We start from the raw sequence: 57,671 nt of genomic DNA, 5'->3' as shown, positions 1-57,671 counted from the left end.
ACATCGACGTGGACGAGTTCAACCAGAACCAGGAGCTGCGCCGACTCGCCCGCGCATTCGGCCTGCACCCGGAAGAACTCGTCGACAAGTATGACGACACCCGCCGCGAAGTGCGCCACTTGCACCTCGACATCTACTATCGCCCGATGCTGCCGGTCAACGCCCAGATGGAGAACGACCAAATCGTCCTGAGCGTCGAGGCAGCACAGGAGCGATTCGAATCCATCGGCTTCGGCGACCCGGACGCCGCCATCCGCCACGTGCAGGCGCTCACCGCCGGCGTGGGGCGCGCGGCCAAAATCAACCGCATCATCCTGCCCGCCGTCTTGCAGTGGTTGGGCGAGGGCCAGAACCCGGACATGGGCCTGCTCAACTGGCGCAAACTGGAGGAGAACTTCGGCACCGAATCCGGCTATCTCGGCTTCCTGCGCGACTCCACCTCCGCCGCCCAGCGCCTGTGCCACATCCTGTCCAACTCGCGATTCCTGGGCGACGCACTCAACAAGTCGGTCGAATCGATCAGTTGGCTTGGCGACAACGACAATCTGCAGGCCCGCACGCGCGAGGCCTTGGACGTGCAGACCGGTTCGGCGCTGGAACGCTTCGGCTCGAACATCAACGAGTTCGCCACCTCCATGCGCGCCATGCGCCGCCACGAAATCGAACGCATCGGCCTGTCCTGGATGAGCGGCGTAATCAGCGATTCCGACAGCCTCAAAGCCATGACCGACGTGTACGACGCGATCATCGACGCCTCCCTGACCTGGGCCGTGCGCCACCAGATCGCCGCGTTCGGCGTCGAAACCGCGCCGGCCGGCATCACCGTCATCGCCATGGGCCGTTACGGCGGGCGCGAAGTGAACTTCAGCTCCGATGCGGATGCCATCCTCATCTACCGTCCGGCAGACGACGCCGACGACGGCCAAGCCAACGCTTTCGCCAAAAAGGTCGTGGAAGACCTGCGCAACATTCTGCAAGGCCCGACGACGCTGGAGCCCAAGATCGAACTCGACCTGGACCTGCGCCCGGAAGGCAAGAACGGTCCGCTCGTGCGCTCCTACGCCTCCTGCGAGGAATACTACGAATCCTGGGCCTCGACCTGGGAGCGCCAGGCACTGCTGCGCGCCCGGTACGCGGCCGGCGACGCCGAACTGGCGCGAGACTTCCTGATCAACATCGCCGACCCGCTGCGCTACCCGACCACGGAGCTGACCGAGGCCGAATTGCAGAACATCCGCAAGCTCAAGGCCCGTATGGAGGCCGAGCGTCTGCCGCGCGGCGTGCGTCGAGAACGTCATCTGAAGCTCGGCAAGGGCGGCTTGTCTGACGTGGAATGGACCGTGCAGCTCATGCAGCTCCAGCACGCCAGCGATATCAAAGATCTGCGCGTCAACGGCACGTTGGAGGCATTGGACGTGCTGGAAGCCAAGAAGCTCATCAGCGCTATCGACGCGATTCAGCTGCGCAAGGCATGGACGTTGTGCACCGCGGCCCGCAACGGCAACTATCTGTGGAGCGGGCGCGCCAACCAGGCCGATATTCTGCCTGATGACATCTATTCGCTGGGCGGCATCGCCGTCTACCTCGGCTACGGCGCCCACCGCGGCCAGCATTTCGAGAACGACCTTTTGGCCGTGATGCGCAAGTGCCGTGACGTCTGCCAGAGGCTGTTCTACGGTCAGGTTGACGAAGATTCCCAGAGCGGCGGTACGCGTATGCATGTGCTGGCACCGCGATTGGAGCATAATCGACGCCTTGCACAGCGGTGAACGCCACAAGCTTCACATTCATTAGGTCGATTTGCCGTTCATTAGGTCGGTTACTTCTGTAGAGCGGTGTTGGAATGGCGCCATTCCAACACCGTATGAAGTGAAACACTGACCTAATGAACGGCAAATCGACCTAATGAATAGTTTTTTCTGCATGCTTCACCACGCAAATTCAGTAATTCATTGTTCCCAAGGGTGAACACTCCGTGAACGCGGCTGTCCGAAAAATGGCGTAAGTTAAATTAGGTCACACAAGAGTGGCCACCTGAAACCACGAGCGAAAAGGTGAGCCTTGTCTGAAGAAACACCCATGGTCGGCAAAAGCGTTGTGACGCTGGACGGCCTGTCAACAAACCAGATCCTCGATATTTTGCATAAGGCCGCATATATTGACGGCCATCGTAAGGAAGTGGCTCACACTTGTGACGGACGCGTGCTCGCCACATTGTTCTATGAGCCCTCCACCCGCACCCGTTTGAGCTTCGAGACCGCAATGCTGCGTCTCGGCGGCAAGGTCATCGGCTTCGCCGGCGCGCAGCTGGCCTCTGTGACCAAGGGTGAGTCCATTGCCGACACCTTGAAGACCGTGTCCAACTATGTGGACGTGGTGGCCATCCGCCATCCGAAGGAAGGCGCCGCTTTGGTGGCCTCCCGCGCCGCCTCCGTGCCGGTGATCAACGCCGGCGACGGCGGTCATATGCACCCCACCCAGACGCTGGCCGACCTGGCCACGCTACAGTCGCGCTTTGGCCGCATCACCGACCTGACCGTGGGTCTGTGCGGCGACCTGACCTTCGGCCGTACCGTGCACTCCCTGATTGAGACCCTGTGCCGCTTCGGTAACGTGCGCTTCGTGCTCATCAGCCCGGACGAGCTCAAGACTCCGCAGTATGTGATCGACCGCATCAACGCTACGCCAAGCTGTTCCTATGTGGAAGTGCGTGACCTGGCCTCCGTGATGGGCGACCTCGACGTGCTGTACATGACCCGCGTGCAAAAGGAACGCTTCTTCAACGAAGACGACTACCTGCGTCTGCGCGATACCTACATTCTCGACGAAGAGAAGCTGCAGCTCGCCAAGCCGTCCATGGCTGTGCTTCACCCGTTGCCGCGCGTCAACGAAATCGCCGTGGACGTGGACGATGATCCGCGTGCCGCCTACTTCGAGCAGGTCAAGAACGGCATGCTCGTGCGCATGGCCCTCGAAAGCACCGTGGTGGGCGACGAACTGCCCGGATACGAACCGCTCAACCCCAAGGAGGTTCAGGCCTGATGGAAGTCACCAGCATCCAGAACGGTATCATCATCGATCACGTGCCGGCTGGCACCTCGCTCAAGGTTCTCGACTATCTGAAGATCGACCCATCCAAAACCAAGCTGGCACTCATCATGAACGCCGACTCCAAGCGCTACGGTTCCAAGGACATCATCAAAATCGAAGATGACAAAGACATCGACCTCGACGTGCTCGGCTTCGTGGCCCGTCAGGCCACCGTGGATGTGGTGCGCGGTGGCAAGATCGTCGAAAAGAAACAGCCGAACCTGCCCGAACATATCGTGGGAGTAATCTCCTGTGTGAACCCGCGCTGCGTGACCACCACCGAGCCTGGCATCAAGCAGATGTTCCACCTCGTGCACTCCGAACGACTCGAATACCGCTGCGACTACTGCGACGAGGAAGCCAAACTGTGAGCATAACCCTACGCAACATCAAGGTCTGGAACACCGGCGAGATCATTGACCTCGTGGTGCCCGGGACCGCTGCTGCCTACTTCGCCGACACTTCCTCCGTGGTTGATGGCGCCGACATCGATGCCACCGGTCTGACCTTGGCTCCCGGATTCGAGGATCCACACGTCCACTTCCGCGACCCCGGCCAGACATACAAGGAATCGATGGTCTCCGGTTGCCGTGCTTCGGCGTCCGGCGGATACACGAACGTACTCATCATGCCGAACACGTTGCCGGCATTGGACGGCCAGACCGTTACTGATGCTTCCGCTCCCGGCGCGAAGGAAGTTCTGGACGCCGGCTTCGACAACGTCATCGACTTCCTGCAGCAGTACGATGCCGCGCATAATGTGAAGTTGCCGGTCCGTTACGACCTGTGCGTGTGCGCGTCCAAGGATCGTGCCGGTCACGAGGCAAGCGATGTTGCCGATTGGCTGAAGTATGTGCCCGGCTTTGAGGACGACGCCAAGACACCCGCCATGCTGGCCCACCCTGTCACCGCAGTAAGCGATGACGGTTCTGCCGTGACCCCGAAGATTCTGGATCAGGTGCTGGAGAACGTCAAGACTTCCGATCTGTATCTGATTGAACATTGCGAGCATCACGATACGGGTGCCGTCAACGAGGGACCGGTTTCCCGCGAACTTGGCGTACCCGGCATTCCGGAAGACACCGAACTCAAGATCGTGGCTCGCGACATCGAAGCGGCCCGCCGCACCGGTGTCCACGTGCACTTCCAGCATGTGAGCACCGCGATTTCGTTTGAAGCTATTCGTAAGGCCAAGGCTGAAGGACTGCCGATCACTTGCGAAACCGCGCCGCATTATCTGGCATTGAGCGATGAGGCGTTGCTCAAGTACGGCACGTTGGCCAAGATGAACCCGCCGCTGCGCTCTGAAGCGGATCGCAAGGCCACCATCGCGGCCATCGCGGACGGCACGGTTGACCTGCTGGCCACCGATCATGCGCCGCATACATTGGAAGAGAAGGAACTCGGATTCCTTGAAGCGCCCAATGGCATCATCGGCCTTGAATGCGCGTACGGCGTGTGCCACAAGGTGTTGGTGGACGGCGGCTTCATCTCTGATGAGCGTTTGATTGAGCTCATGTCCGTGGGGCCGGCCGAACTCATGGGCCATGCACCGACCGATGTGGCTGCGCTGGTCGAAGACTATGCGGAACCCGCGCCTACCGGTGAAGACCCGGATGGTGTGATTGCGGGGGAGCAGGTGGCCGACGCCGCCGAATCCGGGGCTTCGCAGCGTGAAGGCGTCAACCGGCTGCTTGATTTCAGTCATGTGGACGATGCCGATGCGGTCGACCTCGTGGTTCTTGACACCGCCGAGGAATGGACCGTGGATCCCGAGCAGTTCCACTCCAAGGCTCGTAACACCCCCTTCGGCGGCTGGCAGGTCACTGGACGTCCCCTCGCCACGATCATCGGCTCCAAGCTGATGTTCAGCCGTTTGTAGACAACACAAGGAGCAGCATGGATCGCCTAATCGAAGCTATCGACAACACCCAGAACCCCAGCGTCGTGGGCCTTGATCCCACCGAGGCGTTGGTGCCGCCGCAGGTCGTGGCGAGCTTTGCCGACGAGGTACGCGATTCCGTGGAATCTCCGGAAGAGCTCGAATCCGCTCAGCTGGCCGTCGCCTACTTCGAATACAACCGCACGATTATCGACGCCATCGCCGATATCGTGCCCGCCGTCAAACCACAGATCGCCATGTATGAGGCGCTTGGCCCGGCCGGTGTGGATATCTACACAATGACCTGCGAATATGCGACCCAGCAAGGCCTCTACGTACTCGGCGACATCAAGCGTGGCGACATCGGCTCCACCGCGGCCGCCTACGCCCATCACCTGAACGGCGTGGGCGATTTCGACCCGTGGCATGAGGACGCGGTGACCGTCAACCCGTATCTCGGCACCGACGGCATCACCCCGTTCGTCGAGGCCGCCACCGAAGCGGACAAGGACATCTTCGTGCTCGTGCGCACCTCCAACCCGTCCTCCAGCGAACTGCAGATGCTTGATCTGGCCGACGGCACGAAAGTCTACGAACATGTGGCCGATCTGGTGGAAGGCTGGGGTGCCGAGACCATTGGCGACCACGGCTACTCCCGTGTGGGCGCGGTGGTCGGCGCCACACATCCGGAAGAAGGCAAGGCACTGCGCGCGCGCATGCCGCACACGTTCTTCCTCGTGCCGGGCTACGGCGCTCAAGGCGGTACTGCCGCGGATGTGGCCGGCATGTTCGATGAGCAGGGCAGCGGCGCCATCGTCAACTCGTCGCGCGGCATCATCGGCGCGTGGAAGAAGAGCGGCAAATACTCCGAATCCATGACCGCCGACGAGGCGCTTGGCTTGGTGGCGGACAGCGCACGCCAAGCGGCACTCGACATGCGCGATAATCTGCGGGTTGCCGTATACCGGTAAGTAGACGAGTGTACTCCCGCCCCCGCTGGCGGGGGGCTGTCGGCAAAGCCGACTGGGGGTGGCCAGTCGTGGTCATAGAGAACCACCCTCAGTCTCGCTTCTCGAGCCAGCTCCCGCCAGCGGGAGCAATGCAGATGCTGAATAGGAACAACATGACAACTTTCACCCCCACTCATGATGTGGTTGCGGAGGCGACTGCGGCCGGATTCTTTCCGCCGCGTCACAACGTTGAAATCACACAGGTTGCGGAACTGACCGACCGCGTGATGCGATTGACGTTCCGCGACCCGTTCATCGTCTCCCACGCCAAGCCCGCCCAGTTCGTCAATCTGTTCACGCACGACGACTTCATGCTCATGCCGCGTCCGTTCGGTGTCAGCGAGGTCAACGGTGATGAGGTTAGCGTGATCTTCGCCGTAGTGGGTCACGGCACCGAACAGCTGGCACAGCTGCAGGCCGGCGACACCGTGGACGTGCTCGGCCCGCTCGGCCGCGGCTTCAACCTCAAGGAAGACGCCAACTACATCCTCGTCGGCGGCGGTCTTGGCGTACCACCACTGATCTACGCCGCGCAGAGGCTCGCCGAGCACGACGCCTCCTTCGCCACCGCCGTCTTCGGCTATCGCAACGACCACTTCGCCGAGGAATACGTTTCCCGGTACGCGGACTGGTCGTGGAGCATCGATGACGCCGAAGGCAACGTAGTCGACCTGCTCAACAAGCTCGAACAGGACGACGATTTGAAAGCCTACGATCGCAAACCGATCATCCTGTCCTGTGGACCGCTGCCGATGATGAAAGCCGTGGCCGCATGGGCCGCCGAACGCGACATCCCCGCGCAGCTGAGCATGGAACAGCGCATGGGCTGCGGCTACGGCACCTGCGTGCTGTGCACCATCGACACCGTGGACGGCCGACTCAAAGTCTGCTCCGACGGCCCGGTATTCACCCGCGAACAGCTCGGATGGGGGGAGTGACGATGAGCGCAAACAACCAGTCCGTGCAGGGCAACGACAACCACATCAACCTGTACGAACCCCACGTGTGGAAGCACCACACTAAGGTGGCCGGTCTGGAATGGAAGAACCCGGTCGGCACCGCCTCCGGCACATTCCAGTACGCCGCCGTCCGCTGGTTCTACGATGTCAGCCAGCTCGGCGCCGTATGCACCAAGGGTGCATCGCCCGTGCCGTGGGAAGGCAACCCCTCGCCGCGCACCGCTGAATCGCCGGCCGCGAACATCAACGCCGTGGGCCTGCAGAATCCCGGCGTCGACCACTATTTGGCCGAAGACCTGCCCAAGCTCAAGGCCGCGGGCGCATTCGTCATCTCCAACGTCGCCGGACATTGTGACGACGACTATGCCGAAGTGGTGGAAAAGCTCGCCGACTCCGACGTGGACATGCTGGAAATCAACGTCAGCTGCCCGAACGTCTCCGCCGGCGGCATGAGCGTAGGCGCCGACCCGGTGGCCCTCGCCAATCTGATGGACCGTCTGCGCCCATTGACCGACAAGCCGATGATCGTCAAACTTACGCCGAACGTCACCGACATCACCGTGCCGGCCCGTGCGGCCGTGGAACATGGCGCCGACGCCCTGAGCATGATCAACACGCTCAAAGGCATGCGCATCAACATCCGTAACGGCGAGCCGATAATCGCCAACGTCACCGGCGGCGTATCCGGTCCGGCCGTATTGCCGATCGGCCTGGCCGCCGTATACCACACACGCACTGTGCTGCCGGACATTCCGATCATCGGACTCGGCGGCATCGACAGCGGCGAAAAGGCGCTCGAATACCTGTACGCCGGCGCGAACGCCGTCGAAGTGGGCGCGGCCGCGCTCTTCGACCCGGTAGCCCCGCTGCGCGTCGCCCGCGAACTGGACGACCTGCTGGACAGCCGTCCCGAACTCGCTGCTAAACTGGCCGCAGGACAGACCTGGAGGTAAATCATGGCAGAAACACTCGCACATCGTTTCACGGAATTCCTGCTGGAATCCAATGCGTTGAAGTTCGGCGACTTCACACTGAAGTCCGGCCGTAAGAGCCCGTACTTCATCAACGCCGGCGCGTTCGACGACGGCAAGAAGATCGCCACGCTCGGCGCGTTCTACGCCGAGAAGATCAGCCAGGCCATCGTGCACAACACGATTCCCCGCAACATCGACACCGTGTTCGGCCCCGCCTACAAGGGCATTCCGCTGGCTGTATCCACTGCGATCGCACTGACCGCCGGCCACAACATGACCGTCGGCTACACGTTCGACCGCAAGGAGAAGAAGGACCACGGCGACGGCGGCTGGATGGTCGGCACCCCGCTGACCGACGGCATGAAGGTACTGCTCGTGGACGACGTGATGACCGCCGGCACCGCCGTGCGCGAAGTCATCCCCAAGCTCAAGGCCGAGGCGAACGTGGAAGTCGTGGGTCTGGTACTTTCCGTGGATCGCATGGAGAAGACCAAGGACTCCGACTTGTCCGCCGTCAAGGCCGTGGAAGCCGAGTTCGGTTTCCCGGTGCTTGCCATCGCCAACGTACGTGAGATCTTCGACGCCGCCGCCAAGATGAAGAACGCCGACAGCACCCCGCTGCTCAGCCACGATATCCAGCAGCGCGCCGCCGCCTACCTCGAAGAATACGGCGCCTGATCGTCTTCAATCTAAAACCAAAAGCGGGCTTGCGATCCCGCTTTTTTATTACGATTCATGAACAGCAGCACCATATTAAGGCAAAAGCTTTGGCAAGGAGCGTGCTATGAACTGGTTAGTTGGTATAGGGCTGTTTGCGCTCGTGGGGATATGCAGTTACTTCGGTATCGAGCATCATCTGGACAGCAAAGCAAACAAGTTGTCGCAAGGTAATGAAGAAGACCGCCGAGATGCTGCCGAATTACGTGATATCGCCGCCAAAATCGATCACGGCAAGTATTACCCGATGCTGTAACGGGCAATCTGGGCCTAACTTGATGCTATCTCCGTTTCGAGGGGCTGATGTCGTGGTTTCCAGAGGTCTACTTTCGTTTCGAGGGGCTGATGCCCAAGTAGAAGTAGCATGAAAATGGCGGAATGACGTTGGTATGATGCCGCTCATACTCGGGATATGACGGATGAACAGCCCCTTGAAACGGAGATAGATGTCTCCAGAAGGCCAAATCAGCCCCTTGAAAGCGAGATAGGGTTCTAAACTCCGGAACCGGGTCGCCTGTGATGAAAACCCGCGCGGCGTAGAATTACCGTAGGTTCGTTGCATTCGAACAAGGAAGGCCGCTATGGGGAACATCACCGACGATATTCGGCAACATTTCGACACTTTCGCCGAACTGCCGTTCACCGAGGCGGATAGCCTCGCTTTGTCCCAGTTGGCCTATGCGCGCATGCCGGATAACGTGCCGCGCTATCACGAGAATGCAGAGACCGCTGACGGCATGATCGTCATGGTTCCGATTCACGATTTGCTGCGTGCCGAATGCTATGACGACATGTTCGGCAAGGTGTGGTCGCCTTCGATGAACGTCGATCTGTTACGTGCGATGAGCGAGAGCCCACGTTGGAGGAACCTACGCGTAGGCGCATACGTGGACGAATTCGATGCCGAAACCACCAAGCAGTTCTCGGCCTGCGTGTTCGAACTGGGTAACGGCACGCTCTATGTGGCTTTTCGCGGTACCGACAGCTCGATCGTCGGGTGGAAAGAGGACTTCATGATGGCGTTCCGCCGCCCGGTCGCCTCGCAGGAGGCCGCCGCGTGTTATCTGACCGAGCTGGCTGACCATTGGGCCGGGCCGATTATGGTCGGCGGCCATTCCAAAGGCGGCAATCTGGCGGTGTATGCGGCGGCCAATGTGCCTAGCGAGATTCAGGAACGTATCGCGGTCGTATATTCGCACGATGGACCTGGATTCGATGAGGCGTTCTTCGATGAAGACGGGTACGTGCGCATTGCGTCGAAGATCCATAAATCGGTACCGGGCTCGTCGATTATCGGCATGCTGTTTGAGACTCGTGAGCATGTGGAAGACGGCTATACGGTGGTCAGCAGCGATGGAGCCAGCATCATGCAGCATTTCGCATTGCACTGGCAAGTCGATCATGGCCAATTCGTACAGGCTGATGGACTGACAAGTAGCGCGCAATACCTGGCACGCACGATCAACGGATGGATGGCAAAATACGACGACGAGCATCGCCGCAAGTTCATCGAAAACCTGTTCGCGATCTTCGAGGCCGGCGGATACGCCACATTCGGCGACCTCACTTCGCATTTGGCACAGTCACTGCCGATTATGCTCGCCGCGGCCCGCAACATTGATGTCGAAGATCGCGACGTGATGATCGAAGTGCTCAAAGGCTTCGCCGCGACAGCCGCCACGTCGGTAATCTCGGCCAAGTAGTCGGAGGCCATCAAACTGGTTTTGCCAGTCAGTCTCAATAGCGCAAGAGCCGGCCCCTGAGATACTCAGGGCGTCCGGCTCTTACTTCCATTTCCCCAGCGGGGTTGGCTTAATCGCAGTATATCTCACTGCTGACCATACCTGTTTTACTTACTCCTAATCAATGAGTTTGTAGCCGTGATCGGCGACTACGGACTTGAGCTTGGTGAGGTAGGTTTCGGCGGCCTTGGAGAGCTTGGAGCGCTCGTTGGTGATCCAGCCGACCAGCATCGTCTCATCGGTGTCGAGCGGCACGGTGACGATCTTCTCGTTGTTGAGGTCGCCGTTGTCGATGCCGGGGCACACTGTGTAGCCGTTGAGGCCGATGATGAAGTTCAGGATTGTGGCGCGGTCGGTCACGTTGATTTGCTTGGGGGAGTACTCCGGCCAGACCGCTTCCTCATAGAAGTAGAACGAGCCTTCCTCGCCCTGCTCGTACTGGATGAACGGGTATGGCTTGAGGTCCTCCATGGTGATGACCTTCTTGGAGGCCAGTGGGTTGTTGCGCGAAATGAACACGTGCAACGGCGCGCGGAAGAGCGGATGGAATTCGAGGTGCTTCTCGCGCAGGAGCTTGCCGATCACATCCTTGTTGAAATCGGACAGGTAGATGATGCCGATTTCGGACTGCATGTTGGCGACCTGGTTGATGATGTCGCGCGTACGGGTCTCGCGGATGGTGAACTCGTATTCGTCGGACTTGATGGAGTTGATCATCTCCACGAACGCTTCGACGGCGAACATGTAGTGCTGGGTGGAGACCTGGCACAGCTGCTTGCGCGGCTTGGCGTGCTTGTAACGCTCTTCGAGCAGATCGGCCTGATCAAGCACCTGACGGGCGTAGGTCAGGAATTCCGCGCCGTCCACGGTCAGGGCGATGCCCTGCGAGGAGCGGGTGAAAATCTCGATGCCCAGCTCGTTCTCCAGTTCCTTGACCGACGAGCTCAGGGCCGGCTGGGAGACGTACAGAGCGTGGGATGCCTCGTTCATCGAGCCGCACTCGACGATTTTGACGATGTATTTCAGCTGCAGCAGTGTCATAAGGTCTATTTATAGCCTGAGGGATAGTCGGGAGAAGGGTTTATAGCCGTACTCCGAGCTGGGCGAGGGATTCGCGTGCCTGCAGCGCGTTTTCGAAGAGAAGTCCGTGGATGCCGACTTCGTTGGCTCCGACGATGTTCTTGGCGGTGTCATCGAAGAACACGCAGTTGCCTGCGGTCAAGCCAAAGTGGTTCAAAGCCAGCTCGTAGATGTCGGCGTTGGGCTTGTGCATTTTCTCCACGCCGGAGACCACCGTGCCCTGCAGCAGTTCCTCGAGACGCGGGAATTTTTCGAATGCCAGATGGAACGTCTCGTGAGACCAGTTGGTCAGCCCCCACACGCCGTAGCCATGGGCCTTGAGATCTTCGAGCAACTCGACCATGCCCGGCAGCGTGCGGGGTAGCGCGTCATCATAGTGCGCGATGTAATATTCAAAGATCGCGGCAAGCTCATCGCCTTGTTCACGACGGACGTCGGGCAGGATATCGGCCAGATCCTCGCCGGCATCCATGCGATCCTCGTAATGGAAAAAGCCACATGGATCATCGTTGGCACAAATACGGTTCACCACGTCGTCGGGAAACTTACCTTCGAGGCATGCGCGGGTATTCCAGTCCAGCAGCACGCCGCAGAAGTCGAAAATCACATCGGTGATGGGGGAGTTGGCCATGATGCTCCTTGGTTTGTGGGCTATCTTCAGTGGTTCCTGTAATTAGTGTACGGGTTGATTGCCCAAATTGGGGTACATGGAGTTTAATTCTTGGCTCAACCTTTGCCAGGCTTTTCTCTCCCTCCGTCTCGGCTTCGCCGATCCACCTCCCTCATCAGAGGGAGGTCATATTATTCGGCGAGGCCAAGAACTACGCAATTACGTCGGCGATGGCTTCGGGAATCGCGCGAATCACGTCACCGGCTACAATCGGGTGTCCGAGCGTCATGAAGCGCTGATGATGTTCCTGGCCCACCAGTTCCGGTTCCTGCCAGCCCTGCTGCTCGGATTCCGAAGCGATTGCGGCGGCCATGCCATGCAGATAGGCCGCGGAGGCGACGGTCTCCGCTGTGGTAATCAACGCATCCTGCTGGGCGAGCAAGGCACCGGTAAGACCTGCCAGCACATCACCGGCACCAGCGGCGGCCAGCCATGCCGGCGCGCTGCCAGAAACATAGACATGATCCTCGTCCACCACAATGGTCACCGCGCCCTTCAGCAGCACGGTCGCACCGGTCAGCTCATGCGCACGCAGAGCACAAGCCAACAGATGAATCTGCACATCGTCAACGGTGTAAGGTTCACGCGGCTCAGCATGTTCGGCCGCATCCTGCCGCGCTTCCAGCCGATTCAGCAACTTGGCCATCTCGCCGGCGTGAGGCGTAATCACTACCTGCCCTGGCACACGTTCGGGCAACAAGTCAAGTGCGCCGGCATCCACCACGATTGGTGGCATGTCATAAGCATTGCCGGTATCGTCTTCAGCAGACGCATCATAATGCTTGAGCAAGGCCGCTATGGTTTCGCGTTGCATATCCGTGCCGGCACTATCGGCATCGGCATCCGGTACACCGGAGCCGACGACCCAGGACTGTACATGTCCCTTGCCGATCACGGCTTCCGGCAGCGCGGCAAGCACCATATTCTGGGCACGTTCCGGTCCGAGATAGCGGACCATGCCGGTATTCGCGCGTGCGGCCGCACGGGATGTCAGCACCGCGGCACCCGGATAGGACTGCGAACCAGTGACCAATCCGACCACGCCGCGTGAATACTTGCCATCCTCAAAACGAGGAAGACGAATCGAGTCGGCGGCAAAGGTGTTGTTCACGACTTCGACCGCAGGTTCACGCTCGTCAATATCGAATCCAAAATCGACCAACTCGATTCGACCACACGAGAACGTTGCGGGAGGCAGCACGGCGCACGGTTTCATCGCACCAAACGTCGCCGTGACCGTAGCAGGAATGTACGGGCCGGGCAATGAACCGTCGTTGACCCCGATGCCGGACGGCGTATCCACCGCGAGCACCAGCGGAAAGTCACCGGACGATTCGCGGTTGGGAAGAGCCGGCTCATCAGGGACCTCACCGTCAAGACCCAAGGCGGAAGCCAACGCTGCGGGGATTCCACGCAATGCGCCTTCGATGCCGATGCCGGTCATCGCATCGATAATGAGATGCGACTGCTGAGCCACAGACACCGCGGTTTGCAGGCGTTCGCCCGCCTCGCCAGCGGAGAAGCCGGACGAACAGCCGGAAATTTCGGCGGCCGGGTCAAGTACCAAGACTTTGCCGCCAGCGCGAACGAATGCGGCGAATCCGGCCTCATGCAACGACTTGCCCACGGCTATTGCAGTAACCTTGGCACCCTCCTGCGCCAGAGCGGCGGCGGCGAACAGCCCATCGCCGCCATTGTCGCCGGCCCCGGCAAGCAGCACGATGGAAGTATCCTCGAGCGCCAGATCCTCGTCATCCAGCATGCCGGCAGCAATATGGGCTGTGGCCTGTGCGGCCATGCGCATCAGCGGCACGCCCTTATCCAGCAGCGGACGTTCCATATCCCGCACCGTGCCGGAGTCATAGGCACTATGCAATAACAGTTCACGGCGATCGACGTCATCGGCGTATTCCATGGCAGACCCCTTTGCGGTGCTTACGAACGAACACCATTGATTTTAGCCCGTTTGCCGAGTCACGCCGATAGCAAACATGAACATTCATGCTGTCGTCCACCTTCTTCATGGCTTCCGTTACTATGGTCTGTTGGTTTAACAGGACTCTATACGGAAAGCAGCAGGTGAAGCATGGCGATCGAGGCACAGGGTCTGGAGATTCAGATCGGCGCGCGCACCCTGCTCCATCCCACCAATTTCCATGTGGCCAAGGGAGACAAGATTGGTCTGGTGGGCCGCAACGGTGCCGGCAAGACCACGCTGACCCGTGTGATCACCGGCGACATGCTGCCGACCGCCGGCAAAGTACGTGTTTCCGGCAAGCTTGGCTACCTGCCTCAGGACACGCACGCTTCCGATCCCACGCAGACTGCGCTCGACCGCATGATGAGCGCGCGTGACATCGCCACCATCATCAACCGTATCCGCAAGGCCGAGAAGGAAATGACCGACCCGGATCCGGACGTGATGACCAAGGCCATGAACCGTTACGACAAGGCCATGCAGGACTTCGACAAGGCCGGTGGCTATGCGGCACAGTCCGAGGCGATTTCCATGGCGACTTCGCTTGGCTTACCGCAGGAGGTCATGGAACAGCAACTTGGCACCCTGTCCGGCGGTCAGCGCCGTCGTATCGAACTGGCGCGAATCCTGTTCTCCGACGCTGATACGTTGATTCTCGACGAGCCCACCAACCATTTGGACGCGGACTCCATCGAATGGCTGCGCGGCTACCTGAAGAAGTACGAGGGCGGCTTCCTGGTCATCTCCCACTCCACGGAATTGCTGGATGAAGTGGTGAACAAGGTGTGGCATCTGGACGCGCAACTCGGCCAGATCGACATGTATTCACTGAGCTGGAAGGCCTATCTGCACCAGCGCGTGGTTGATGAGGAGCGTCGCCGCCGTGAGCGTGAAGTGGCGGAGAAGAAGGCCGAACGCTTGATGAAGCAAGGCATTCGGCTGCATGCCAAGGCCACCAAGGCGGTGGCCGCGCAGAACATGATGCGCCGCGCCGAGAAACTGCTGGAGAACACCTCGGAGGCGCAGAAGGCCGAGAAGGTGGCGGATATTCGCTTCCCCGAGCCAGCACCGTGCGGTCGTACGCCGATTATGGCCAAGGATATTTCCAAGGCGTATGGTTCCAATATCGTGTTCGCCGGCGTGAATCTGGCTATCGACAAGGGCTCACGTGTGGTGATTCTCGGCTACAATGGCGCCGGTAAGACCACTACGCTGCGTCTACTGGCCCACATCGAGGAACCGGACACCGGTTCTGTGGAATACGGTCACGGCTGCAAAATCGGCTACTTTGCGCAGGAGCACGATACGTTGGATCTGAACGCCACTGTATTAGAGAACCTGCAACACGTGGCTCCCGAGCTCGACAACACACAGGCCCGTTCTATTCTCGGCTCGTTCCTGTTCTCCGGCGATGACGCGATGAAGCCGGCTCATGTGCTATCCGGCGGTGAGAAGACCCGTCTGGCCTTGGCCACGCTGGTCACCTCGCGCGCCAATGTGCTGCTACTCGACGAGCCCACCAACAACCTTGATCCGGCCTCCCGCGAGGAGATCTTGAAGGCCATCGCCAAGTACGAGGGAGCAATCGTGCTCGTCACCCACGATGAGGGTGCCGTCGAGGCTTTGAACCCCGAGCGCGTGCTGCTCATGCCTGACGGCGACGAAGACCTCTGGAATGATAGTTATTTGGATCTGGTTGCCGAAGAATAGTCCCATCTTGGCTCCCTCGCTGAGTGGAGTGACCTAACGAGAAGCAAAGGAGTCACCTGCCATGGCCACCACAACAGGCAAGAGCATCGCCATCGTCACCGGTAGTGCCTTGGGCCTCGGATACGAACTAGCCAGCCAGCTCATCGACAAAGGCTGGCTCGTAGCCGGCATCGATTTCAACGCCGAACGCCAGGCCGAGCTCACCGCACAATGGCCCGCTGATTCCTACCGTGCCTACATCGGCGACATCACAGATGAAGCGTTCGTCAAGGAATCCGTGGCGGATATCGCCTCACTTGGCCACATCGACCTGCTTATCAACAACGCCGGTCAGCCCTCGTTCAAAGTACCCGCCGCTTACGAAGCCGCCGACGTTGACAAATGCCTCAAGGGTCTTAAAGGCATGATCCTGTGGACCGTGGAAACCCTCAAGGTCTGCGGCGAACGCGACGTGAAAATCGCCCAGATCATGAGTACCGCCGCCACGCGTGGCAATGCGAACGAGAGCGTGTATTGCGCCACCAAGTGGGGTGAGAAGGGCTACACCAAGAGTCTGCAGGCCGCATACAAGGGCACCAGCGTCAAAGTGGTCGCCATCTATCCAGGTGGCATCGACACCGCCTTCTACCGCGACAGCCACGATTACGTTTCCGAAGACAAGCAGCACACCTTCATGCAGCCCGGTCCACTGGCTGAAGTCATCCTCTTCAACCTGATCAACGAGGCCAACCTCACCGTCACCGACATCGAAATCAATCGCAACAGCTGACTGTCAAAATAATCAGCCAAGAGCCACCGGAACCTCGTATAGGCGCCCGGTGGCTCTTCTGCTATTTACTGCAAGTGATGCAGGGCTCGGATGATGGCGCAGCGGTCCTCGGCGGTTCCCTCATTAGCGCACATGGTGGCGTACCAGCGTGGGTTGCGCAGGGTTTCGGTGCCGGTGGCCTCGTCCGTGGAGACGAGCGTGTGCAAGTCATTGGCGTACTGGAAGTGCAGGTGGCTGAGCAGACCGCCGCACATCAAAGCCGAACCAATGATGACCCGCTGCTTCTGTCCGCCGGACAGGTGAAAAATGCTGCGATTCAGCAAGTGCTTGATACCGAAGCGCTCGGTCACAGCCGTGATACGGCGATTAATCTCTTCAGCTGGAAGTCCCATGTTTTCGACAGGGAAGCAAGTTCATCGGTGACGTTCGCGTTGAAGTACCGGGTTTTCGGGTTTTGGAATACGCTGCCGAACAGCGGGGTGGGCCGGTCGATTGGCACGGTCTCCACGTCCATTCCACACGTGGTCTGGCGGCCGGCAAACACGCCATGGGAAAACGAGGGGATAAGTCCGTTGACCACGCGCGTGTAGCTGGTCTTGCCGCAACCGCTCGCCCCGCACAGCACAATGCACTCGCCTTCAGGAATGGTCAACGTGACGTCGCGCAATGCCGGTTCCGTGGCATGGTCGTAGGTAAAGGAGATATCGCGAGAAGCGATGGTTTCCGCGAAAGCCGTTGCATTCGACTGAGGCTGCTTATCTTCCATCACATCACCCCCGTAATATCCAGAGCGAGCGGCACGGTGACCACAATCATGACCAGCCAATCAATCACGGTCATGCGAATTTTCGTGTGCGGAGTGTGCTCGCCCTCACGTCCGAGCCCCTTGGTCAGCGCCGCCACCGACAAATCCTGCGCCACATTGGTGGCATTCATCAGCAGTGGAATCAGAATGTATTCCAATGACTGTGTTGGGTGGCGCACAATACCCCAGCCACCGGAGGAGATGCCTCGCAAGGCCATCGCATTGCGGATCTGCCGGTAATCCTCAGCGATGGTAGGGAAGAAGCGAATGACCACCACGCAGGGAATCACCACAGCTTCAGGCACGTGCATGCGCCGCATCGCGCCTGGCGGACGTGGTGGTGAACGCATACGCGCCGGTAATGAAGCAAGGTAGCATCATCGTGACACCCACGGCCAGAGCGGAGACCACATGCAGCCACGGCAGGCCCAAAGTATCGGGGTCAAGCAATCCCAGAGTGGTAAGCACAGCGTAGGTCACGCCGAAATTCAGCGCAGTACGCCAGCGGGCGGCCGCCAGCAACGGCAATAGAAACAGCACGACCATGACGATTTGCGTGGTAAGCCTCACATGAAAGAACAACATGAGGTTCGCCACCAGCAACATATACAGCTTTGCGCGCGGATCGAGCGTTTGGCGGGCGTGTTCGGTGCGGTCACGATGTTTTCCGTTTTATATGATTGACAGATTTTCCTCTCGCCAATCTAACGATGATTCCACGCAAAGGCAATACCTTTTCACGAAGTTATTAGTGACTTCAATCATTCGTGTCCATAATGCACGCGGAATAACAAAATCGTCCGGCATCTTCAAGACACCGGACGATTCAAGAAACTAACGGTCTGAGCCCTCAGAGCCCATACACCTCGTGGGCGAACTTCTCGAACACGGGGATCGAACGCTTGACCTTCTCGGTGTCGATGCAGTAGGCCATGCGGAAGTAGCCGGGCACGCCGAAGCTGTCGGACGGCACGAGGATCAAGTCGTATCCTTTGGCTTTCATGCAGAACGCCACGGCGTCGTCCTCGAGCGCCTTGGGGAAGATGTAGAACGTACCGCTGGGGCGCACCACGTCGAAGCCGATGCCGGTCAGCGCATCGTAGAGCAGGTTCATGTTCGTCTCGTAGACGTTGAGGTCGGCGGTCTGGTCGATGACCTTGGCCACGCCCAGCTGAATCGAGCTCGGCGGGCAGTTGTGGCCGGTGCCGCGCGAGATCTGGCCCATCATCGGCACCAGTAGATCGGCGTCGGTCGCGTCCGGGTTAACGGCCACGTAGCCGATGCGCTCGCCCGGCAGGCTCAGTGACTTCGACCAGGAGTAGCAGGTTAGCGTGTTCGCGTAGAAGCTGGCCGGATAGGGCTGGGTACCGCCGTCGAACAGAATCTCACGGTACGGTTCGTCGCTGATCAGGAAGATGTCGTGGCCGTATTCGGTCTGCTTGGCGGTCAGGATCGCGGCCAGGCGCTTGAGCGTGTCCGCCGAATACACCGCGCCGGACGGGTTGTTCGGGGTGTTGATGAGCACGGCCTGCACGTTCGGGTTGAGCGCGGCCTCGAACGCCTCGAAGTTGATCTGGAAGTTCTCGGTGTCGGCCGGCACGATGGTCAGCTTGGCGCCGGTGCCCTTGACATACGGCTGGTATTCGGGGAAGTAGGGGGCGAAGGTGATGATCTCGTCGCCTGGCTTGGTCACCGCGCGCATCGCGTGGGACAGCGCGCCCGCCGCGCCCGTGGTCGGGAAGATGTGGTTGCCGGTGTATGCCATGCCGAAACGTTCGTTGAGGTTCTCAGCGACCGTCTCTTTGAAGGACGGGATGCCGAGCGAGGGGGAGTAGCCGTGGATGGCCACCGGGTCGCCGTTCTCATAGAGGTCAATCATGGCGTCGGCGAAGGATTTCGGGGCCGGCACGGAGGGATTGCCAAGGCTGTAATCGAACACATTCTGGTAGCCGATTTCGGCACCGCGGCTCGTGGCATACTCGCTCAGCTCGCGAATCACGGACTTGCCGCCAAGCATGGCCTTGTATCCCTCATTGATCATGGCATTCTCCTCGTATATACGTACCGATGCTTATCCCACTACTACCACCATGTTCCGTTTTGTGCCATCTGCCGCGCCGGACACACCCATCGAACATGTGTTCGAATTTGGTCGTGTGTTCGGGTATTCTTGGGGCAGGCTTTGATACGTGCGGTGTGATGCACGTGGAAAACAGCGAGACGGAAGGCGGGGATTGTGGCGGCAGCGCAGACTGGCACAAAGCGCGCAACTGGCGGAGCGGGCGCGAAAACCGGCAAGGGCAAGAACGGCGAAGTCATCGTGGAAAAGGTGATGACCAGCGACTCATTCCTGAGCCGCGAAATCAAAAAAGCGCCGCTCGTCGAGCATGACGGTTCGCTGGTAGCGGACATCTCGCACATCCCAAACGACCTCAAGATCACCATTCAGGGCGCACGAGAGCACAACCTGAAGAACGTGGATCTTGCGATTCCGCGCAACCGCATGGTCGTGTTCACCGGCCTGTCCGGTTCCGGCAAATCATCGCTCGCGTTCGACACCTTGTTCGCCGAAGGCCAGCGCCGGTACGTCGAATCCCTGTCCGCCTACGCCCGCCAGTTCCTAGGCCAGATGGACAAGCCCGACGTCGACTTCATCGAAGGCCTGAGCCCAGCCGTCTCCATCGATCAGAAGACCACCAACCGCAACCCGCGTTCGACCGTCGGCACCATCACCGAAATCTATGATTACCTACGACTGCTATTCGCCCGCACCGGCATCCCGCACTGCCCCGAATGCGGCGAGCCAGTCGCCTCCCAGACCCCACAGCAAATCGTCGACACCCTGCTTGATTACCCGGAACGCACGCGATTCCAGATTCTCGCGCCCGTGGTCAAGGGCCGTAAAGGCGAGTTCGTGGATATGCTTGAACTGCTGCGCTCCGACGGTTATGCCCGCGCGCTCATCGACGGCGAAATGAAGCAGCTGTCCGACGACATCAAACTCACCAAGCAGAAGAAGCACACCATCGAAGTGGTGGTCGACCGACTTGTGGTCAAGGACGGCATCCGACAGCGCCTGACCGACTCGGTGGAAACCGCGCTGAAGCTCGCCAATGGCAGCATCGTCATCGACTTCGTGGACGAGGAGGAAGGCAGCCCCGCGCGCCGCCGCCCGTTCTCCGAACACCGCAGCTGTCCGAATGGTCATGTGCTCGAACTCGATGAGGTCGAACCGCGCACGTTCTCCTTCAACGCCCCCTACGGCGCCTGCCCGGCCTGCACCGGTCTCGGCTTCAAACTCGAAATCGACCCGGAGCTCGTGATCTCCGACCCGGATAAATCCCTGGCCGACGGTGTCATTGAGCCGTGGAGCGGCACCAAGATGACCTCCCAGTACTACGGCCACATCCTTGAAGGTCTGGCCAAGGAAATGGGCTTCTCTATGAAGACCCCGTGGAAGGATCTGCCGGCCGACGTCAAGCACGACATCCTCTACGGCCATGACTTCAAAGTCAACGTCTCCTACCGCAACCGTTGGGGTCGCCTGCGCGAATACTCCACCGGCTTTGAGGGCGTGGTGCGCACGCTGATGCGCCGCCACGACGAAACCGACTCGCAGTCCATGCGCGAATACTACGAGTCCTACATGCGCGAGGTACCTTGCCAGGTCTGCCAAGGCCGCCGCCTGAAGCCCGAAGTGCTCGCGGTCACCGTGGATGGCAAATCCATCTTCGACGTGTGCGATATGCCCGTCGTGCGCGAGCTCGCCTGGGTCAACGGGCTCAAGCTCGAAGGCTCGGCACAGATGATTGCTGGCGAAGTCCTGAAAGAGATCAAGGCGCGCCTCGGCTTCCTCAATGACGTCGGACTCGACTATCTGACCCTTTCACGCGCGGCAGCCACCCTGTCCGGCGGTGAAGCGCAGCGCATCCGACTCGCCACGCAGATTGGCTCCGGTCTGGTCGGCGTCATGTACGTGCTCGATGAGCCTTCCATCGGCCTGCACCAGCGCGACAACGAACGACTCATCGAAACCCTGCATCATCTGCGAGACCTTGGCAATACGCTGATCGTGGTCGAGCACGATGAAGACACCATCCGTCAGGCCGACTGGCTGGTCGACATCGGCCCCGGAGCCGGCGAGCATGGCGGCGAAGTCATCTACTCCGGCCCAGCCAAGCACCTCATCGAGGCGAAGCGTTCCATCACCGGCGACTACATCGCCCACCGTCGCGAAATCGCCGTGCCCGCCAAGCGCCGCAAGGTGCGCAAGACCCAGATGCTCAAGGTCGTAGGCGCACGTGAGAACAACCTCAAGAACATCGACGTGAGTTTCCCGCTCGGCGTGCTCACCGTGGTCACCGGTGTCTCCGGCTCCGGCAAATCCTCGCTTGTCAACTCGATCCTCTACCCGGTGCTCGCCGACAAGCTCAACGGCGCACGCATCGTGCCCGGCAAGCATACGCGCGTCGAAGGCGTCGACCAGGTGCGCAAAGTGATCCACGTCGATCAGAACCCGATCGGCCGCACTCCACGCTCCAACCCAGCCACCTATACCGGCGTGTGGGACAAGATTCGTGCACTCTTCGCCAAAACCCCCGAAGCACAGGTGCGCGGCTACGGCCCCGGCCGATTCAGCTTCAACGTCAAGGGAGGCCGCTGTGAAGCCTGCCACGGCGACGGCACGCTGAAGATCGAAATGAACTTCCTGCCGGACGTCTACGTGGAATGCGAGACCTGCCACGGCAAACGATACAACCGTGAAACCCTCGAAGTCACGTACAACGGCAAAACCGTTTCCGATATCCTCGATATGCCCATCGAAGAGGCAGCCAACTTCTTCAAGGCCTACACCGGCATTTCCCGATATCTGAAGACCTTGGTGGACGTGGGCCTCGGATACATCCGGCTCGGCCAGCCCGCGCCCACCCTGTCCGGCGGTGAATCGCAGCGCGTCAAACTCGCCACCGAACTGCAACGCCGTTCCGACGGCAAGACCGTGTACATCCTCGACGAGCCGACCACCGGTCTGCACTTCGAAGATGTAAACAAGCTGCTCAAAGTGCTGCAATCCCTGGTGGACAAGGGCAATACGGTTATTGTCATCGAACATAATCTGGACGTGATCAAGGAGGCCGATTGGTTGATTGATCTTGGTCCGGAAGGCGGTGACGGCGGCGGCACCATCGTTACGCAGGGCACTCCTGAGCAGGTTGCCGAATGCGACGAATCCTGGACCGGCAAGTTCCTGAAACCGATGCTATAGCCTTTCAATTGCGGCTGACCTTGGGTGGGCTGGGGTGTGCGTCGCTGGACACGCTCCGGGCTGCTCAGGCCAAGTCTTTACGGTCCAGCAACGCACACCCCAGCCCACCCAATCCTGAATCAATTATCTGCTGCTACTTGCGAGAGGAGGATTATGACGAACGATATCGAGCGGCATAGTCCGGACGAGTGGCGCAAGACTGCGGCGGCGTTGATGCCGGAAAGCTCTAGTGCAGGAGCCGAAGAAAGCGCAGCTGCGGCGAAGGTGAATGCGAATGGGGCGCCTTTGCTGGGGGATTCTCGTGATCTGTTTCGACCTAAGACTTCGGACATTCCGGCCAAGCCTGGTGTGTATAAGTGGCGCGATGGGGAAGGGCGCGTCATTTATGTAGGCAAGGCCAAGAACCTGCGCAATAGGCTTACCAATTATTTCCAGCCACTGTATCTGCTGCATCCGCGCACACAGACCATGGTGCTTACGGCACGCAGTCTGGAGTGGACGGTTGTTGCCACTGAGTTGGAATCGTTGACGCTTGAGTACACGTGGATCAAGGAGTTCGATCCGCGGTTCAACGTGCAGTTCCGCGACGACAAGACCTATCCGTATCTGGCGGTCAGCACGGGGGAGCGGGTTCCCCGCGTGTGGGTCACGCGGTCGCGCAAACGCCGCGATACTCGTTACTTCGGCCCATACGCCAAGGTGTGGGAGCTGAGGCACAGCCTCGATCGGCTGCTGCGCACCTTTCCGGTACGTACCTGCACCACGAATGTATTTCATAAAGCTCAGCTGACCGGACGGCCCTGCCTGCTGGCCTCTATCGGCAAATGCTCGGCTCCCTGCGTGAATCAGATTGAAGCGGACGAACATCGACGGCTGTGCGAACAACTTGTTGGCGTCATGACCGGACGCCTTGGACGGCCGTATATCGCGCAGTTGACCCGCGACATGAAAGAGGCCAGCGCCGAGCTTGAATTCGAGAAGGCGGCCCGTCTGCGCGATCAGATTCAGATGCTGGAGACCGTGGTGCAGCAGAACGCCGTCGTCTTCGATCAGGACGTGGACGCCGACGTGTTTGGCTTTGCCAGCGACGAATTGGAAGCCTCCGTGCACGCCTTCTATGTGCGTGCCGGCTCGATTCGCGGCGAACGCAACTGGAGCGTCGAACGGGTCGAAGACATCGCCGACGCCGACCTTATGGCTGACCTCATCGTGCAGGTCTATTCGGACGCGGCTGGCGACAACCACCCCCAGTCGACTTCGTCGTCAGCCCCCGTCAGCGGGGGCGAAAACGAAGCCGTGCCCTCACTGGCGTGGGCTAGCACGCGAAGCGCGACTGGTGGCGCTGCGACCATCTCCACCAGTCGCGAGGCCATCGGCTCTACGCAGACCGTCACCGCCACGAACGCAATCGCCCGAGCCCAAGCCACTCGCGAGCGCAATACCCGTCAGGAAACCACTGGGCGTGCTGATCTGCTGGCACCCATTGCGCCGGTGCCGCGCGAAATCATCGTGCCGATCGAACCGTCCCGTCGTGCGGAACTCGAAAGCTGGCTGACCGACCAGCGCGGGGGAGCGGTGACCATTCGTGTGGCCTCCCGAGGCGACAAGAAGCAGCTCATGGATCGCGCCAACGAGAACGCCAACCAGGCGTTGCAGCGCAGCAAGATGAGCCGTATTTCGGATATGGGCGCACGCACCCAAGCCATGAACGATGTGGCTAAGGCACTGGGCCTGAGCCAGGCGCCGTTGCGCATCGAATGCTACGACATTTCGAACACCGTGGGTGGCGCCTTCCAGGTGGCTTCCATGGTGGTGTTCGAGGACGCCATCGCCAAGAAATCCGAATACCGTCGTTTTTCCATTCGCGGCAAGGACGGGCAAGGAGCAGTGGACGATCTCTCCGCGCTCTACGAGACGCTGACGCGACGTTTCAAGCATGGCAATATCGCCGGGGATTCCGGCGAGAGCATCGACGCGGAGCAGCGCGCGGCCAAGGCTGAGCAACAGCAGGAACAATCCGTATCCGATGCAAATGGCGCCAGCAGTACGACGCCGGCAGCAATTACCGATGCCTCATCATTTGCCGATTCGTCTATGGTCCAGCAGAACACGAATCGTCATCACTTTGCATACAAGCCGAATCTCGTGGTGGTCGATGGCGGCAAACCACAGGTCATGGCCGCGGCCAAGGCTCTCGAGGATTGCGGCGTGGATGATGTGGCCGTCTGTGGCTTGGCCAAACGCCTCGAAGAGGTATGGGTGCCGGATGATGACTATCCGATCATCCTCAAACGCCAGTCCGAAGGCATGTACCTGCTGCAGCGCGTACGTGACGAATCGCATCGATTCGCGATCACCTACCATCGCCAGCAGCGCCGCAAAGGCGCGCTGCGCAGTGCGCTCGATGAGATTCCGGGTATTGGAGAGAGCTATCAGAAACGGCTGCTCAATCATTTCGGTTCGGTCAAAGCCATGCGTGTGGCCAGCGTCGAGGACTTCGAGCAGGTCAAAGGTGTTGGCCACGCCAAGGCCGAGGCGTTGTATGCCGCGTTGCATGACGAGTAGGCAGACTCAACTGATTCTCTTCGGGACCTCCCCTCAGTCACTTCGCGACAGCTCCCCTTCTGCGGGGAGCCAGTGCGGCAACAGCCCATGACAGTTTCCCATACACAGTCGCGATAATCTCCTTCCCGGAGCCGGTGCCGCCACTCGGCATGAATTTTCGATTACGGATTGCGTAGCGTGACAACACCACGACAAGATGTCGGCTAGCATGGGAGAAGATATTCAAGGAGGGGATATGGCCAACCATCGCTGCGCAGTACTTGGCAAACCGATTGCGCATTCTCTGTCTCCGGTACTGCATAACGCGGCCTACCGGTCGCTGAATCTCAATGATTGGCTGTATGACAAGCACGAGGTGGGGGAGGATGACCTCGACGCTTTCCTCAAAGGCCTCGACTCCACTTGGGCCGGCCTGAGCCTGACCATGCCACTGAAACGCACCATCCAGCCGTACGGCACCCCGGAGAACCTGTGGGCCAAGGAACTCAGGGTGGCCAACACCGCGGTGTTCGACTGGAATGACATCACCGATGATCCGGCCTGGCCTCACGGAAAGCCGGCCATCAAACTGTACAACACCGATGTCATCGGCATCCAACTCGCCTTCGACCATATCAACCGGGAACTCGGCAACCATCATGCGGGCGATCGCGCCGGCACCGCCCTCATCATCGGCAACGGCAACACCGCCACCTCGGCATTGGCTGCGTGCTGCATGATGCCGGAGATCGGCCATATCACCGTCGCCGCACGACATCCCGGTAAGAACGCCGGATTGAAGCCCGTGGCCGAAAAATTCATCAACACGCATAACCCGTACGACGAAATCGAACTGAGCGACACGTCGGCCCTGCTCAACGCCGCACGCACCGCCACCTATGTCATCAATACCATTCCCGGTTTGGCGGCAAACGGCATCGCGAATATCATCAACACAGACAGCGAATCGCACGCGGAACCGTATTCTGGCCTGTTGCTGGACGTGGTATACAATCCACGTCCCACCAAACTCATGCAAGCATGGCGGGCCCACGGTGGCCGCGCCATTGGCGGCGAGGAAATGCTGCTGTATCAGGCACTTATCCAAGTGCTGCTGATGACCGGCATATGGGACGACGATCCGCCCAGCGACGCCGACAAGCGGTTGCAAAGCACCACCACCGAGGACGATCATCTGGAAATCGCGATGCGCAACGCGCTCGAGGAGGCATTGTGATGAGTCAGCCATCTTCCATCCACGATTCGGAAAATCAGGTCGACACCCATTCCGATTCCGCCGCTGCGGATAATCAGCCCAATCCGGCCGACGCATTCGAGGTATTGCTCATCACCGGCATGTCCGGCGCAGGCCGTTCCCGTGCCGCCGATTCGGTGGAGGATATGGGCTGGTACGTAGTCGACAACCTGCCGCCTAAATTGCTGGTTCCTCTTGTCGATATGATGACGACCTCCGGGTCAGACAGCGGCATTCACAAGCTCGCCGCAGTCATTGACGTACGTTCCCGCAGCTACTTTGACGATCTGGCAGCCGTGCTCGGCCACTTGGATGATCTCGGTGTCAAAACCCGCATCCTTTTCCTTGATGCCAGCAACGACATACTTATCAAACGATACGAATCCGTCCGCCGCCCGCACCCATTGCAGCACGGCAACCGTCTTATCGATGGCATTCTCGAGGAACGCCATCTACTGGATAATCTCAAAGAGCGGGCCGATTGGGTCATCGACACCAGTTCCTTGAGCATCCATCAGCTATCCACCAAGCTCTACGAGACAATGTTGGGATCCGGGCCCACCACCGTGGCCGTGCACATCTTCAGCTTCGGATTCAAATACGGCATGCCTATAGATGCCGATTTCGTGGCCGATGTCCGGTTCCTGCCCAATCCATTCTGGGTGCCCAGCCTGCGCGAGCTTACCGGAGCCGACAAACCCGTCGCCGACTATGTGCTGTCCAGCAAAGGTGCCAAGGAATTCCTTGATTCCTATGAACGCGCCATTGAAACGGCCATCGAAGGATATGCCCAGGAAGACAAGCACTTTGTGACCATTGCCATAGGTTGCACCGGAGGCCAGCATCGATCGGTCGCGATGAGCGAAGAACTGGCTCGCCGACTACGCGCACACGGCCTGAACGTCACCGTTTCGGCACGGGAACAACACCATCGACGCTCATCCTGAGTGACCACACTGCGAGAAAACAAAGCCCAAAATATATATCAAACGGGTTCGGTTGTCCACCAGATTAGGTATCACAGAAAGCCGATGGCTTCCGACTGCTTGATGGCCGAGGCGCCTAAGGCATTGAGAAGAACGGGACTGTAGGAGGTTGGATCTTTGGCTCTTCTGGACGATGTTAAAAGCGAGTTGGCTGCCTTTGAAGGTGACTCACCTGCCGCGATCAAGGCCCAAGCAGCGGCCATGATTCGTTTTGGCGGTGGTTTGCGTCCTGTGCAAAACGCGTATGTGATTCAAGCCGTATTTACCTCATTGGATGCAGCCGAGTGGCTTCAAAACACCCTGAAGAACGTATTCGGTCATGAGGCAGAGGTCAATCACCTGACCCGCCAGACTCCGAATGGTCCGGTGGAAACCTATGTGGTGCTTGTCACCCGCAACGTGGTGGCCCTTGCGCTGCAGACCGGTCTGGTCGACCGCCGCAAGCAGCAGGTGCGCGGACTTCCCGCCGAAGTGGTCAACGGCTCCATCGCCCAGATCAAGGCCGCATGGCGTGGCGCTTTCATGGCCCGTGGCTTCCTGTCCGACCCCGGTAAAGCAAGCTTCTTGGAAATCGCCTGCCCCACCGAAGAGGCCGCCATGGCCCTGTGCGGCGTGGCCCGTCGTCTCGGCATTCAGGCCAAGCATCGCACCCTGCGCAGTTCCGAACGCGTGACGCTCAAAGATCCCGACGCCATCGAGCGCATGCTCAAGCTCATGGGTGCCACCCGTTCCGCCCGCGAATGGACCGGCAAGCGTTCCGACGGCGAAGCCCGCGGCAAGGCCAATCGTCTGGCCAACTTCGATGATGCCAATATGCGCAGGTCCGCCAAAGCCGCCGCCGAGGCCAGCGAGAAGGTGCAGCATGCCTTCGAGGTGCTGGGCGACAACATTCCGGACAATCTTCGTCAGGCCGGCCAGCTGCGCATCGACCACGTGGACAAGAGCCTCGAGGAGCTCGGCAAGATTGCCGAACCGCAGATCACCAAGGATGCAATCGCAGGCCGTATCCGTCGACTGCTTCAGCTCGCCGAGAAAACCAAAAAGGCCCGGGCTGCCGAAGGACGGTAAGAGGCAAACCGTCAAGATCGTCCAGCATATGCAACGACTTACGAAACACCGCATTCAGTCATCAGACGAATGCGGTGTTTTGTTCTGGAATGCCTGTAATATGCAAAGTGGCAAAATTGGCCACTTTGACGTGAAATTCGTCAAGGAAAGGATATTCATGAAGACACTCAAGGACCTTGGAGATCTCAAGGGCAAGCGCGTTCTGGTTCGCGCTGATTTCAATGTTCCTCTGGACGGCACCACCATCACCGATGACGGTCGAATCAAGGCCGCTCTGCCGACCATCAAGACCCTGCGCGAAGAAGGCGCCAAGGTCATCCTCATGGCCCACCTCGGCCGCCCGAAGGGCAAGGTCGTCCCTGAGCTGAGCCTGGCCCCGGTTGCCGCCCGCCTCGGCGAGCTGCTGGGCACCAACGTGCCGCTGGCCAAGGACACCTACGGTGAGGACGCCCAGGCCAAGGTCGCCGCCATGAACGATGGCGACGTCGTGCTGCTCGAGAACGTTCGCTTCAACCCGGAGGAAACCTCCAAGGACGCCGCCGAGCGCGCCGCCTACGCCAAGAAGATCGCCGCCCTCGGCGAGGCCTTCGTCTCCGACGGCTTCGGTGTGGTCCACCGTGCTCAGGGCTCCAACTACGACGTTGCCGCTGATCTGCCGGCCGCCGCAGGCCTGCTGGTCGAGAAGGAGGTCAAGGCCCTGTCCAAGGCCACCGAGAACCCGGAGCGTCCGTTCACCGTGGTGCTCGGCGGTTCCAAGGTCTCCGACAAGCTCGGCGTCATCGAGAACCTGCTCGACAAGGCTGACCGTCTGGTCATTGGCGGCGGCATGGTGTTCACCTTCCTCAAGGCCAAGGGCTACGAGGTCGGCACCTCCCTGCTCGAAGAGGACCAGCTCGACAAGGTCAAGGGCTACATCGCCACTGCCGAGAAGAACGGCGTCGAGCTCGTGCTGCCGACCGATGTCGTCGTGAACGCGGGCTTCCCGGCCGGTGACACCCCGGTTGCCCCGGAGGTCGTTGCCGCCGACGCCATTCCGTCCGACAAGATGGGTCTGGACATCGGCCCGGATTCCCAGAAGCTCTTCCACGACAAGATCGTCGACTCCAAGACCGTCGTGTGGAACGGCCCGATGGGCGTGTTCGAGGTTCCTGAGTTCGCTGCCGGCACCAAGGCCGTGGCCCAGGGTCTGGTCGACGCCACCGCAGCCGGTGCGTTCACCATCGTCGGTGGCGGTGACTCCGCTTCCGCCGTGCGCAACCTCGGCTTCCCGGAGGACGGCTTCTCCCACATCTCCACCGGTGGTGGCGCTTCCCTCGAGTTCCTCGAGGGCAAGGAGCTCCCGGGCCTGAAGGTGCTCGAGTAAGTTTTATTCTGGCTCCCCTCCTCGAGGGGAGCTGGCTCGCGTAGCGAGACTGAGGGGAGTTACGGCGATGTCGGGCTCCCCTCAGTCAGCTTTGCTGACGGCTCCCCTCACTGAGGGGAGCCAAGGAACGATAATGAGAGGGGAAATCATGGCATCCAAGCGCATTCCTTTGGTAGCCGGCAACTGGAAGATGAACTTCGATCATCTGGAAGCCACGTACTTTGTACAGAAGCTGGTATGGCTACTGCGCGACGCTCATTTCGACTTCAAGCGTTGCGAGGTCGCCCTTTTCCCGTCCTTCACCTCGCTGCGCAGCGTGCAGGTGCTTGTCGAAGCCGACAAGCTCCGCCTCACCTATGGTGCCCAGTCGGTATCCGTGACCACGCAAGGCGCCTTTACCGGTGACGTATCCGCCGATATGCTGGCCCACCTTGGCTGCTCGTACGTCATTGTCGGACATTCCGAGCGCCGTAAATACCATCCCGAAGACGATGCCAATATCGTCGATCAGGTGCGTGCCGTACTTGCCGCCGGCATGCAGCCAATACTGTGCGTAGGCGAAAGCTACGAGGAACGCCGTAAGGGCATTGAGCTCGACTTCGCAGTCGGCCAGGTGCGTGATGTCACCCGCGATCTTTCCGATGAGGAAGCTGCCAAACTCATCGTGGCCTACGAACCGGTCTGGGCCATCGGCACCGGCATGGTCGCCACCCCGCAATCCGCTCAGGACGCAGCCAACGCGATTCGCGATGATTTGAAGACCACGTTCGGTCAAAAGGTGTCGGACAGCGTACGCATTCTGTACGGCGGCTCCGTCACCTCAAAGAACGCGGCAGAACTCATCTCCCAGCCCGATGTGGACGGATTCCTCATCGGCGGCGCTGCCCTGGACGTCGATGAACTGTCCAAAATCGCCCGTCTTGCGCTGAAAACAACATCTTCACGGTCGTAATACACTGGTTTTCCGATATGTGCGCTATGCTTATCAACAGTAAATTCAACTCGGAGGTACCCTGTGACCGCTCTTAAGATCACGCTAGAAGTCATCGTCGTGCTGCTCAGCTTCGTGCTGACCCTGCTCATCCTTATGCACAAGGGCAAGGGCGGCGGTCTGTCCGACATGTTCGGTGGCGGTCTGACCCAGAATGCCGGCACCTCTGGCGTCGCCGAAAAGAACCTGAACCGCTGGACCGTTATCATCGCCCTCGTATGGGTGGCTCTGATTATCGGCCTCGACATGATGACCAAGTTCAACCTCGGCTGATTGATTTTGTAGACTTTTTCACGACCCATGACCAACATACCGGTCATGGGTCGTAGTTTTTCCATCGTTCATGGCTTGCAAAGGAGTGCACTATGGTCACTATGAACCGTAACAAAGTCGTCATTGTGGGCACCGGACAGGTCGGTGCGACCGCGGCGTTCAGCATCGTTACACATGGTCTGTGCAATGAGCTCGTGCTCATCGATCATTTTGCCGCCAAAGCTTTGGGGGAGGCCCGCGATCTCGATGACGGCAGCGAGTTCCAGGATCGTCACGTCAAAGTGCGTGCCGGCGACTATGCCGATTGCAAGGACGCGGATATCGTCGTCATCACCGTGGGCCGTAAGCCGCCGGCCAATTCCAACCGTATGGCCGAGCTCGGCTTCACCGTCGGACTCGTGGGCGAAGTGGTCGACAATGTCATGGCCTCGGGCTTTGACGGCGTAATCGTCATGGTTTCCAACCCGGTCGACGTAATGGCCTGGTACGCATGGAAACGTTCCGGCCTGCCGCGCACCCAGGTGCTTGGCACCGGTACCGCGCTCGATACCTCACGCCTCAAGACCATCATCGGCGAGGAAACCGGCCTTGATCCGCGCAATGTGGGCGGCTTCGTGATGGGCGAGCATGGCGACTCCCAATTCACCGCATGGTCCACCGTCTCGCTCGGCGGCAAGCCGTTCGCTCGCTTCCTGGCTGACAACCAAGACCGCTTCGCCTCCGTATCCACCGCCGAAATCGAGGAAAAGACCCGTACCCGCGGCGACGAAATCGTGGCGGCCAAGGGCGGCACCAACTTCGGCATTGCTTCCACCGTGGCCGGCATAGTGCAGACCATTCTGTGGGATGAGCGTCGCATCGTCCCCGTCTCTACGCTGCTGGACGGCGAATACGGCGAACATAACGTGTTCCTCGGCGTGCCCACCGAACTGCGTGCCAATGGCGCCAATGAAATCGTGGAACTGGAACTAAGCAACGAGGAAATGGCCAAAATGCATCACTCCGCCGAACTCGTCCGAGACCATTGCAAGGGACTGCTGTGACCACAACCATCAAGACGACAACTCGCCCCGAACTGTTGGTCGCCGACCTCGACGGCACTCTATTGCATGACGCCGAGGTCTTTGAGGATCGTTTCATCACCCAGCGCAGCATCGACACCATCGCTCGGGCTCACGACGCCGGCATGAAATTCGCCATCGCCACCGCGCGACCGGTGAGTACCGGACTGCAGTTTGCCGAGAAACTGCCCGTTGATGCTGTGATCTATCTCAACGGTGCCCTCATCGATTTCGACCCGGCCAATTCCGATTTCGATATGCTGACATCCGACTCATCACAGCAGAGCGAGAATCATCTCATTAAAATCGGTTTCTCCTCACAGCGCGCCTGCGAAGTCTGCCTGTTTCTGCTCGACCGTATGCCAAACCTCAAAATCGGCATCGTGATGAACGACGTGCGCTACACCAACTTCGATGTGCGCGTGTATTGGAAGACTCAGGCTTTCCAATACACGAACTTCCATGACGTTCCTGATGGAATCGCAGACAAAATCACCATCTTCCCTGAACCGGCACAATGGAATGAACTGCGTGCGCTGATTCCGCCGGACTTCGACATCTCCATCAGCGAAGGCGTGATGTGGATGCTCATGAATCCTCAGGCCAACAAGGAGCATGCGCTGCGCTTGCTGTGCAATCGTCTCGATGTCCCACTTGAGCAGACTGCGGCCTTCGGCGACGATCTCATCGACATCAATATGATGAGCGAATCTGGCAGAGGAGTGGCCGTGGCCAACGCGAATCCAAAAGTGCTGTCCATCGCCGACGAGATTTGCCCTCCTAACAACGAGGATGGCGTCGCTCAGTGGATCGAGTCACAGCTTCGATAATTGCTGTGCCGTTCGAACACTGTAAACACGCCAAAAATTGAACACATATTGAACTAGGCGTATGCTTTGAACCGTTGTTCAACAAGACAATTGAACTTCCGGTTGGAGGCATAGGACTATGAGCGTATCGGTGTTTGCGGAACGACTGCGCAATGCGATGAACAGTAGGGAATTGAAGCAGGTAGATCTGGTGCACGCCGCCGAACGCCGCGGTGTCAAGATGGGCAAAAGCCACATCAGCCAATATGTTGCGGGCAAGACCATGCCGCGAGAGGATGTGCTGCTGTTTCTGGCTGACGAACTTGATGTCGATGCGAACTGGCTTCGTGGCCAATCCTCGGAAACAAAATTGAACTCCGACGCACAACCCGCTTCCCATATTGACACACCGAGCGGAGCCCCCACGTCGGCGGAAATGGAAATTCCTGCTGCTCGCCGCCGTACCTTTGGCAAATCACACAAGCTTGATGACGTGCTCTACGATGTTCGCGGCCCAGTGGTTGATGAGGCGGCCCGCATGGAACAGGCCGGCACCCACGTACTGAAGCTCAACATCGGCAACCCTGCACCGTTCGGCTTCCGTACGCCGGACGAGGTCGTCTACGACATGGCGCAACAATTGCCTGAAACCGAAGGCTATTCGGCTTCCAAGGGCCTGTTCTCCGCGCGTAAGGCCATCATGCAGTATGCACAGCTCAAGAACATTCCGAACGTCACCATCGAAGACATCTACACCGGCAATGGTGTCAGCGAGCTCATCAACCTGTCTATGTCCGCGCTGCTCGACAGTGGCGATGAGGTGCTTGTGCCATCTCCGGATTACCCGCTGTGGACCGCCTGTGTGAATCTCGCCGGCGGCACCGCCGTGCATTACCTGTGCGACGAGAAGTCCGACTGGTACCCGGATATCGACGATATGCGTAAGAAGATCACCGATCGTACCGTGGCCATCGTGCTCATCAATCCGAACAATCCGACCGGTGCGCTGTATCCAAAGGAAGTGCTGCAGCAGATTGTCGACTTGGCGCGTGAGCACCAGCTCATGATTTTCTCCGACGAAATCTACGATCGTCTGGTTATGGACGGGCTCGAGCATATTTCCATCGCTTCCATGGCTCCGGATCTGTTCTGCGTGACCTTCTCCGGCCTGTCCAAGTCGCATATGATCGCCGGCTACCGCGTGGGCTGGATGATTTTGTCGGGCAACAAGGCCATCGCCAAGGATTACATCGAGGGCATCAATATGCTCACCAACATGCGCATCTGTTCGAACGTGCCCGCGCAGTCCATTGTGCAGACCGCGCTGGGCGGCCATCAGAGCGTGCACGACTATATCGTGCCCGGTGGCCGTATCCATGATCAACGTGATTACATCTATGACGCGTTGAACTCCATTCCGGGCATCACCGCGGTCAAGCCGAAGGCCGCGTTCTATATCTTCCCGAAGATCGATATCAAGAAGTTCAACGTACATGACGACGAGCAGTTCGCCCTCGATCTGCTGCATGACAAGCGCATTCTCATCACGCGCGGCGGCGGCTTCAACTGGCATGAGCCGGATCACTTCCGTATCGTCTACCTGCCACGCATCGAAGTGCTCAAGGATGCCACCAACAAGCTCTCCGACTTCCTCAGCTACTACTGGCAGAGCTGATTTTCTCAATGCCGGCGAGTCCACTAATGCGCACTCGCCGGCATATCTTTATATGAATATCGATGTCGACGAACTGTACGGCACCGTAACCATCGACGCACTCCGTCTTTCTGCAAATCTACATCCCATTGTCGATGCCATCGACTGAGCGTGGGGGCGTAACGCCGAAACTAATAAAAATATGAGCCCGAGTGGGACCGTCTCCACATGAGGTCTTTATCGCACCAAAATACCTGCAATGACAATGAGGCCGGCCTTGATTCGTATGGTTTGCAGGTATAAAGGGTCGATTTGGAGTATCTGAACAGCGCTATTCGGGCTCAACTCCATAGATTGCAGGTATAAAGGGCCGTTTTGCGAGTGGAAATTGCAGGTAATAAGGGGCAATTTATGCGATTGCAGGTATAAAGGTGCAAGTTAGAGCCGATTGTGCGCCGTAACTTGCACCTTTATACCTGCAACGCCGCTAACAAGTACCGAAATACCTGCAACTGAATCGGGTTATGCCAAGGTGAAGGCGATGATGAACGCAGTGGCGGACAGTACAGCTGTTAACAGCAGGTAGAATATCGCGGCCTTATCCTGAAAACCAGCTGAATTAGCCGAATTATGACTGTTGCTCATGCTGCCTGTGGTAGCCATAACGGTTGCGATGGCCGAGACGAGGGAAAATATTGGCAGCACATACAGCAAAACGGCTAGTACGATGAGAGGTCCTGAACCGGTGCAAACAGCAATAAGTCCTGCATTGTTCGTTGCTGCCAGCGCGGGGCAAAAATCGGTATGGCCGCCAGTGCCGTAACTGTAGGTCAGAAAAGTGATTACTGCCCAAAACAGGCCAAGAGGAACCGATACATGACTTACGGCAGACGCATTGATACTGATAACCCGAAACAGCTTATGCACAGATACAGGTCGTATATCGCGAATCGTCGGCAGTGCTGAACCAACGTTATCTCGTGGAATATCGATAGAGATGAGATGCACCAGCGCATATGCCGCAAGTCCAAGTCCACAAGCGATGGTCACACCGCCGGTGGAATTGACCTCATCGGACACCGAGTATTCGGTGACGAGCACCGGCATCATGCCAATTTGCCACACGAGCAGCAGCCGCGTCACCAGAGACCAACCACCGCGCTCGGAGGCAGACTTATCCGAACCCGTCAGATTAGTCAGATCGGCTATATGCTGCTGCTGGATACTAGTGCTGTTGCGCGAATAGGCGGCAAGTATGGCGTAAACCAACCACGTTGCCGCATGTATCGCCCACAACATTACAATTTTGGTATTCGCGCTCAGCACCAATATGAACGCAACGGCCACTGCCGCAAGAAAAACACAGATGACCGTGCGAAGACGATGACGAGCAAAGCCCTGTACTCCTGCAACAGTCAGACAAATGATTGCAACGACGCTCAGCGCAGTCACCGCCAGAAACCACAGTGGCGAGGTGACGCAGGCTCCGTAATCACCAGTTGCCTGGCCAGACAGATAATAAGTCATTCTGCCAATCGTCGGACAGTTCGGATGCAGCATCATGCCGCCCCAGATTCGCTCATATAGTGGCGCGAACGATACGCCAGCACCGCTGAGCGCCGCAATGATCGCCATCACCATGGCCGGAATCAATCCAAGCTCGCGATTCCGGCCGGTTTCCGTTATCTGTCTATCACTGGTGTTCATGATGTACCCCGCCTTATGCCGTTATCGATGATGCCAGTATGACTATAATAGATGAGTGAAGGCCAGCAGTATACAGGAATTCTGTATGCCGCTTTATAGGCGTGATGCTGTGACAGCTAACATGACAACCGCTATCACTGGCCGACCGTCAAACTCCGTACAAACCGGGCAACTACCGCCGGGGAGCATCGGCGATGCCGATGGCGAAACCAATGATGGCCGGCATAACCCAGCCGAGTTGGTATTGCTGCAAGGGGAGCATGGCCAGTGCCGCGTCCAGCCAACCGATGGAACCGCCGAAGACGGCGGCCAGGCTGGAGATGCAAGTGGCGAAGGAGACGATGCCCACCAGCAGTACAGTCCAGAAGTAGACACGCGGGAATCGCGCGCCAAGCTTCTTATGGGTAAGCGCCAGCAACACCAGCACAATGGCAATCGGATACAACGCGGACAACACCGGCACGGAGACTTTGATGATCGCGCTCAGCCCGGCGTTGGACACGATGAAGCTGAACACGGTGAAGATGATCTGCCAAGTGCGGTAGCTCAGCGTTCGTCCGGCGACGGTCTGGAATCGAGTATGGAAGTAGGTGGCGCAGGTGCAGATCAGCCCGGTGCATACGTTGAGGCATGCGATGACGAACACGATACCGAGGAACGCGGTACCGAACGTGCCGAACAGGGATGAGGTGAGGTTGGTGAGCACGGTAGCGCCCGTGTCTTTGGCGGGATTGATGGTGGCGATGGCGCCGGACACCACGCCCACGTAGCTCAGCGCGCCGTAGATCACGATCAGCAGTACACCGGTGCCGAGCCCGGCGTAGGCGGTCTCCTTCTGCACTTGCGATTCGTCATCGACTTGCTGGGCGCGGATATTCGCGGAAATCACGATGCCGAAGTAGAGCGCGGCAAGCAGATCCATGGTCTGGTAGCCGTCGAGGAAGCCGCGTGCGATTTGGTTTGTGGAGTAGTCGCCCATCGGTTTGGCCGGGGTGCCGATGCCGTGGATCAGGCAGGCGATGAACAGGACGGCGATCAGCACCAGCAGCAACGGTCCCATGAACCGGCCGAGCACTTTGGAGAGTTTCTCAGGATGCTGGGCGAACAGGAATGCCAGCGCGAAGAACACAAGTGAGTAGACGAGTTGGGCCAGCCAGCTGTAGGAGGATGACACGAAAGGAGCTACCATCATTTCGAATGAAGTGGTCGCCGTACGCGGGATCGCAAAGCAGGGGCCGATGGTGAGCATGATGGCCACGCCGAGGAACAGGGCGAATTTGGGGGAGACGCGGCCGGCGAGCTTGTCGAAGCCGCCGGCGAAGGTGACCGCCAGCACGCCGAGAATCGGCAGACCGACTGCGGAGACGATGAAGCCGATGGCTGCCGGTATGGTCGCGGAGCCGGCCTGCGCGCCGACGAATGGTGGGAAGATTAGGTTGCCCGCGCCGAAGAACATCGAAAAGAACGTGAAGGTCATGACCAACCGCTGGCGTGCGACAAGTTTGTTCATTAGGGTTCGGCCTTTCTCTCATGTGCTCGTACCACTGTAGCAACAAACGCAAGAAGCCCCGACCGGTTGGGGTCGGGGCTTCTGTGAGCTAACCAGTTAATGCGCTAGGCGCATCGACTAATAATCTCAGGCGTTCACGCGGTCGATGCCGGACTGGACGTCAGCCAGCACGGAATCCCAGGACTTGATGAAGGCGGCGACACCGTCGGCCTCCAGCTTGTCGGTGACGTCCTTGAGGTTGATGCCCAGCTCAGCCAGCTTGTTGATGACGGCGTGGGACTCCTCGTAGGTGCCCTCGATGGACGGAGCGCCGTTGCCGTGGTCGGCCAGAGCGTTCAGGGTCTTCTCCGGCATGGTGTTGACGATGTGCTTAGCAACGAGCTCGTCAACGTACTTGCAGTCGGAGTAGGCAGCGTTCTTGGTGCCGGTGGAAGCCCACAGCGGGCGCTGAACCTTGGCACCCTTGGCAGCCAGGTCGGCCCAACGCGGATCCTCAGCGAACTTCTTCTCGAAGAGCTCGTAAGCCAGGCGAGCGTTGGCCACAGCAGCCTTGCCTTCCAGAGCCTTGGCTTCGTCGGAGCCGTTGGCTTCCAGCAGCTTGTCGACAGCGGTGTCCACGCGGGACACGAAGAAGGAAGCGACGGAGCCGATGTGCTTCAGGTCGTGGCCGTTGGCGTCAGCCTGGGCGATGCCCTCGATGAAGGCGTCGATGACCTGCTCGTAACGCTCGAGCGAGAAGATCAGGGTGACGTTGACGGAGATGCCCTTGGCCAGGGTGGCGGTGATGGCCGGCAGACCTTCGAGGGTTGCCGGAATCTTGATCATGGCGTTCGGGCGGTTGACCTTCTCCCAGAGTTCCACAGCCTGCTTGGCGGTGTTCTCGGTGTCATGGGCCAGACGCGGGTCGACCTCAATGGAGACACGGCCGTCGACGAAGTCGGTAGCCTCAGCGATCTCGCGGAAGATGTCGGTGGCGTTGCGCACGTCGGTGGTGGTGAGCTCGCGGACAGCGGTCTCAACGTCAACCTTGCCGAGCTCCTTGAGCTGAGCGTCGTACGGGCCGACCTGGCTCAGGGCCTTCTGGAAGATGGACGGGTTGGTGGTAACGCCGACCACGTTCTTGTTGGCGATGAGGTCCTGCAGGGAGCCGGACTCGATGCGGGAGCGGGACAGGTCGTCCAGCCAGATGGAAACGCCGTTGTCGGACGTACGCTGAGTTGCTTCAGTCATTTATTTTTCTCCTTATATTCCGTTATGGAACAAATCTTGTTAAGCCCTCCCTCTAGTGAGGGAGGGCAGTGAAATCACTTGGCGGCTTCGACTTCGGCGATGGAGGCCTTGGCGGCTTCCACCACGTGCTCGGCGGTGATGCCGAGGTCGATGAGGTTCTGAGCACCGTCGCCCTGCAGACCGAACTGCTCGATGGAGACAGGCTTGCCGTAGGAACCGAGGTACTTGTACCACGGCATGGCAACGCCGGCCTCGACGGAGACGCGAGCCTTGACACCGGCAGGAAGCACGGCCTCCTTGTACTCGGCATCCTGCTCCTCGAACCATTCGAGGGACGGCACGGAGACCACGCGGGCCTTGACGCCTTCCTCAGCGAGGGTCTTGGCGGCCTTGACGGCCAGCTGGACTTCAGAACCGGTGGCCATCAGGATGACATCCGGAGTGCCTTCGGTGTCGACCAGGACGTAAGCGCCCTTGCGGACACCGTCCTTGGCCTTGGCAGCGGTCTCGGCGAGCACCGGAACACCCTGGCGGGACAGCACCATGGCAGCCGGCAGGGTGTTCTTCTTCTCGAAGAAGTAGCGGTAGGCTTCGGCGGTCTCGAAAGCATCGGCCGGGCGAACGACCTCAAGCTGCGGGATGGCACGGAAGGAAGCAAGGTGCTCGACCGGCTGGTGGGTCGGGCCATCCTCGCCGACGGCGACGGAGTCGTGCGTCCACACGTACAGGTTCGGGATCTCCATGAGGGCGGCCAGACGAACGGCGGAACGCTCGTAGTCGGAGAACATGAAGAAGGTGCCGCCGAACGGACGGGTGTGGGAGCCCAGCAGGATGCCGTTGGTGATGCAACCCATGGTGAACTCGCGCACGCCGAAGTGCAGCTGACGACCGAACTCGTTGCAGACCGGCCACTGCTTGGTGGCGCACTCAGCCGGAGCGAAGGTGGCAGCGCCCTTGAGGTCGGTCTTGTTGGAGCCACCGAGGTCGGCGGAGCCACCCCAAAGTTCCGGCATGACAGCGGCGATGGCATTGAGCACGGAGCCGGAGGCGCCACGGGTGGCGACACCCTTTCCGACCTCGAAGGTGGCCTCAAGGTCATCGATGGCCTTGTCGAAGCCTTCCGGCAGCTCGCCGGCCTTGATGCGGTCGTACAGGGCAGCCTTGTCCGGGTTGGCCTTGCGCCATGCGTCGAACTTCTCGTCCCATTCCTTGTGGGCCTCGAGACCGCGCTCAGCAACCTTGCGGGCGTGAGCCAGAGCCTCTTCGTCAACGTGGAAGTTCTCTGCCGGATCGTAGCCGAGGACTTCCTTGAGGCCGGCAACGGCCTCGGCGCCCAGCTTGGAGCCGTGAGAGGACGGATCGTTGGTCTTGCCCGGGGTCGGCCAAGCAATCAGGGTGTCGACCTTGATGAGCTTCGGCTGATCCGGAGCAGCGGCCTCGGCCTTGGCGATAACGTCGGCCAGGCCCTCGACGTCCTCCTTGTAGGAGCCGTCGGGCTGGATGAAGCTGAACTCGTCGGTGTACCAGCCGTAGGCCTGGAAACGCTTGAGCACATCCTCGGCCAGCACCAGGTTGGTGTCGCCTTCGATCTGGATGCGGTTGGCGTCGAAGATCACGGTGACGTTGCCGAGCTTCTGGTTGGCGGCAAGGGCAGCGGCTTCGCCGGAGATGCCCTCTTCGATATCGCCTTCACCGCAGATAGCCCAGATCTTGTGGTAAAACGGGGAGTCTTCCTTCGGGGTTTCCGGATCGAGCAGACCACGCTGGAAACGCTCGCCGTAGGCAAAGCCGATGGCGGAGGCGAAGCCCTGGCCCAGCGGGCCGGTGGTCATTTCGATACCGGGGGTCAGGCCGTACTCGGGGTGACCCGGGGTACGGGTGTCAGCGCCACCACGGAAGTGCTTGAGGTCGTCCAGAGTCAGGCCATAACCGGAGAAGTACAGCTGGACGTACTGGGTGAGGGAGGCGTGGCCACCGGAAAGGATGAAGCGATCACGGCCCTCCCAGTTGGGATCGTTCGGATCGTGCTTGATGAAATGCTGGTACAGCGTGTAGGCGATGGGCGCCAGGGAAACGGGGGAACCGGGGTGGCCGGAACCGGCGTTCTCCACCGCGTCAGCCGAAAGGGCCTTCGCCATCTTGATGGCGCGCTCGTCGAGCTCGGTCTCCTTGAATTCGGTCATGGATTACTTTCCTTCCAATTGGTCGGGCCGCGTATCCGGCTTGTGCCGGGCGCTTGACGCCCTCACATTGCGCTTACCATGCTAGCGATGGTTTGCGACGTTATGGTGCAATTTTGGCGTGTTTTGGTAGTTTGTGTTCTGTTAGCGTTCACAATTCACATCACTTCGCCGCAAACGAACGCATTAGCACTCGAAACCAATGAGTGCTAATACAATGAGAGCAGATTGCATACTGCAGATGTACATATAAGGAGGCGCGCATGACGCAATCACGTCGCATGCTGGTACTGCGCGCTGTGGTGGAAGATTACATTCGTTCGCAAGAGCCCGTAGGCTCCGCGGCATTGTCCAAGGAACGCGATTTAGGCGTCAGCTCTGCCACCATTCGCAATGATATGGCCGCATTGGAAGATGAAGGCTACCTGATTCAGCCACATACGTCCGCCGGTCGCGTACCCACTGAAAAGGGATACCGTTATTTTGTAGATCGACTGGCTACGGTTGTGCCGCTCAGCGAAGCTCAACGCCGCGGTATCAATAGTTTCCTATCCGGCTCGGTCAGCCTCAAGGACGCACTGCAACGTTCCGCACGACTGCTCTCGGAAATCACCGGTCAAGTTGCCATAGTCGCATCGCCTTCATTATCCAAGGCGACGTTACGCCACGTGGAGCTGGTACCAGTGGCCATGAGCACGCTACTTGCCGTGGTAATCACCGATACCGGTCGCGTGGCGCAGCACGGACTGACCGTCTCGGCCATGCCCACGGCCGACGACATCAACCGCCTGTCCGGTGCAGTCAATGAACAATGCAACGGTCAGTCCTTATCATCCGCATCCGAAACCGTGCGCGCCCTTGGCGGCACCGGATTCGAGACAGTGCGGGAGGCGTCCGACGCCCTGGCCGACGCCTTCGCATCGATGGCATTGGACGATCGCGCCAACGAATTGTATATGTCCGGCACATCGCATCTGGCGCATTCTCGTTCTCTGACCGATCTGGCACCGCTCTTCGACGCGCTGGAAGAGCAAGTGGTGCTCATGAAACTGATGAGCAACCTCAGCGAAGAGCCAAGCGCCACTGGCGTAGGCGTGTCCATTGGCTCCGAAAGCCACACACCTGAGCTCTTGCATGCCTCGGTGGTCAGTAGCGGTTACGGACGCAGTACTTCGCCCGTAGCGAACGATTCGGAACGCAACGAGACATCGCCCGATCAGGACAGCACCAACGAACCCATTGCTTTTGTGGGATCCATCGGCCCAACCCATATGGATTATGCGGCTACCATGGCCGCGGTCAGGGCAGTGGCAAGGTATCTCACTTTTTTTGTCTCGGAAAGCGGCTCCGGCGACTGACCGCAGGCTATGGCACAATAACCCGCAGACCAACGAATACAAAGGAACAAACAAGTGGCAGATTATTACGAGACGCTGGGCATCGACCGCAACGCGAGCGACGACGAGATCAAGAAGGCGTACCGCAAGCTCAGCCGTAAGTATCACCCTGATATCGCGGGACCGGAGTTCGAGGACAAGTTCAAGGAAGTGAACAACGCCTACGATGTGCTGTCCAATCCGGATAAGCGCCGTATGTATGATTCCGGCGTTGACCCCAACGATCCGAACGCCGGTGCTGGCGGCTTCTCCGGCGCGGGATTCGGCGATATGGGAGACGTATTCTCCACGTTCTTTGGTTCCGCATTCGGTGGCGGCTCACAGGGCCCGGTGCCGCGCACACAGCCTGGACGCGATGCGCTGGCTTCCGCTTCCATCGACTTGAAAACCGCCGTATTCGGCGGCACGGCGCACGTCAAGATCAATACGTTCTCCCTGTGTCAGGAGTGCGGCGGCTCCGGCGCACAAGGCGGCGCCCAGCCGGTCACTTGCCCGGACTGCCATGGACAGGGCTTCATGCAAAAGGTCGTGCGCACTATGCTCGGCCAGATGATGACCTCCGCTCCCTGCGAGCGCTGCGAGGGTCACGGCACCATCATCCAGAATCCATGCCCGAGCTGCATGGGTCACGGCCGCGTTCGCACCACGCGTAATGTGGGTGTCACTGTGCCGGCCGGTATCAACGACAATGCTCGACTGCGCTTGGCCAACCAGGGCGAAGTCGGTGAGGGCGGCGGCGCTGCCGGCGATTTGTACATTGATATTCGCATCAAGGCAGATAAGCAGTTCACCCGCGACGGCGATGACCTGCATTGCTGGATTCAGGTTCCGATGAGCTGGGCCGTGCTCGGACACGATCTGTCCATTGATACGTTTGACGGCGAGCAGACCGTATCCATTCCGGCGGGCTGCCAGCCTGAGGATACGGTGACGTTGAAGGGTCTGGGCGTTACCAATATTCGCAATAAGGATGAGCGCGGCAATCTGGTTGCCCATGTGAACGTACTGATTCCCACCAAGCTCAGCGAGTCCGAGCGGGGACTGATTGAACAGTTCGCCGCCTCGCATGATTCCGATGCCACGCACGTCTCCCAGGCTTCCCGTCCGCAAACCGGTCAGAAGAAGGGATTCTTTAGCAAGTTAAAGGATGCCTTGAGCTGATTCGTTCTTGGCGCCCCTCTCCGAGGTGGGGGGACTGGCAGTGAAGCTGACTGAGGGGGAGCTCGGGTACATCCGCAAGCTCCCCCTCAGTTGTCTAGCGACGACAGCTTCCTTCAGAGAGGGATGCCATGTGCCGCTAACTATTTCAGCAGTGAGCGGCACATGGAGCGATATTCGCTAACGTAGCCGCCGCCGAAGAACACACAATGGCCGGCAATGGGGTAGAGCTGCCAGAGCGTGATGCGATCCTGCCATCCAGCCTTCAGCGGATGCACCGACTGATAGCCCTCGGTAATCTGCGTCAAATAGCTCATACCGAACAGGTGCAGCATGGCCAGATCCTCTTCACGGTGACCACCATGTGCCGCCGGGTCGATGAGCACGGCCTCGGTCTGTCCGGAATCAGCAGTCCACATCACATTGCCACTCCACAAATCACCGTGGATGCGGGCTGGCTTGTCTTCGGCGGCACGGCCCATGATGTCAGGCAATGCCTCGATTACCTTTTCCGTCAGATCGACATCACGCTGGTCAAGTTCACCGCGCTTGACGCCAAGCTCGACCATCGGGCGCAGACGGCCATCAGCAAAGTAGCTGATGGGATCGGTCCATTCGCCGGTATCCATCTTTACCGGATCCTGCAACGGCCCGAAGTAGCATGTGCCGTCATATCCTTCCGGCGCAGAACCGAAATATTCGGCACCGGCATCATGCATGCGTGCGAGCGCCGCGCCGAATTCCAATGCGGCCTTGGCCGTGGGGGAGGAGCTGTTCACTCGCTCGATGTCGAGATAGTCTTTGCCCCAGTCATAGACCTGCACCACACGCGGGCCACCCTGCGCATGCGCGGCACCCAACCATTGCAGTCCGCGTCCTTCGCATTCGAAGAATCCCTGAGGAGCAAAAGCCCTGCTTTTACGATATGTACTCATAGCCGTTCCCTCCAGCATGGTTGTGACGTTTTGCACTCGTATTCATTGTAGAAGCCGTGCATGTTACCAATTCTTAGTGCTGTTCTACACCCCAACCGGTAGGGTGTTCAACGTCATAACACATTACGTATAGAGAAATCTCGAGGAATTATGAACCTCTTCCAAGCGATTGTTCTCGGCATCGTTCAGGCACTTACCGAGTATCTGCCGGTATCGTCCAGCGCGCATATCCGCATCGTCGGTGATTTGATGTTGGGCTCCGACCCCGGCGCTGCTTTCACTGCCATCATCCAGATTGGTACTGAGCTGGCGGTTATTCTGTATTTCCGCCATGACATCGCCAAAATTCTTACTCACTGGTTCGCATGCCTGTTCGGCAAGAACGGCAAGGACTGGAAGGCCCGCATGGGCCGTGGGGACAACTATGCCACGCTCGGCTGGAATATCATCGTCGGCTCGATTCCGATTGTGATTCTTGGCTTCACTCTGCAGAACGTCATCGAGACCACGCTGCGTAACCTGTGGATCACCGCGACCGTGCTGCTGCTGTTCGGCGTTCTGCTGTGGGTTGTGGATGCCCGCGCCAAGCAGACCAAGACCATGGACGATATGACGTATCGTGATGCGTTCCTCTTTGGTCTAGGTCAGTCCATGGCCCTGATTCCTGGCGTTTCCCGTTCGGGCGGCACCATCACCGTGGGCCGTGCGCTTGGCTATGAGCGTGAGGCCGCTGTGCGTTTGAGCTTCCTGATGGCCATTCCCGCCGTATTCGGTTCCGGTCTGCTTGAGGCCGTCAAGGCTGTCAAGGACTACAAGACCGATGCGATGTTCCCCGGCTGGGGTCCCACACTGATCGCCATGGTCATCAGCTTTATTCTGGGCTACATCGTGATCATCGGATTCCTGAAGTTCGTTTCCACGTTCTCCTACAAGGCGTTCGCCATCTACCGCATCGCCTTGGCAGTGGTGGTTGCCCTCCTGCTGATCGCCGGTGTGTTGCCGGCCATCGACCCGTCAGTGGCCGCAGCGGCTTAAAGAAACACTGCATCGTCAATACTGCTCCCGCTGGCAGGAGCTGGCTCGCTTTGCGAGTCTGAAGGTGGTTCTGTCTGGAATACCCAGTGACCACCCTCAGTCGGCTATGTCGACAGCTCTCGCCGGCGGGGGCATTATTGTATTCTCAGGTCAGCTACCCATTTGGCGTAGGAACGCCTCGGCCTCTTTGACGAGCTGTTCCGCTTGGGGCGCGCCCAGCGAGGCCTCGGCATCGGCCTTCTGCTTCAGGTCATAATCATGCTCAAGATGGGTCACATAATCCTGCAGCTGCTCGTTGCAACGAACTAGTACCGATGCCTGTGATTTCCATTGTTCAGCCTTGCGTTCCAACTCGCTGACATCAAAAGAGAAACCGATGCGATGCCCCAAAGCATCAAGCAGGCGCATGGTGCCCGCCGCGCATTCGTCGCTGCCGAGATATTGGGGGATGGAAACCCACATGGAGGCATGGAACATGCCACGTTCCGCAGCGAAAATATCCAGCACGGTGGGGATGCCCACAGGACCGTTGTATTCCCGGTCTCCCTCACACTGGCAATTGCCGTCGCTCACGGAAATGGGCAGAGGCCTGCTATGGGGGCAATCAGAGAACATCGAGCCGAGAGTAATCACACTATCCACATCGAGTTCTTCAGCGATGGCGAGACTCTGGCTGCAGTATTCCTTCCAGCGGTAGTTAGGCTCAGGCGCGATTTGGGCAAATATTCGATGCCCCTCATCAAGCACAATCTCGTAGAACGTAGTTTGCGGCCAAATAAGATTAGTACGACCGGATACATGGCACAGCATGGGACGAGACACCTGATAGTCATAGAAGGCGTCGCAGTCTATATGGCGAATCTCACGGGATTCGTAATGCTTGACCAGATAACGGACGACGTTCGAAGCCGCCTGGCAAGCATCATTCCATCCCTCGAAAGCGGCGATCATCACCGAACTTGGGGTATTCGCATCTTCACTCATACCTCTAGAGTAACGTGGACTTGATATCATATATGTTTGCTTCAGCCATAAGCGAGGAGTCAAGAACGGCACACCAGAAACGACACGCCGCAGCTGGACGAACTACACGCTTGTGAGTATAGTAAACACTCGTGCTTTGAGCGAGGAATCCTCATGAAGCACATGCGGACATAGCTTAGTTGGTAAAGCGCAACCTTGCCAAGGTTGAGACCGCGGGTTCGAGTCCCGTTGTCCGCTCTAGGTCCGACGAGTTGACAGACCTTACGGTGGGTTAGCCAAGCGGTTAGGCAGCGGCCTGCAAAGCCGTATAGACGAGTTCGACTCTCGTACCCACCTCTCAGGCAGACGAAGAAATTCGCTTGCAGGAGCATGACCCGGGCGGTTGGCGCAGTGGTAGCGCACTTCCCTGACACGGAAGGGGTCACAAGTTCGAATCTTGTATCGCCCACGCAGGCCGAAGCAATTCGGCTCGCATAGCTGAATACCGATTGATTTCGGGCGATTGGCGCAGCGGCTAGCGCACTTCGTTCACACCGAAGGGGTCGTAGGTTCGATTCCTACATCGCCCACTGGAATCCGCTTCTCACGGCGGAATCCTTTGCGGACATAGCTTAGTTGGTAAAGCGCAACCTTGCCAAGGTTGAGACCGCGGGTTCGAGTCCCGTTGTCCGCTCCACCAAAACCTCGCTCCGGCGAGGTTTTTTTGTATTTGTTCAGGCTTTGCCAAATGTCGCACACCCAACCTATCGTGGCCTACGTTGATTACCCAGTCCAGGCCTGCACATTAGTACCGCGGACCCCGATAGCAAAGGACAAATCATGGCGCAAGCTACCATCTCCATCACAGTCAACGGCGAAGCAAAGGAGGTGGAAGCAACCACTACCGGCGTCGAATTGTTCGCAGAAGACAAGAACATCGTTGCGGTCAAGCTCAACGGCGAAAACCGTGACCTGTACACGCCGCTTGCCGACGGCGACACCGTAGAGCCCATCACGCTCGACTCCGAAGACGGCCTCGCGATCATGCGTCACTCGGCCACCCACGTCATGGCCCAGGCCGTGCAGGAGCTCTATCCGAACGCCAAGCTCGGCGTCGGCCCGGTGATCAAGGACGGCTTCTACTACGATTTCCAGGTTGACAAGCCCTTCACCCCGGAAGACCTCAAGGACATCGAGAAGCACATGCAGCGCATCATCAAGTCCTCCCAGTCCTTCCGCCGCCGTTCCGTGACCGAGGAAGAGGCCCTGAAGGAAGAGGCCGACCAGCCCTTCAAGATCGAGCTGATCGAAGACAAGGAAGCACACCTCGACCCCGCCGCCGCCACCGAGATTTCCGAGAAGGAACTCAGCTTCTACGACAACGTCGACCGTGACGGCAATGTGGTCTGGAAGGACCTGTGCCGCGGCCCGCACCTACCGAACACCCGCTACATCAAGGCTTTCAAGATTGAGCGTTCGGCCGCTGCCTACTGGCGTGGCAGCGAGAAGAACCCGACCATGCAGCGCATCTACGGCACCGCTTGGGCCAACAAGGAAGATCTCAAGGCATACCAGACCCGTCTGGAGGAAGCCGCCAAGCGAGACCACCGCAAGCTCGGCGCCGAGATGGACCTGTTCTCCTTCCCGGACGAGATCGGCCCCGGCCTGGCTGTGTTCCATCCGAAGGGCGCTGCCGTGATCAACGCGATGGAGGACTACTCCCGCGAAATGCACCGCAAGCACCACTACAGCTTCGTGCAGACCCCGCATATCACCAAGGGTGGTCTGTACGAGACTTCCGGTCACCTGCACTGGTACAAGGATGGCATGTACCCGCCGATGCACCTCGATGAGGAGTACGACGCGGACGGCAACGTGACCAAGCCCGGCTTCGACTACTACCTCAAGCCGATGAACTGCCCGATGCACAACCTGATCTTCAAATCGCGCCAGCGCTCCTACCGTGAGCTGCCGCTGCGCCTCTTCGAGTTCGGTACCGTGTACCGCTACGAGAAGTCCGGCGAGGTCCATGGCCTGACCCGTGTGCGTGGCTTGACTCAGGACGATTCCCACATCTACTGCACCCGCGAGCAGATGAAGGACGAGCTGACCAGCCTGCTGACCTTCGTGCTGAACCTGCTCAAGGACTTCGGTCTGTCCGACTTCTACTTGGAGCTCTCCACCAAGGATCCGGATAAGTACGTCGGCTCCGACGAGATCTGGGAGGAGGCCACCCGTACCCTGCGTGAGGTCGCCGAGGCATCCCACCTCGACCTCGTGGCCGATCCGGGCGGGGCCGCCTTCTACGGCCCGAAGATCTCCGTGCAGGCCCGTGACGCCATCGGCCGTACTTGGCAGGTCTCGACCATCCAGCTCGACTTCAACCTGCCCGAGCGTTTCCAGCTTGAGTACATCGCGAAGGACGGCACCCATCAGCGTCCGGTGATGATTCACCGCGCCCTGTTCGGCTCCATCGAACGCTTCTTCGCCGTGCTGCTCGAGCACTACGCTGGCGCCTTCCCGGCGTGGCTGGCCCCCGTGCAGGTGCTCGGCGTGCCGGTTGCCGACGAGTTCGCCCCGCATCTGGCCGGTTTCGTCAAGTCCCTCGAGGATGAGATGGTCCGTTGCGAGATCGACTACTCCGATGACCGCTTCGGCAAGAAGATTCGCAACGCCTCCAAGTCCAAAGTGCCGTTCATCCTCATCGTCGGTGAGGAAGACATGAACAACAACGCGGTGAGCTTCCGCTTCCGCGACGGCAGCCAGCTCAACGGCGTGCCGGTGGACAAGGCTCGCGAGCAGATCCTCGCCGTGATCGCCAAGCGCGTCCAGGTGAACTCCGCCGACGACTTCAACGCCGCTGTAGCTGAGTAAAGGAATACATGATGGCTGACGTGCGTGTCGATGATCCGGCGGACTTCCCGCCTCAGGAAGACACGGTCGAACGACTGTGGACCCCGCAGCGCATGACCTATGTGCTGCGCAACAGCGAGGATCGTCCGACCAAGCCCAAGTCGAAGGAATGTCCGTTCTGCGACGGACCGAAGAAGTCCGACGAAGACGGCCTCATCGCCTGGCGCGGCACGCACGTGTTCGCCATCATGAACCTCTACCCGTATAACGTCGGGCATCTCATGATTTGCCCGTACCGTCACGTCGGATTCATCACCGAACTTGACGACGCCGAATTGTTCGAGTTCGAGAAGGCCACCACCCTCGCCATGAAGGTGATGGAGACCGTCTCCCATCCGGACGGATACAATATCGGCATCAATCAGGGCGAGGTAGCGGGCGCGGGGGTCGCGGCCCATCTGCATCAGCATGTGGTGCCGCGCTGGAACGGTGACGCGAACTTCATGCCCATCGTCGCCCAAACGCGCACCATGCCGATTCTGCTGTCCGATCAGCGGGATGCGTATGCCAAAGCGTTTGCGCAGCTGGCTTCCGACTACCATCTGCCGCTCGTCTGATACCGGCACGATACCCTCATGCATCTGGTCGAACCAGCGCATGATTCAAAAAGACAATCGAAAACATCACGGGTATGTCTGATTAACGGCCTACAATCGTTTCGTTTGACATCATCCGTTTATTACTGCTAGGAGCATTATGTCAGGTCATTCCAAGTGGGCGACCACCAAGCACAAGAAGGCCGCCATCGACGCCAAGCGCGGCAAGCTCTTCGCCAAGCTCATCAAGAACATCGAAATCGCCGCCCGCCTCGGCGGTGGCGACCCAGACGGCAACCCGTCCCTGTACGACGCCATCTACAAGGCCAAGAAGGCCTCCATGCCGGCCGACAACATCGCCCGCGCCGTCAAGCGTGGTGCCGGTGACGAAGACGGTGCCGCCAACTACGAGGACATCGTCTACGAGGGCTACGCTCCCGCTGGCGTGGGCCTCATCATCGAGTGCCTGACCGACAACCGCAACCGTGCGGCCGCCGAAGTGCGTTCCACCCTGACCAAGGGCAACGGCTCCCTGGCCACCTCCGGCTCCGTGTCCTTCAACTTTGAGCGCAAGGGCCAGATCGTGGTTCCGTCCGAAGGCGTGGACTTCGACAAGCTGTTCGAGACCGCAGCCGAGGCTGGCGCCGAGGACGTCACCGATGACGATGAGGTCTACACCGTCATCACCGGCCCGTCCGATTTGTTCACCGTGCGCAAGGCTCTGCAGGACGCCGGTTTCGACTACGATTCCGCCGACCAGGTCATGCAGCCAAAGAACGAGGTCGAGCTGAGCCTCGAGGATGCACGCAAGGTGTCCAAGCTCATCGACAACCTCGATGACCTCGACGATGTGCAGAACATCTACTCCAACTGGACCGCCTCCGACGAGGTGATGGCCCAGCTCGACGAGGAGTAATCCTCGTGATTATCCTTGGCGTCGACCCCGGGCTTACACGCTGCGGGGTCGGCGTGATCGAAGCCGGCGGGCACCGCCGGCTTTCGTTTATTCACGTGGACGTGGTGCGGTCCTCGCCGGACATCACCCAGGATCTGCGTCTTTTGGCCATCTATAACGGCCTGTCCGAGAAGATGGATCGCTTTGCACCCGATGCCGTGTCCATCGAACGTGTGTTCGCCCAGTCGAATCGCAACACTGTGCTCGGCACCGCACAGGCCGCCGGTCTTGCCATGCTCGCAGCCGCGCAACGCAATATTCCCGTGGCGCTGCATACCCCGACCGAAGCAAAGCTGGCCATCACCGGCAATGGCCAAGCTCAGAAGATACAGGTCGAACGCATGGTGACGCGCATTCTCAATCTGACCAAGATGCCTACGCCCGCCGATGCCGCCGACGCCCTGGCCTTGGCTATCTGCCACGCACTGCGCCCAGCTGGAGCTCTGCAGGGCGGCGAGCGCGAGCAGCATCTGACCGCCGCGCAACGTCAATGGGCCGAGGCCGCGCAGAACTCCGCGCGCCGCCGCATGAACCACGACCGAGGCATGTAGTATACTTTCGAACAGTTGTTCGAAGCCTTAAAGGAGCGTCTGTATGATCGGCATGCTGACCGGGCGGGTCGAATCGGTTGAAGCCGACACCGCATTGATTGATGTCGGGGGAGTGGGATACGAGGTACGTATGTCCGCCACCGACCTCAGCCGCCTGCACACCGGAACGGCGGCGCGCGTCTACACGTATATGAATCTTTCTCAGGATGCCGTCACGTTACATGGCTTCCTCGATCAGGCCTCCAAGAAAACGTTCCTGCAGCTCATCAAAGTATCCGGCATCGGACCAAAGGTCGCGCAGTCGCTGCTCTCCACACTGACGGCTGGCCAGCTTGCCCGGGCCATCGCCGACAACGATGCCGCCGCGCTGGCCAAGGCACCGGGATTGGGCAAAAAGGGTGCCCAGAAAATCATCCTCGAACTCAAGGGCTCCATTGACCTGAGCCAGATCGAGGGAGCTTCACCGTCAGGCGCCAAGGTTCAGGCGCAGGTGGACACCGGCATGGAGCAGGTCATTGAAGGTCTGATTTCGCTGGGCTGGCGTCAGCAGGACGCCCAGCAGGCCGTGGCTGAAGCCTGCGAGGACAACGACATACCGACACCGCTTGCCACCGACGATGTGCCGCGCGTGCTGCGCCTAGCACTCGCACTGATGGATAGGGGCCGCTGATGAGCAAGGACATGAACTACGGCACATCCAACACTGGAGCTAATGAAGAATCATTGCGCATGGTGTCTTCACAACCGATAGGCAACGAGCCGGTCAGTGATGAAGAGCTCCGCCCGCATGTGCTTGAGGGGTTCATCGGGCAGCCCCGGCTCAAGGCCCAGCTCCAGCTGTTTCTCGACGCAGCCCGCAAACGTGACGTGCCGCCGGATCACATACTGCTTGCCGGCCCTCCAGGCCTCGGTAAGACCACATTGGCCATGATTGTGGCCAATGAACTTGAAGTCCCGATTCGCGTGACCTCCGGCCCTGCTGTGCAGCACGCCGGCGACCTGGCTTCGATCTTGAGTTCGCTGGATACCGGCGAAGTGCTGTTCATCGATGAGATCCACCGTCTGCCGCGCGCAGCCGAAGAGCTGCTGTATATCGCGATGGAGGATTTTCGCGTGGATGTGATGGTGGGCAAAGGACCGGGCGCCAGCTCGATTCCACTGACTCTGCCTCGCTTCACCGTCATTGGCGCCACCACCCGCGAAGGTATGTTGCCCAGCCCGTTGCGTGCGCGCTTCGGCTTCACCGCACATCTTGACTTCTATCCGTATGAGGAGTTGGAGAAGCTTATCGAACGCTCGGCAAGCGTGCTGGGGGTCAACCTTGATGAGGGTTCCGCCCATGAACTCGCATTGCGTTCCCGCGGCACGCCGCGTATCGCCAACCGTCTGCTGCGCCGCGTGAGGGATTGGGCCATTGTGCATGACCTTATCGTCGTGCACCCAGCTGATGTCAAAGAGGCCTTGGCGCTGTACCAGATTGATTCCGAAGGCCTTGACCGGCTGGATATCGCCGTGCTGGACGCCATTGTTCGCAATTTCAACGGCGGTCCCGTCGGCTTGAACAACCTCGCGGCCATGGTGGGCGAGGAATCGGAAACCGTGGAAACCGTCTGTGAGCCGTATCTGGTGCGCGAGGGATTCATGGTGCGCACGCCTAAAGGCCGCGTGGCCACCGAGAAGGCATGGCAGCATCTGGGCATTACGCCCAAGGATGATGTCAGCAAGCTCTTCTAGACTTTTCGTGTTTGCACACCTGACGGTTCATAGCCATAACCGTTCGTTTTGAAGGAGTTTGCCCATGGATGGTTCGTCATCTTCCTACATCATGCTTGTCGTCATGATCGTCGTCTTCGGCGGCATGATGTGGTGGCAGTCCAAGAAATCCAAGCAGGCCCAGCAGGAGAAGCAGGATTTTCGTCGTAACCTGCAGCCCGGTACTGAAGTCATCACCATCGGACAGGTGATTGGCAAGGTCGTCGAAGTCGATGAACAGTACGAGGAGATCGTCATTGACTCCGAAGGCTCCAGGCTTCGCTTCGGTTTCAATGCCATCGCCCGCGAGTATGTGCGTCCTGCCTACGTGTCTGACGACGAGGTTGACGAGAACGGCAACCCACTGACCGATGAGGACGCCGAGACCCCCGCGAATGACGATGCCAGCCAGGTTCCGATTGAGGCTTCCATCGAGTCCTCTGAGGCCACGGATGCTGAGACGGACGGCGGCAACGAGACCGAGACGAAGTAAACTGTTCGATTCGGTACCCCATAAGTACGAGAAATACGAGGCGAGCACGCATGGCACAGTCTGATATCACCATCGATGCATTGGACAAGGTAGGCAAGGAGGACGCCGAATATCTGGTATCTCTAGTGCGTTCCGTGCCGGGCTTTCCCAAGGAAGGCATCATTTTCCGTGATTTCATGCCGGTGCTCGCCGACGCCAAAGGGCTGAGGATTCTGCTCAATGCGCTTGAGCAGGCCCTGCCGGTTCCACCCAGCGAGTTCGATTCCATCGCAGGCCTCGAATCCCGCGGATTCCTGTTTGGACCGGCCATGGCCGCTCATCTGGGCAAAGGATTCATCGCCGTGCGCAAAGCAGGCAAGCTGCCGCCCGAAACCATTGGCGAATCCTACGACCTCGAATATGGCACGGCAAGCGTTGAAATCGAGACCACTGCCGTTTCCAAGGGCGAACGCGTATTGATTGTGGATGATCTCATCGCCACTGGTGGCACGGCCAAAGCGGCTACCGACCTTATCGGAAAGGCCGGCGGTACTGTTGTGGGCTTCAGTTTCGTGATGCGTTTGGAAGGTCTTGACGGCCTGAGCAAGCTTGGTTCGACACCAAGTAGCTCGTTGATCTCCATGCCGGCCTAAGAATTCGCATAGTTAGTTTTTCGGGATTCGGCATGGATGCATTCGCGCATCAGGCCGATTCATTATCTAGTCAGGGAAGGATCCATGGATCTTTACGAATACCAGGCACGTCAGCTGCTTGAGGAGCAGGACATCCCCACCCCGGGTGCCATCTTTGCTCAGAACTCCCATGAAGTCGCCGAGGCTGCGGATAAGATCGGCTACCCGTGTGTTATCAAGGCGCAGGTAAAAATCGGTCACCGAGGCCAGGCCGGCGGCGTCAAGATCGCGCATAACCGCGATGAGGCCATCCTGGAATCCGAATCCATCCTGCCGATGACCATCCACGGCCATAAAGTATCCGGCGTGCTGGTGGCCGAAGCCAAGAACATCCTGCACGAATACTATGTGTCCATCTCCGTGGACCGCACCTCCCGAGACTTCGACGTGCTGGCGACCGCCAACGGCGGCACCGAAGTCGAGGAAATCGCCAAAGAACATCCCGAGTCGGTCAAGCGTCTGCACATCGATGCGCTCGACGACTTCGATCTCGAGGCTGCGACCAAGATGGCAGCGAGCATTGGTTTCTACCATGCTGATGTCGATCAGGCGGCGCAGATCCTGCTCAAGATGTGGCAGTGCTTCAAAGACAACGACGCGACACTGGTGGAAATCAATCCGCTCGCAAAAATCGGTGACCCGGATGACGAATCCACCAAGCAGCTGAGCGCGCTCGATGCCAAGATTTCCTTGGATGACAACGCGGCATTCCGCCACGACGGTTGGGCCCGTTTCGTTGATCCGATCGTTCCCGACCCGTTCGAGCAGCGCGCCCGTGAGCATGGGCTGCATTACGTGCATCTGCACGGCGAAGTCGGCGTAATCGGCAACGGTGCTGGCCTGGTCATGAGCTCCCTGGATGCCGTATCCGGCGCGGGCGAAGAGCAGGGGAGCGGCATCAAGCCTGCCAACTTCCTGGACATCGGCGGCGGCGCATCCGCGACTGTGATGGCCGAAAGCTTGGAAATCGTGCTGTCCGACCCGCAGGTCGAGTCCGTGTTCATCAACGTGTACGGCGGCATCACCTCCTGCGTGGAAGTGGCCAACGGCATTCTCGAAGCGGTCGCCAAGCTCGGCGGCTCCAAGCCCATCGTCGTCCGATTCGACGGCAATGCCGCAGCCGAAGGCCTGCACGTTCTGGCCGAAGCCAATAATCCGAATATTCACGTGTCCGAGACCATGGAGGGTGCGGCGCAGAAGGCCGCTGAACTCGCCGCTGAGTCGACCCAGTCCAAGGAGATTCGCTGATGCTGTTCGTTGAAGATAGTACCCCCGTTATCGTTCAGGGTATGACCGGTCATCAGGGCATGACCCACACCGCACGTATGCTCAAGGCCGGCACCAACATCGTCGGCGGTGTGAATCCGCGCAAGGCAGGCATGTCCGTCACGTTCCCGGCCGCCAAGAACGGCACCGACGTGGATGTGCCTGTGTTCGCCACCTGCGACGAGGCCCGTGAAGCCACTGGCGCCAAAGCCAGCGTGGTGTTCGTGCCGCCGAAGTTCGCCAAGTCCGCCGTCGTCGAAGCAATCGAGGCCGGCATCGAGCTTATCGTGGTCATCACCGAAGGCATTCCGGTAGCGGATTCCGCCTACTTTGTTGAGCTCGCCCTGCGCAAGGGCGTGCGTATTATCGGCCCGAACTGCCCCGGTCTGATCACGCTCGGCAATCCGGGCGTCAATCTGGGCATTATTCCTGATGGCATCGTTGGCCGCGGCCCGCTCGGACTGGTTTCCAAGTCCGGCACCCTGACCTACCAGCTGATGGGCGAACTGTCCGATATCGGCTTCACCGCATGCCTCGGCGCCGGTGGCGATCCCATCGTCGGCACTACACTGCTCGAAGCGCTGCAGGCTTTCGAAGCCGACCCTGACACCAAGGCCGTAATGATGATCGGCGAAATCGGCGGTTTTGCCGAACAGGATGCCGCTGCTTGGGCCAAGGAACATATGACCAAGCCGGTTGTGGCCTACATCGCCGGTTTCACCGCCCCCGAAGGCAAGCAGATGGGCCATGCCGGCGCCATCGTCTCCGGCGGCAAGGGCACCGCTCAGGACAAGAAGAACGCGCTCGAAGCGGCCGGCATTCCCGTGGGCAAGACCCCGGGCCAGGCTGCCCAGATTATGCGTGACGTACTTGCCAAGGCTTCCATCAACTGACCGGCCACAACCCATCGTGATGAAAGACAGGATTCGCCAATGGGTACGAGGTGCGGCAGCCGCCCTCGTATCCATGACCATCTATGCCATCGCCTTGGGCTGTTACATCGCACTGATGTTGCTCGTCATCTCCATGGAGGAGGGTGGCGACAATCTTACCGCTGGCACCACTAACCTGACGCAGGCCATCGTGCTGCTCAGCGAGGGATCGGGGTTCAGCACCGACTCCTTCACGCTCACCATCACACCGTTGCTGCTCACCGTGCTGCTCATATGGCTTATTGCCACTTGCATAGCACGATTCAAAGCATTCGCTGTGCATTCCTATGTTGTGGGATTGGTGGTATGGCTGGCCATCAATGCGGTATTCGCTTCATCGGTGCAGGTAAGTCTGAGTCTGGTTGACGAGCAATGGATGATATTGCTCAAGAGCGCCGCGACATTCACTGTGGCGTATCTTGGAGCCGCTCTGCCACAGTCCAGTAGGGTCAAGGCGGCAATCGCATGGATGCGCGAGCAGGTTTCCGAGCAAGTGGTCAGATGCCTGAAATCAGGCGTTATTCTGGCATTCGCCATACTCGCTATCAACCTGCTCATCGGTCTGATTACCGTCATCACATGGACCGTACGCAATCATGCCGCAATGGTATCCTTATTCGAATTGTCCGGCATGGAAAACGGATCGCGCATCCTCACCACGCTTGCCATGCTGATTTGGCTGCCGAATCTCATGCTATGGGCGATCTCTTGGTTGTTCGGAGCAGGATTCTCCATTGGCGAACTCGCCAACTTCACACTCTGGATGGGGCAGTCCAACGGTCTGCCCGCAGTACCGGCCTTCGGCATACTCCCTGAACCCATTGCCGATAA

At 59.2% G+C, this 57,671-nt stretch carries 48 protein-coding genes, 5 tRNA genes and 2 pseudogenes (2 of these 55 cut by a window edge); 42 read left to right on the top strand and 13 right to left on the bottom strand.

Annotation, left to right across the window (positions count from 1 at the left end):
* From NBH12_RS06175 to NBH12_RS06130, 10 genes are all read left to right on the top strand, one after another.
* A protein-coding gene (locus tag NBH12_RS06175) for a bifunctional [glutamine synthetase] adenylyltransferase/[glutamine synthetase]-adenylyl-L-tyrosine phosphorylase (RefSeq protein WP_250819285.1) crosses the window boundary here: on the top strand, nt 1-1,769 show its 3' portion. The gene continues 1,414 nt to the left of window position 1, outside the view; only the last 1,769 of its 3,183 coding nucleotides appear in the window; the start codon falls outside the window, past its left edge; the stop codon is at nt 1,767-1,769.
* Nucleotides 1,770-2,079: 310 nt separating this feature from the next.
* Complete coding sequence (pyrB, locus tag NBH12_RS06170; protein WP_003829313.1) at nt 2,080-3,042, top strand: aspartate carbamoyltransferase; 963 nt, start codon at nt 2,080-2,082, stop codon at nt 3,040-3,042.
* A complete protein-coding gene (locus NBH12_RS06165; protein WP_003829314.1) occupies nt 3,042-3,461 on the top strand; it encodes an aspartate carbamoyltransferase regulatory subunit in 420 nt (139 codons plus the stop codon). The genes pyrB and NBH12_RS06165 overlap by 1 nt, the downstream gene beginning before the upstream one ends.
* Complete coding sequence (locus NBH12_RS06160) at nt 3,458-4,972, top strand: dihydroorotase (protein WP_003829315.1); 1,515 nt, start codon at nt 3,458-3,460, stop codon at nt 4,970-4,972. The genes NBH12_RS06165 and NBH12_RS06160 overlap by 4 nt, the downstream gene beginning before the upstream one ends.
* 17 nt (nt 4,973-4,989) lie before the next feature.
* Nucleotides 4,990-5,943, top strand: coding sequence for an orotidine-5'-phosphate decarboxylase (gene pyrF / locus NBH12_RS06155; protein WP_014483759.1), 954 nt, complete (start codon nt 4,990-4,992; stop codon nt 5,941-5,943).
* 152 nt (nt 5,944-6,095) lie between these two features.
* On the top strand, nt 6,096-6,920 hold the full coding sequence (locus NBH12_RS06150; RefSeq protein ID WP_014483758.1) for a dihydroorotate dehydrogenase electron transfer subunit: 825 nt from the start codon (nt 6,096-6,098) through the stop codon (nt 6,918-6,920).
* 2 nt (nt 6,921-6,922) lie between these two features.
* Nucleotides 6,923-7,894: a dihydroorotate dehydrogenase gene (locus tag NBH12_RS06145; RefSeq protein WP_014483757.1), complete on the top strand. Its 972-nt coding sequence runs from the start codon at nt 6,923-6,925 to the stop codon at nt 7,892-7,894.
* A gap of 3 nt (nt 7,895-7,897) precedes the next feature.
* The gene (gene pyrE / locus NBH12_RS06140) at nt 7,898-8,593 is read left to right on the top strand and encodes an orotate phosphoribosyltransferase (protein ID WP_003829319.1); all 696 of its coding nucleotides are present in this window, start codon (nt 7,898-7,900) and stop codon (nt 8,591-8,593) included.
* A gap of 106 nt (nt 8,594-8,699) precedes the next feature.
* A complete protein-coding gene (locus NBH12_RS06135) occupies nt 8,700-8,888 on the top strand; it encodes a hypothetical protein (protein WP_013140703.1) in 189 nt (62 codons plus the stop codon).
* A 325-nt stretch (nt 8,889-9,213) separates the two neighbouring features.
* Nucleotides 9,214-10,335, top strand: a complete 1,122-nt coding sequence (locus tag NBH12_RS06130) for a DUF2974 domain-containing protein (protein ID WP_052828902.1) — start codon at nt 9,214-9,216, stop codon at nt 10,333-10,335.
* Nucleotides 10,336-10,491: 156 nt separating this feature from the next.
* Here NBH12_RS06130 and NBH12_RS06125 read toward each other — a convergent pair whose 3' ends face one another.
* The 3 genes from NBH12_RS06125 to NBH12_RS06115 all read right to left on the bottom strand — a co-directional run bounded on the left by NBH12_RS06125 (nt 10,492) and on the right by NBH12_RS06115 (nt 14,039).
* Complete coding sequence (locus NBH12_RS06125) at nt 10,492-11,415, bottom strand: LysR family transcriptional regulator (protein WP_250819284.1); 924 nt, start codon at nt 11,413-11,415, stop codon at nt 10,492-10,494.
* Between the two features lie 40 nt (nt 11,416-11,455).
* Nucleotides 11,456-12,085 (bottom strand): HAD family hydrolase, encoded by a 630-nt coding sequence (locus NBH12_RS06120; RefSeq protein ID WP_003829323.1) that lies wholly within the window; start codon nt 12,083-12,085, stop codon nt 11,456-11,458.
* 190 nt (nt 12,086-12,275) lie between these two features.
* On the bottom strand, nt 12,276-14,039 hold the full coding sequence (locus tag NBH12_RS06115) for a bifunctional ADP-dependent NAD(P)H-hydrate dehydratase/NAD(P)H-hydrate epimerase (protein WP_250819283.1): 1,764 nt from the start codon (nt 14,037-14,039) through the stop codon (nt 12,276-12,278).
* A gap of 171 nt (nt 14,040-14,210) precedes the next feature.
* On the opposite strand from NBH12_RS06115, the gene NBH12_RS06110 reads away from it, so the two are divergent.
* Together NBH12_RS06110 and NBH12_RS06105 are read left to right on the top strand one after the other, a co-directional pair.
* On the top strand, nt 14,211-15,812 hold the full coding sequence (locus NBH12_RS06110) for an ABC-F family ATP-binding cassette domain-containing protein (protein WP_052786936.1): 1,602 nt from the start codon (nt 14,211-14,213) through the stop codon (nt 15,810-15,812).
* 61 nt (nt 15,813-15,873) lie between these two features.
* Nucleotides 15,874-16,581, top strand: a complete 708-nt coding sequence (locus NBH12_RS06105; protein WP_065465388.1) for an SDR family NAD(P)-dependent oxidoreductase — start codon at nt 15,874-15,876, stop codon at nt 16,579-16,581.
* 65 nt (nt 16,582-16,646) lie between these two features.
* Here the strand turns inward: NBH12_RS06105 and NBH12_RS10975 are convergent.
* From NBH12_RS10975 to NBH12_RS06080, 4 genes and pseudogenes are all read right to left on the bottom strand, one after another.
* Nucleotides 16,647-16,829: pseudogene (locus tag NBH12_RS10975) on the bottom strand (ABC transporter ATP-binding protein); the annotation flags it as partial.
* 98 nt (nt 16,830-16,927) lie between these two features.
* A complete protein-coding gene (locus NBH12_RS06095) occupies nt 16,928-17,347 on the bottom strand; it encodes an ATP-binding cassette domain-containing protein (RefSeq protein WP_016463024.1) in 420 nt (139 codons plus the stop codon).
* Nucleotides 17,347-17,992 (bottom strand): annotated as a pseudogene (locus NBH12_RS10965) (energy-coupling factor transporter transmembrane component T). Before NBH12_RS10965 ends, NBH12_RS06095 begins: the two are co-directional and overlap by 1 nt.
* A gap of 244 nt (nt 17,993-18,236) precedes the next feature.
* Nucleotides 18,237-19,427, bottom strand: coding sequence for a pyridoxal phosphate-dependent aminotransferase (locus NBH12_RS06080; protein WP_065456954.1), 1,191 nt, complete (start codon nt 19,425-19,427; stop codon nt 18,237-18,239).
* Nucleotides 19,428-19,622: 195 nt separating this feature from the next.
* Here NBH12_RS06080 and uvrA point away from each other — a divergent pair, with 195 nt between their 5' ends.
* The 11 genes from uvrA to NBH12_RS06025 all read left to right on the top strand — a co-directional run bounded on the left by uvrA (nt 19,623) and on the right by NBH12_RS06025 (nt 34,677).
* Complete coding sequence (uvrA, locus tag NBH12_RS06075; RefSeq protein ID WP_171842534.1) at nt 19,623-22,652, top strand: excinuclease ABC subunit UvrA; 3,030 nt, start codon at nt 19,623-19,625, stop codon at nt 22,650-22,652.
* Nucleotides 22,653-22,805: 153 nt separating this feature from the next.
* Nucleotides 22,806-25,217, top strand: coding sequence for an excinuclease ABC subunit UvrC (gene uvrC, locus NBH12_RS06070; RefSeq protein WP_250819281.1), 2,412 nt, complete (start codon nt 22,806-22,808; stop codon nt 25,215-25,217).
* A 235-nt stretch (nt 25,218-25,452) separates the two neighbouring features.
* On the top strand, nt 25,453-26,433 hold the full coding sequence (locus tag NBH12_RS06065; protein WP_250819280.1) for a shikimate dehydrogenase family protein: 981 nt from the start codon (nt 25,453-25,455) through the stop codon (nt 26,431-26,433).
* Nucleotides 26,433-27,398, top strand: coding sequence for an RNase adapter RapZ (rapZ, locus tag NBH12_RS06060; RefSeq protein ID WP_025221682.1), 966 nt, complete (start codon nt 26,433-26,435; stop codon nt 27,396-27,398). The genes NBH12_RS06065 and rapZ overlap by 1 nt, the downstream gene beginning before the upstream one ends.
* 156 nt (nt 27,399-27,554) lie before the next feature.
* Nucleotides 27,555-28,505: a DNA-binding protein WhiA gene (gene whiA, locus NBH12_RS06055; protein WP_250819279.1), complete on the top strand. Its 951-nt coding sequence runs from the start codon at nt 27,555-27,557 to the stop codon at nt 28,503-28,505.
* Between the two features lie 157 nt (nt 28,506-28,662).
* On the top strand, nt 28,663-29,868 hold the full coding sequence (locus NBH12_RS06050; protein WP_025221683.1) for a phosphoglycerate kinase: 1,206 nt from the start codon (nt 28,663-28,665) through the stop codon (nt 29,866-29,868).
* 148 nt (nt 29,869-30,016) lie between these two features.
* Complete coding sequence (gene tpiA, locus NBH12_RS06045) at nt 30,017-30,820, top strand: triose-phosphate isomerase (RefSeq protein WP_052786941.1); 804 nt, start codon at nt 30,017-30,019, stop codon at nt 30,818-30,820.
* A 63-nt stretch (nt 30,821-30,883) separates the two neighbouring features.
* Entirely contained in the window at nt 30,884-31,132 is a 249-nt protein-coding gene (gene secG / locus NBH12_RS06040) for a preprotein translocase subunit SecG (protein WP_052786942.1), read from the top strand.
* Nucleotides 31,133-31,224: 92 nt separating this feature from the next.
* Nucleotides 31,225-32,175 (top strand): L-lactate dehydrogenase, encoded by a 951-nt coding sequence (locus NBH12_RS06035; RefSeq protein ID WP_052792455.1) that lies wholly within the window; start codon nt 31,225-31,227, stop codon nt 32,173-32,175.
* Complete coding sequence (locus NBH12_RS06030; protein ID WP_250819278.1) at nt 32,172-33,023, top strand: HAD family hydrolase; 852 nt, start codon at nt 32,172-32,174, stop codon at nt 33,021-33,023. Before NBH12_RS06035 ends, NBH12_RS06030 begins: the two co-directional genes overlap by 4 nt.
* Nucleotides 33,024-33,141: 118 nt before the next feature.
* Nucleotides 33,142-34,677, top strand: a complete 1,536-nt coding sequence (locus NBH12_RS06025; protein ID WP_226790568.1) for an aminotransferase class I/II-fold pyridoxal phosphate-dependent enzyme — start codon at nt 33,142-33,144, stop codon at nt 34,675-34,677.
* A 501-nt stretch (nt 34,678-35,178) separates the two neighbouring features.
* Here NBH12_RS06025 and NBH12_RS06020 read toward each other — a convergent pair.
* From NBH12_RS06020 to tkt, 4 genes are all read right to left on the bottom strand, one after another.
* Nucleotides 35,179-36,363: a hypothetical protein gene (locus tag NBH12_RS06020; RefSeq protein WP_250819277.1), complete on the bottom strand. Its 1,185-nt coding sequence runs from the start codon at nt 36,361-36,363 to the stop codon at nt 35,179-35,181.
* Between the two features lie 172 nt (nt 36,364-36,535).
* Nucleotides 36,536-37,873, bottom strand: coding sequence for a branched-chain amino acid transport system II carrier protein (brnQ, locus tag NBH12_RS06015; protein ID WP_250819276.1), 1,338 nt, complete (start codon nt 37,871-37,873; stop codon nt 36,536-36,538).
* Nucleotides 37,874-37,999: 126 nt separating this feature from the next.
* Entirely contained in the window at nt 38,000-39,103 is a 1,104-nt protein-coding gene (gene tal, locus NBH12_RS06010) for a transaldolase (RefSeq protein WP_003829348.1), read from the bottom strand.
* Nucleotides 39,104-39,177: 74 nt separating this feature from the next.
* Complete coding sequence (gene tkt, locus NBH12_RS06005; RefSeq protein ID WP_014483749.1) at nt 39,178-41,286, bottom strand: transketolase; 2,109 nt, start codon at nt 41,284-41,286, stop codon at nt 39,178-39,180.
* Between the two features lie 260 nt (nt 41,287-41,546).
* Between tkt and hrcA the strand changes: the two genes are divergently transcribed.
* A complete protein-coding gene (gene hrcA, locus NBH12_RS06000; protein WP_250819275.1) occupies nt 41,547-42,641 on the top strand; it encodes a heat-inducible transcriptional repressor HrcA in 1,095 nt (364 codons plus the stop codon).
* A gap of 54 nt (nt 42,642-42,695) precedes the next feature.
* Nucleotides 42,696-43,841 carry a molecular chaperone DnaJ gene (gene dnaJ / locus NBH12_RS05995; protein ID WP_003829351.1) on the top strand — a complete coding sequence of 382 codons (1,146 nt, stop codon included), beginning with the start codon at nt 42,696-42,698 and terminating at the stop codon, nt 43,839-43,841.
* 140 nt (nt 43,842-43,981) lie between these two features.
* On the opposite strand, the gene NBH12_RS05990 is transcribed toward dnaJ, so the two are convergent.
* On the bottom strand, nt 43,982-44,773 hold the full coding sequence (locus NBH12_RS05990; RefSeq protein ID WP_025299825.1) for a fructosamine kinase family protein: 792 nt from the start codon (nt 44,771-44,773) through the stop codon (nt 43,982-43,984).
* 150 nt (nt 44,774-44,923) lie between these two features.
* On the opposite strand from NBH12_RS05990, the gene NBH12_RS05985 reads away from it, so the two are divergent.
* Nucleotides 44,924-45,808 (top strand): undecaprenyl-diphosphate phosphatase, encoded by an 885-nt coding sequence (locus NBH12_RS05985; protein WP_250819274.1) that lies wholly within the window; start codon nt 44,924-44,926, stop codon nt 45,806-45,808.
* 150 nt (nt 45,809-45,958) lie between these two features.
* On the opposite strand, the gene NBH12_RS05980 is transcribed toward NBH12_RS05985, so the two are convergent.
* Complete coding sequence (locus tag NBH12_RS05980) at nt 45,959-46,792, bottom strand: PAC2 family protein (RefSeq protein ID WP_065454415.1); 834 nt, start codon at nt 46,790-46,792, stop codon at nt 45,959-45,961.
* Between the two features lie 164 nt (nt 46,793-46,956).
* On the opposite strand from NBH12_RS05980, the gene NBH12_RS05975 reads away from it, so the two are divergent.
* From NBH12_RS05975 to NBH12_RS05900, 16 genes are all read left to right on the top strand, one after another.
* Nucleotides 46,957-47,029 (top strand) — tRNA-Gly (locus NBH12_RS05975).
* A 28-nt stretch (nt 47,030-47,057) separates the two neighbouring features.
* A tRNA-Cys gene (locus NBH12_RS05970) sits at nt 47,058-47,128 on the top strand.
* A 40-nt stretch (nt 47,129-47,168) separates the two neighbouring features.
* Nucleotides 47,169-47,240, top strand: a tRNA-Val gene (locus tag NBH12_RS05965).
* Nucleotides 47,241-47,288: 48 nt separating this feature from the next.
* Nucleotides 47,289-47,361: transfer RNA gene (locus NBH12_RS05960), tRNA-Val, on the top strand.
* A 31-nt stretch (nt 47,362-47,392) separates the two neighbouring features.
* Nucleotides 47,393-47,468: transfer RNA gene (locus tag NBH12_RS05955), tRNA-Gly, on the top strand.
* 143 nt (nt 47,469-47,611) lie between these two features.
* A complete protein-coding gene (thrS, locus tag NBH12_RS05950; RefSeq protein ID WP_250819273.1) occupies nt 47,612-49,645 on the top strand; it encodes a threonine--tRNA ligase in 2,034 nt (677 codons plus the stop codon).
* 11 nt (nt 49,646-49,656) lie between these two features.
* The gene (locus NBH12_RS05945) at nt 49,657-50,241 is read left to right on the top strand and encodes an HIT family protein (RefSeq protein ID WP_052790778.1); all 585 of its coding nucleotides are present in this window, start codon (nt 49,657-49,659) and stop codon (nt 50,239-50,241) included.
* A 139-nt stretch (nt 50,242-50,380) separates the two neighbouring features.
* Nucleotides 50,381-51,136 carry a YebC/PmpR family DNA-binding transcriptional regulator gene (locus NBH12_RS05940; RefSeq protein ID WP_003829358.1) on the top strand — a complete coding sequence of 252 codons (756 nt, stop codon included), beginning with the start codon at nt 50,381-50,383 and terminating at the stop codon, nt 51,134-51,136.
* 5 nt (nt 51,137-51,141) lie between these two features.
* Nucleotides 51,142-51,726: a crossover junction endodeoxyribonuclease RuvC gene (ruvC, locus tag NBH12_RS05935; RefSeq protein ID WP_025221694.1), complete on the top strand. Its 585-nt coding sequence runs from the start codon at nt 51,142-51,144 to the stop codon at nt 51,724-51,726.
* Between the two features lie 43 nt (nt 51,727-51,769).
* Nucleotides 51,770-52,396 carry a Holliday junction branch migration protein RuvA gene (ruvA, locus tag NBH12_RS05930; RefSeq protein WP_003831837.1) on the top strand — a complete coding sequence of 209 codons (627 nt, stop codon included), beginning with the start codon at nt 51,770-51,772 and terminating at the stop codon, nt 52,394-52,396.
* On the top strand, nt 52,396-53,460 hold the full coding sequence (gene ruvB / locus NBH12_RS05925) for a Holliday junction branch migration DNA helicase RuvB (protein ID WP_003831836.1): 1,065 nt from the start codon (nt 52,396-52,398) through the stop codon (nt 53,458-53,460). The genes ruvA and ruvB overlap by 1 nt, the downstream gene beginning before the upstream one ends.
* 64 nt (nt 53,461-53,524) lie before the next feature.
* Nucleotides 53,525-53,971: a preprotein translocase subunit YajC gene (locus NBH12_RS05920; RefSeq protein WP_019728116.1), complete on the top strand. Its 447-nt coding sequence runs from the start codon at nt 53,525-53,527 to the stop codon at nt 53,969-53,971.
* 50 nt (nt 53,972-54,021) lie between these two features.
* Entirely contained in the window at nt 54,022-54,603 is a 582-nt protein-coding gene (locus tag NBH12_RS05915; protein ID WP_052786980.1) for an adenine phosphoribosyltransferase, read from the top strand.
* A gap of 84 nt (nt 54,604-54,687) precedes the next feature.
* On the top strand, nt 54,688-55,890 hold the full coding sequence (sucC, locus tag NBH12_RS05910) for an ADP-forming succinate--CoA ligase subunit beta (protein ID WP_250819272.1): 1,203 nt from the start codon (nt 54,688-54,690) through the stop codon (nt 55,888-55,890).
* On the top strand, nt 55,890-56,801 hold the full coding sequence (gene sucD, locus NBH12_RS05905; RefSeq protein WP_003831833.1) for a succinate--CoA ligase subunit alpha: 912 nt from the start codon (nt 55,890-55,892) through the stop codon (nt 56,799-56,801). Before sucC ends, sucD begins: the two co-directional genes overlap by 1 nt.
* A 19-nt stretch (nt 56,802-56,820) precedes the next feature.
* Nucleotides 56,821-57,671 carry the 5' portion of a cell division protein PerM gene (locus NBH12_RS05900; protein WP_250819271.1) on the top strand. 535 nt of this gene lie beyond the right edge of the window, so the window shows 851 of its 1,386 coding nt (coding positions 1-851); it begins with the start codon at nt 56,821-56,823; its stop codon lies beyond the right edge, outside the window.

The sequence above is a fragment of the Bifidobacterium sp. M3-N-101 genome, assembly GCF_023656805.1.
Taxonomy (GTDB): domain Bacteria; phylum Actinomycetota; class Actinomycetes; order Actinomycetales; family Bifidobacteriaceae; genus Bifidobacterium; species Bifidobacterium breve.
Note: the sequence above shows the minus strand (reverse complement) of the source record. Positions and strands in the feature narration are given on the sequence as shown.

What these genes read in the sequence shown, in the direction of transcription:
- pyrB (WP_003829313.1), top strand. Translation starts at nt 2,080, where the DNA reads ATGGTCGGCAAAAGCGTTGTGACGCTGGACGGCCTGTCAACAAACCAG.
- NBH12_RS06165 (WP_003829314.1), top strand. Translation starts at nt 3,042, where the DNA reads ATGGAAGTCACCAGCATCCAGAACGGTATCATCATCGATCACGTGCCG.
- pyrF (WP_014483759.1), top strand. Translation starts at nt 4,990, where the DNA reads ATGGATCGCCTAATCGAAGCTATCGACAACACCCAGAACCCCAGCGTC.
- NBH12_RS06150 (WP_014483758.1), top strand. Translation starts at nt 6,096, where the DNA reads ATGACAACTTTCACCCCCACTCATGATGTGGTTGCGGAGGCGACTGCG.
- NBH12_RS06145 (WP_014483757.1), top strand. Translation starts at nt 6,923, where the DNA reads ATGAGCGCAAACAACCAGTCCGTGCAGGGCAACGACAACCACATCAAC.
- pyrE (WP_003829319.1), top strand. Translation starts at nt 7,898, where the DNA reads ATGGCAGAAACACTCGCACATCGTTTCACGGAATTCCTGCTGGAATCC.
- NBH12_RS06135 (WP_013140703.1), top strand. Translation starts at nt 8,700, where the DNA reads ATGAACTGGTTAGTTGGTATAGGGCTGTTTGCGCTCGTGGGGATATGC.
- NBH12_RS06130 (WP_052828902.1), top strand. Translation starts at nt 9,214, where the DNA reads ATGGGGAACATCACCGACGATATTCGGCAACATTTCGACACTTTCGCC.
- NBH12_RS06125 (WP_250819284.1), bottom strand. Translation starts at nt 11,415, where the DNA reads ATGACACTGCTGCAGCTGAAATACATCGTCAAAATCGTCGAGTGCGGC.
- NBH12_RS06120 (WP_003829323.1), bottom strand. Translation starts at nt 12,085, where the DNA reads ATGGCCAACTCCCCCATCACCGATGTGATTTTCGACTTCTGCGGCGTG.
- NBH12_RS06115 (WP_250819283.1), bottom strand. Translation starts at nt 14,039, where the DNA reads ATGGAATACGCCGATGACGTCGATCGCCGTGAACTGTTATTGCATAGT.
- NBH12_RS06110 (WP_052786936.1), top strand. Translation starts at nt 14,211, where the DNA reads ATGGCGATCGAGGCACAGGGTCTGGAGATTCAGATCGGCGCGCGCACC.
- NBH12_RS06105 (WP_065465388.1), top strand. Translation starts at nt 15,874, where the DNA reads ATGGCCACCACAACAGGCAAGAGCATCGCCATCGTCACCGGTAGTGCC.
- NBH12_RS06095 (WP_016463024.1), bottom strand. Translation starts at nt 17,347, where the DNA reads ATGGAAGATAAGCAGCCTCAGTCGAATGCAACGGCTTTCGCGGAAACC.
- NBH12_RS06080 (WP_065456954.1), bottom strand. Translation starts at nt 19,427, where the DNA reads ATGATCAATGAGGGATACAAGGCCATGCTTGGCGGCAAGTCCGTGATT.
- uvrC (WP_250819281.1), top strand. Translation starts at nt 22,806, where the DNA reads ATGACGAACGATATCGAGCGGCATAGTCCGGACGAGTGGCGCAAGACT.
- NBH12_RS06065 (WP_250819280.1), top strand. Translation starts at nt 25,453, where the DNA reads ATGGCCAACCATCGCTGCGCAGTACTTGGCAAACCGATTGCGCATTCT.
- rapZ (WP_025221682.1), top strand. Translation starts at nt 26,433, where the DNA reads ATGAGTCAGCCATCTTCCATCCACGATTCGGAAAATCAGGTCGACACC.
- NBH12_RS06050 (WP_025221683.1), top strand. Translation starts at nt 28,663, where the DNA reads ATGAAGACACTCAAGGACCTTGGAGATCTCAAGGGCAAGCGCGTTCTG.
- tpiA (WP_052786941.1), top strand. Translation starts at nt 30,017, where the DNA reads ATGGCATCCAAGCGCATTCCTTTGGTAGCCGGCAACTGGAAGATGAAC.
- NBH12_RS06035 (WP_052792455.1), top strand. Translation starts at nt 31,225, where the DNA reads ATGGTCACTATGAACCGTAACAAAGTCGTCATTGTGGGCACCGGACAG.
- NBH12_RS06025 (WP_226790568.1), top strand. Translation starts at nt 33,142, where the DNA reads ATGAGCGTATCGGTGTTTGCGGAACGACTGCGCAATGCGATGAACAGT.
- NBH12_RS06020 (WP_250819277.1), bottom strand. Translation starts at nt 36,363, where the DNA reads ATGAACACCAGTGATAGACAGATAACGGAAACCGGCCGGAATCGCGAG.
- brnQ (WP_250819276.1), bottom strand. Translation starts at nt 37,873, where the DNA reads ATGAACAAACTTGTCGCACGCCAGCGGTTGGTCATGACCTTCACGTTC.
- tal (WP_003829348.1), bottom strand. Translation starts at nt 39,103, where the DNA reads ATGACTGAAGCAACTCAGCGTACGTCCGACAACGGCGTTTCCATCTGG.
- tkt (WP_014483749.1), bottom strand. Translation starts at nt 41,286, where the DNA reads ATGACCGAATTCAAGGAGACCGAGCTCGACGAGCGCGCCATCAAGATG.
- hrcA (WP_250819275.1), top strand. Translation starts at nt 41,547, where the DNA reads ATGACGCAATCACGTCGCATGCTGGTACTGCGCGCTGTGGTGGAAGAT.
- NBH12_RS05990 (WP_025299825.1), bottom strand. Translation starts at nt 44,773, where the DNA reads ATGAGTACATATCGTAAAAGCAGGGCTTTTGCTCCTCAGGGATTCTTC.
- NBH12_RS05985 (WP_250819274.1), top strand. Translation starts at nt 44,924, where the DNA reads ATGAACCTCTTCCAAGCGATTGTTCTCGGCATCGTTCAGGCACTTACC.
- NBH12_RS05980 (WP_065454415.1), bottom strand. Translation starts at nt 46,792, where the DNA reads ATGAGTGAAGATGCGAATACCCCAAGTTCGGTGATGATCGCCGCTTTC.
- thrS (WP_250819273.1), top strand. Translation starts at nt 47,612, where the DNA reads ATGGCGCAAGCTACCATCTCCATCACAGTCAACGGCGAAGCAAAGGAG.
- NBH12_RS05945 (WP_052790778.1), top strand. Translation starts at nt 49,657, where the DNA reads ATGGCTGACGTGCGTGTCGATGATCCGGCGGACTTCCCGCCTCAGGAA.
- NBH12_RS05940 (WP_003829358.1), top strand. Translation starts at nt 50,381, where the DNA reads ATGTCAGGTCATTCCAAGTGGGCGACCACCAAGCACAAGAAGGCCGCC.
- ruvA (WP_003831837.1), top strand. Translation starts at nt 51,770, where the DNA reads ATGATCGGCATGCTGACCGGGCGGGTCGAATCGGTTGAAGCCGACACC.
- ruvB (WP_003831836.1), top strand. Translation starts at nt 52,396, where the DNA reads ATGAGCAAGGACATGAACTACGGCACATCCAACACTGGAGCTAATGAA.
- NBH12_RS05920 (WP_019728116.1), top strand. Translation starts at nt 53,525, where the DNA reads ATGGATGGTTCGTCATCTTCCTACATCATGCTTGTCGTCATGATCGTC.
- NBH12_RS05915 (WP_052786980.1), top strand. Translation starts at nt 54,022, where the DNA reads ATGGCACAGTCTGATATCACCATCGATGCATTGGACAAGGTAGGCAAG.
- sucC (WP_250819272.1), top strand. Translation starts at nt 54,688, where the DNA reads ATGGATCTTTACGAATACCAGGCACGTCAGCTGCTTGAGGAGCAGGAC.
- sucD (WP_003831833.1), top strand. Translation starts at nt 55,890, where the DNA reads ATGCTGTTCGTTGAAGATAGTACCCCCGTTATCGTTCAGGGTATGACC.